Here is a 40,478-nt window from a genome sequence, read left to right on the forward strand (position 1 = left end):
TAAAACCACCGTGATACGTAATAATTGGATATTCTGCCAAATCGGACAGGCTAATCTCAGCTTTACTGGCTAAAGGATGGTTTTGTGGAGTAATAATGCTGTGACGCCACTCATAATAAGGCACACTTGCCAAGTTTTCTTCAGTGGTGAGCGATTCGGTTGCAATACCAATATCGGCTTCACCTTGTAGCAGCATTTCAGCAATTTCTACAGGGCTGGCTTGTTGTAAAATCAGATGTACTTTAGGAAATTCTTTTTTAAACAAATTCACAATGGGCGGTAGTACATAACGCGCTTGGGTATGTGTAGTCGCAATGGTGAGCGTGCCTTCATCAACTTTATTAAAGTCATCAGCAAGGCGTTTAATGTTATCTGCATCAATCAACATGCGTTCGACTATACACAGCAAGGCTTGTCCTGGCTCGGTTAAACCCAATAAGCGTTTACCTTTGCGGACAAAAAGCTGCACACCTAGCTCATCTTCAAGGTCTTTAATGTGCTTACTCACGCCCGATTGAGAGGTATATAGTGCCGCAGACGCTTCAGTTAAATTAAAGTTTTGCCGAACGGTTTCTCTAATAATTCTAAGTTGTTGGAAATTCATAGTGGTGCAACCCTAAAAAGGATGGAGCGGGTTAGGCTCCATATTAATGTCCTTATGCGACTTGATTTTCAAATAAATGTAAAGTGGTTACACTTAACCAAACCGTTTGATTTGGACGGAATTGGTGCAGCTTAGCTTCATCTGCAGTTAGTGCAATTTCAATTAAATTCCCTTGGCGATCTTGCAATTCTGCAACTACTTTACCAGCAATCCAAACTTCACGTAAGAAGGTCGCTTGAATGGTATTTTCTTGTGGTTGGGCATGAATATGCAACTCATCTGGACGTGCAAATGCAATGACTTTGCCTTGTGGCGCATTGGGTTGATTAAGAAGTTGTACACGATCTTCACCAATTTGCACAATTCCTTGATGATGTTGTCCTTCAAAACGGTTGGCTTGACCTAAGAAGTCAAATACAAATGGAGTGGCAGGTTGTTCATACACTTCACGTGGTGAACCAATTTGTTCGACATTACCTTTGTTCATCACAATAATTTGATCTGCAACTTCGAGTGCTTCTTCCTGATCATGGGTCACGAAAATTGAAGTAATGTGTAATTCATCATGCAATGTTCTTAACCAACGACGTAATTCTTTACGCACTTTGGCATCGAGCGCACCAAAAGGTTCATCTAATAACAATACGCGTGGTTCAACCGCTAAGGCACGTGCCAAAGCAATACGTTGACGTTGCCCACCCGATAACTGTGCAGGATAACGGTCTGCTAAAAAGCTTAACTGTACCAAGTCAAGTAAACGCATAACGCGTTTTTTAATCTCGGCTTCTGATGGTCGGGTTGCACGCGGACGTACCCGTAAACCAAACGCGATATTGTCAAATACAGTCATGTGGCGGAATAGGGCATAGTGCTGGAAAACGAAACCGACTTGACGTTCASGCACATGTACATCGGTTGCGTCCTGACCTTCTAAAATCACTTGGCCACGATCTGCCGATTCTAAACCCGCAATGATACGCAGCAAGGTGGTTTTACCACAGCCTGAAGGTCCAAGCAGTGCCACCAATTGACCATCTGGAAAATCGAGGGAGATGTCTTTCAGTGCATGGAATGCACCAAAATTTTTTTCAATATTTTTAACTTGAATACTCATGCGGTCATTCCTTAAGAAACAGTTGAATCTTCATTGCGTTGGTTTTGCTTTTCTTGACGAATTTCAACCCAAGTTTTTAAAATCAGGGTCACAATTGCAAGAAGTGCCAAGAGAGAGGACACCGCAAACGCAGCACTAAAGGTGTATTCGTTGTAGAGAATTTCGACGTGTAGCGGCAGGGTATTGGTTTCTCCGCGAATATGCCCCGATACCACAGATACTGCGCCAAACTCACCCATCGCGCGGGCATTACACAGAATTACGCCGTAAATTAAACCCCATTTAATATTTGGCAAAGTGACTTTCCAGAAGGTTTGCCAACCAGATGCACCTAATACAATCGCAGCTTCCTCCTCCTCTGTGCCTTGTGCTTCCATTAAAGGAATCAATTCACGTGCCACAAAAGGTACGGTAATGAAGATGGTGGCAATCACAATTGCAGGAACGGCATATAAAATTTTGATGTCATGTTCCATCAACCAGCCGCCCATCCAGCCTTGTGTACCAAAAATCAACACCAGCATTAAACCTGCAATGACTGGAGAAACTGAAAATGGCATATCAATTAGCGTGGTGAGGATAGATTTGCCTCGGAAGTTGAATTTGGCGACTGCCCATGCGGCTGCCACACCAAATACCACGTTTAAAGGTACGGCAATGGCTGCAGTGAGTAAGGTTAATTTCACTGCCGATAAAGTGTCAGGATGCACCAATGCTTGGGCATAGACACCAATGCCTTGTTTAAACGCTTCGACAAAAACCAAAATCAGCGGCAAAATCAGACAGCTTAAGAAGAAAATGAAGGCAATTGCAATCAGGGTATAGCGTACCCAAGTCGGTTCACGTGTTGCATCGCGTGATTGTAGTTTTTCAGCCAAAGCATTGCTGTTGGTATTTAAACTCATCGTGCAGTTCTCCCTGTGCGACGACTTGCCCATGCTTGTAATAAGTTAATTAAGAACAGCATGACAAAAGAAATCAGCAACATCACTACAGCAATTGTGGTTGCACCTGCGTAGTCATATTCTTCTAAACGAGAAATAATCATTAAGGGTGCAATTTCAGTTTTAAATGGTTGGTTACCTGCAATGAAAATCACCGAGCCATATTCACCCACGCCACGCGCAAATGCGAGGGCAAAACCTGTAATCAGTGCAGGCAATAAAATAGGGAAAATCACTTTGGTGACAATTTGAAAGCGGTTAGCCCCTAGCGCAGATGCTGCTTCTTCCAACTCGGTTTCTAAGTCACTGAGTACGGGTTGCACGGTACGCACAACAAATGGAATACCAATAAAAATCAGGGCAAGGGTAATCCCGATAGGGGTATACGCGACTTTAATGCCTAATGGTTCTAAATATTGTCCAATCCAGCCAGTCGGTGCGTATAAAGAAGTCAGGGCAATACCCGCAACTGCAGTAGGCAATGCAAAAGGTAAATCGACCAAAGAATCTATAATACGTTTGCCCGGAAAGCTGTATCGTACCAAACACCATGCCAATAATAAGCCGAAGACGACATTAATAAAGGCTGCAATGAGCGCAGCGCTAAAACTGAGTTGCAAAGATTTTTGGATACGTTCTGAACTTAAAATTTCCCATAAACCATCCCAACCGATACCCAGCGATTTAATAAATACAGCCGATAAGGGAATAAGAACAATTAAGGATAAATACGCTAGGGTAAAGCCTAGAGAAAGACCAAATCCTGGCAGCACTTTGGATCGCTGCGACATGATGACTCCTCAAAAGAGAGAATGAGTGTTTGAAAACAAACAGATAAAAGTAAAAGATAAATTCGGCACAAGCATAATTTGCGAAGATTAAATTGCAAATTTGAATAAATACTTGTTGTTATCAGAAATACTGATATGTGATTGCATATTTTCTGCAATCAAATAATCATAAATTTCAGGAAATGCCCCAAAGCCTGATGCAACATTAATATGACCCACTTGTCCTAAATTAATAGGTGTGACTTGCCATGCTTGTGCAAGCGACTGTGCATCTGTAAAACTGAGCCACGGGTCATTTTCACTAATCAGTAAGCGTGTCGGCACAGCTAATTTAAGTTGCTGAAAGTAAGCCGAATAATTGCTTTGACTGTGTTCTGCAAAACCAGATTCACCAAAACGGGCAGGGTTGGCAGGCGCAACCAAAACCAAATTTTTAATTTTCGCCTGAAGCTCAGTGTGCTGTGCTAATGCCGCCAACGTGGTTAGACAACCAAAACTGTGTGCCACAATTTGAATTTCGTCCTGAATTGGGGCAACCGTTTTGACAAACTCGGTAACCCAGTTCTGTAAAATTGGGCTATTCCAGTCTGACTGTTGTACACGCGAGCAAGACATGAGTTGTCTTTGTAACCAAGATTGCCAGTGCGCATATTCACTGCCACCTACACCTGGAACAATTACGGTATGAATCATGTCGATGCTCCTTCGCATATTTCAGCCTGAAATAATGATCTGAATAACGCTTGAATATGAATTGAACCCATCATTTTCAGCTTTGGCTGTGATCACTTGGATTCAAAACTCAGTAAGATAATGCTGTAAAATTCATGTTTTAAATCATCTGCAACAAGGATAACTAGAGTTTCTATGCAAAAAAAATAATTAAAAATGAATTTTATATGAATAAAAGAGATATATGTGAATCAGGTAAAAATGCGTTTGTGAAAACACCCGCATTTTTCAATTTGGGTGTTTTCAGCTAGCGCTTTGGTATGATTTACCTTTCGGAGGATTATTTGGTTTGGTTGGCTTTGACAATCTGATCGAAAATGCCACCATTTTCAAAGTGTTGCTTCTGAACTTTGCTCCATCCACCAAACTCTTGATCAATAGTCACCAACTTCAATGGTTTAAATTGCGACTTATATTGTGCCAACACCGTAGCATTACGTGGTCGGTAATAATTCTTCGCAGCAATGTTTTGACCCGCAGGCGAATAGAGATAGTTTAAATAGGCTTTGGCTAAGTGTTGATTGCCATCTTTTTGCACATTTTTCTCTACAATCGCCACAGGCGGTTCAGCCAAAATAGATAGAGAAGGCGTGATGATCTCAAATTTACCCGGTTGTTCACGCACGGCTAAATAGGCTTCATTTTCCCAAGCTAACAAAACATCACCAATGCCACGTTCTGCAAAAGTGGTGGTTGCACCACGTGCGCCTGAATCCAACACTTTGGTTTGTTTATAAATTTGGCGAACAAACTCTTGCGCTTTAGCATCATTGCCCGCAGGTTGATGTTTTGCCCATGCCCACGCTGCCAAATAGTTCCAGCGTGCACCGCCAGATGTTTTTGGATTTGGAGTAATGATTTCCACACCAGGTTTGACCAAATCGCCCCAATCTCGAATACCTTTCGGGTTGCCTTTACGCACTAAAAATACAATTGTGGATGTATAAGGKGTCGAGTTGTGCGGAAATTTCTTTTGCCAGTCTTTAGGTAATAGACCGCGTTTGGCAATTTCATCAATATCGGCAGCCAGTGCCAAAGTCACGACATCGGCACCTAGACCATCAATCACCGCACGTGCCTGTTTGCCCGAACCGCCATGTGATTGTTTAAAGTTAATGTTTTGCCCCGTGGCTTTTTTCCAGTACGCACCAAAATCTTTGTTAAAGTTATCGTATAATTCACGGGTTGGATCGTAGGAAACATTCAGAAAGTCTTTTGCAGAAACGCTCAAGGTTGTTGCCGAAAGTACTGCCGCCAGTAGTCCAATTTTCAGTTTTGTAAAGTTCATGTTTGACCTCAGGTATTAAATCTGTTGTTGAATGAGGCAAGCATATCGGTAGTCTATTTGCTGAAAAAATAATTTAAAATGCGGTGAATATCAGTAAATGATAAATATAAATTTCTTCATTGTTTTCTATATTTAGAGATAAATAACGAGTACTTCTTCCATGCAGTGTTATAAAAATGCCAAGCCTACCGAGCAGATTCATGTGTTAGATCGCGCGTTTCATTATGGTGATGGATGCTTTAGCACTGCACGTTTTCGCCAAAATCAAATTGAATTATTTGACCGCCATTTGGCGCGTTTGCAATATGCCAATCGCCAACTTTCTTTAAATGCCAATCTTGAGTTAATCACTGAAACGCTGACACTTTTAAAGCAGGCGCATGGCGAGTTAAATGGTACTTTGAAGATTGTTTTAAGTCGTGGTGTGGGGCAGCGTGGCTACAGCTTGCCTGATCATCCTGCCGATGTTTGGGTGTTTTTCTATCCACAAGTACAAGCGGCTTTAGATACGGCATATCATTATGACATCATTCAAAGTGGCATCTTGGCACAAGCGATTGGACTAAGCATGCCGAATTTAGTTGGGCTGAAAAGTCTAAACCGACTTGAACAGGTATTGCTCAAACAAGAAGCCGATCAAAAAGGCTGGACAGAAGCTTTGGTTACTGATGTACAGGGCAGTGTGGTTGAAGGTGTGAGTAGTAATTGTTTCATTCGTATAAACAATACATGGATTACCCCGCAACTTGGTTATAATGGCGTGCACGGTGTCATGCGGGCAGAAATTTTATCGCGCATGCAACAACAGAATTTGCATTGTGAACAGCGTGATGTTCATGTTTCGGAAATTGCGCAGATTCAAAGTCTGTTTTTCTGTAATGCCTTAACGCCCATGAAAATTGTCAGCCATTTAGGGCAGCAGGTTTTAGATGTGCAGCCGTGTGTGGAACTATTTAAGCAACTTCAACTGAATCAGATTCATTCTTATGTCTAAGCGTCCATCAAAATCTAAAAAGAAAACCAAACCTATATGGTCTAAGCGTGCTATTCAGGGTGCGCTTATTTTTGTACTCGGACTGTTTTTGGTCATTGGCATGATCTTATGGTCCAGCTTATTTAAAGATTATCCAGTTGAAGGAAAAAAACAATTATTGGCGATTAATGATGGTGATACTTACTCACGTTTTATTGACCGTTTGGCAGAACAAGATCATGTGAATTTTCCAATTGTTTTAAAACTCTATCAACGGGTGATGATTCACGACAGCATGAAAAAAGGCGTGTATGAAGTCCGTCAGGGCATGAGTGTACGTCAGGTTTTGGAAATGATCGCCAATGCTGAAAATGCACAAATGAACCGTATTTTGGTGATCGAAGGTACGACCTTTAAACAATTGATTGATGCGTTAAAGAAAGATGAGCTGGTCACTAAAGAAGTGTCGCATTTGCCGTATGATCAAATGCTCAAAGCTTTAAATATTCCTTTTACACATCCCGAAGGTTTATTTGCGCCGAATACCTATTTCTTTGCCAAAGGTGAAACTGACCGTAAAATTTTAACCGATCTGTATCAGCATCAAATGAAATCATTGGATGATGCTTGGAATAATCGTGCAGCAGATTTGCCCTATAAAAATAAATATGAAGCTTTAATCATGGCATCTATTATTGAAAAAGAAACCAATGTTGATGCTGAATTAGAGCAAGTTTCAGGTGTGTTTGTACGTCGTTTAAAACTGGGTATGCGTTTACAGACTGACCCAACCGTTATTTATGGTATGGGAGATCGTTATCAGGGCAATATTACCCGTAAGGATTTACGCACTCCAACGCCATACAACACCTATACCATGAGTGGCTTAACGCCAACACCAATTGCTTTGCCAAGTCAAAAAGCCATTGAAGCGGCCATGCATCCAGATCAGTCTGACAATATTTATTTTGTCGCGACAGGTAATGGTGGACATAAATTTAGCACCAATTTGCAAGATCATAACCGCGCCGTACAAGAATATTTAAGCGTAATACGTGCCAAAAAGTCAGGGGAATAAGTATGTTTATTAGTTTTGAAGGCACCGAAGGTGTAGGTAAAACCACACTGATTCAACGTATTCACGATTATCTTACGGCACAAGGCCAGTCTGTGGTACTCACCCGTGAACCAGGTGGCACAGCTATGGCTGAGCAAATTCGTAATTTGTTACTTAGCGTTAAGCATGAAGAAAAAATGTGTTCCGACACAGAGCTGTTGTTGATGTATGCCGCACGTGCACAGCATTTAGATCAGGTGATTTTACCTGCACTTGCTGCAGGTAAAACTGTGTTATGCGACCGTTTTAGTGATGCCAGTTTTGCCTACCAATGTGCTGGCCGTGGTTTAAGCGTAGCGAAGTTGAACATGCTGAATAGCCATTTTGTGGCACGTATGCCTGACTTAACTTTCTGGTTGGATGCCCCAATTGAGCTGGGTATGACCCGTGCACGTGCTCGGGGTGAGTTAGACCGCTTTGAACAAGAAAAAGCTACTTTCTTTGAGAAGGTAAGAGGCGGCTATCAAACTTTATGGGAGCGGCATCCTGAGCGAGTGAAGCGTTTAGATGCAACACAAAGTCCAGATCAAGTATTTGCACAAGCGATGCACTATTTGCAAGCGAAAGCATAAAACGCAAAGGCATATACAAAAAAGCATAACAAGCCATTGGGTTGTAGTTAGACATTTGATTGAATGGAAAAATCTTCTATAGTGGAAACGCTTTAGAATATTTTTTTAAATAGTGAATATTAAGTATGACCAAAGAAGAAATTATTGAATTTTTAAAAGTAGAGTTTCCGCAAAGTTTGGAAAAATGTGAAATTGTGTCCATCACGCCACGTGGCGCATTGGTAAATTATCACATCGATGAACGTGATTTACGCCCAGGTGGTACGGTATCGGGACCGACCATGATGACTGTTGCAGACTATGCACTTTATATCGCCATTTTAGGGGAGTTGGGTTTGGTGGCTTTGGCGGTGACCAGCAATTTAAACATCAACTTTTTACGCAAGCCCGCAGCAGGGCGCAATTTACGTGGTGAATGTCGCTTAATGAAAGTAGGTAAAAACCTCGTGGTCGGTGAGGTTTGGGTATATTCCGAAGGTGTAGATGATGCCGTGGCGCATGTCACAGGGACGTATTCGATTCCACAGATTGGCTGAGAATAAAGTCAGCTTTATCTTAATTTTAGTTACTTATATTTACCATGTGGTTACATATGTACACATACCACATGAAAATCAGGGTTTGATTGGTTAAAAAATAATCACAAATATTTCATTTTATGTTTTTCATATAGATCAAATCTGTTTTTGTCTAAGCTAGCAACCCGTAAGTGATAAAACAAGGGAGCTAAATGCTTAAATTTAAGAACAATATTGTTCATGGAGCAATCTTTGATATGGATGGAACAATGTTTGATACTGAACGATTACGGTTTCAAACATTGAAGCAGGCATCTCAGGAGCTCATTGGCGTTGAATTTTCAGACGTATACCTCATGCAATGTTTGGGTTTGAGTGCAAAGAGCGCTGAACAACTGGCGCAAGCAGAATATGGTGCAGACATTCCTTACCGTGAGATCCGTCAGCGTGCTGATGAACTAGAACTAGAAAGTGTGCGCAATTTTGGTGTGCCCATTAAAAAAGGTTTGTTGCAGGTATTAGAGCGGTTACGAAAGTCTGGCTTGAGAATGGCGGTTGCTACGTCTAGTCGTCGTGCCATTGCCGAAGAATATTTGATTAATGCCAATGTCTATAAGTTTTTTGATGTATTAGTTTGTGGCGATGAGGTGCAACAGGGCAAGCCACATCCTGAAATTTTTATAACAGCCGCACAAAAAATTAATCTAGAACCTAGCGAATGTTTCATGCTGGAAGATTCTGAAAATGGAATCAAATCTGCACATGCAGCGGATGGCATAACCATACTATTTCGGGATATAAAAAAACCTAATGCTAATATGTTGTCACTCACGCAGCATTATTACGCAAGTATGCAAGCTTATTTAGATGACTTAAATCAAGTTATTCCTGTATTGGAAATGCCGAGTTTACAAGAGGCCTTCCCGCAAACTTTAAATCAGTTGAGTGTGGGGATTCATGGTTTTGGTGCAATAGGTGGGGGCTATTTGGCCCAAATTTTATCGCACTGGGATGGCTATACCCGTCCTAAACGTATTTATGCTTCTACACGGAATACCTTATATCGTTCTGCAGTAAACGCCTTTGGAACGTATTCAATTCGTTATGGACAATGTTCTTATGATGAACGAATTGAAAATATGCACATCATTGATGCGGAGAACTTGCAGCAGATGCAGCAAATGTATGTGGAGTCGAGCCTAATTGCATTATGTTTGCCTGAACATGCTTTACAGCAAGAGGCTAAAGTAATTGCGCAGGGCTTATATGCCCGTTTTATAGCGCAAGTTGAACTCCATCAGCCTTTAACTATTTTGGTAATTTTAAATAAAGTTGGGGCAAAACAGCTCTTGATGACGCATATTCATCAGGCGTTAGAGACGTTGTTGGATCCCGATACGGCAGCCAAAATTATGGCGCAGCATTATTTTTGCGATACTGTCGTAAATAGAATGGTCTCTAAATTAAGCGATCAAAACTTATATCGCCAATTACGCATCAAGTATAATATTTTTAAGCAATTTCAGTTGGATGACGAAGCAGAGCCAATTGAAATTGAAGATAATACTCGATTGCAGCCTGAGCAAGAGCGTCAAGCCACCTTATATGTAGAAGATTTAAGACGCAATTTTCAGCCCAGTCACATTTTGCAAAGTATGGATTTAATTTTATTTCATGCTGAAAGTGACATGCCTATTTATGTGGAAAATGCCAGTCCATTATTGCAACACATGCGTCAAATGATTTTGGTAGATGATATTGCCGAAATCCAACTCATTAAAAATCGTTTATGGAATGGTGTACATGCCATGATGGCTTGGTTATCCAGTTTAATAGGGCATAACAGTATTGGTGTCGCAATGGCAGACCCATTGGTTGCAGATTTTACCCGCGCTGTTTCGGCACAAGTAGCGTTGGGATTAGCTGCACAGTTGCCGCATCGTCAGCAAAACTTAAAGCATCTGGCACAGAGCTTTCTGGACTCATGTGAACATGCCTATAAAGACCCGTGTCAGCGTGTGGCACGTGACCCTTTGCGTAAACTCTCAGCCAATGAACGGGTGATGGGTGCTTTGATTTATCATCTGCAGCATGATTTAGCTGCAAATTATGTGCAGAAAGGAGTGGTGTTGGGCTATCTGTATGCAATTAAAATGCAGCAGTTGGGGGCTCAAGCAGCATTACAGCATTTGTCAAAACAATTGCAAAATGCGCCTATAGACGAACAGACACGGCAGCAATCGCAGTACATAATTAGCCACCAATTACAGCAACTATTGGCTGGTCAAGTTCGCTTAGAAGCATTTATTCAAGATGGTACTCAAGTTGCAGCCGTAATCTAAAACTCAACTTGATGAATTCTTGGGGGGAGGTTTAGTAAGTTAACGTCATCATATTCAAAATGATAAAATACCGAATCGTGTTATGGAACACGATTCGGTGCTTTCTTGCATTAGAATTCAAATGCACTTTATTCACAGATACTTTTATGCAAATGCTGTTGTGTAACAAGCAATCAGATCACTCATTCACCAATGGGGTTTCCACTTGGAAATTTGGTGGAATAAGCACAGTCTTACGCAATTCAGGTGCGAGTTCAGGATAATCTAGCGTGAAGTGTAAACCACGCGATTCTTTGCGTTGCATGGCACAGCGCACAATCATTTCAGAAACCAGAACCAAATTACGCAGCTCAATCAAGTTTTTACTGACTTGATAGTCCTGATAATACTCGGTGATTTCACGTTTTAGCATTTCAATACGGTGCAAGGCACGCTCTAAACGCTTGGTGGTGCGTACTATGCCGACATAGTTCCACATGGTTGCGCGTAGCTCATCCCAGTTTTGTAAAATCACCACATCTTCATCAGGGTTAGTGACTTGAGAGTCATCCCAAGCAGGGACTTCAGGCGAGCTATAATCTGCGGTGTAATGGGCTTCAATATGTTTGGCGGCCGCCATTCCATAGACAAAACATTCTAAAAGAGAGTTACTTGCCATACGGTTAGCGCCATGCAAACCTGTATAAGAAGTTTCACCAATCGCATATAAACCTGCAATATCGGTTTGGCTATGTTCATTGACCATCACCCCGCCACAAGTGTAGTGGGCAGCAGGTACAACAGGAATCATATCAGTGGTTATATCAATACCTAATTCCAGTAAACGTGCATACAGCGTTGGGAAGTGTTCCTTTACAAATTCTGCAGGTTTATGAGTGATGTCTAACCACACATGACGTATACCTAAGCGTTTGATTTCATAGTCAATTGCACGTGCGACAATGTCACGTGGTGCCAATTCTGCACGCTCATCAAAACGCAGCATAAAGCGTTCGCCATCAGGTAAACGTAAATATGCACCTTCACCACGCATGGCTTCAGTAATTAAAAAAGAACGCGCCTGAGGATGATACAAACAGGTTGGATGGAACTGGTTAAATTCCATATTGGCTACACGGCAACCTGCACGGTATGCCATGGCCATACCATCGCCCGTCGCAATGTCTGGGTTTGATGTGTAAAGGTAGGCTTTCATTGCGCCGCCGCAGGCAAGTGCAGTAAATGGAGCAAGGAAGGTATGTACTTTTTGAGTACTTTCATCTAGTGCATATAAGCCCAATGAGCGATTAGCTTCGTTTAAACCAAGCTTTTGTGAGGTAATCAGGTCAATGGCAATATAGTTTTCAAATATCGTGATGTTTTGCTGTTCTTGAGCACGTTGCACCAAAGTCATGGAAATTGCACGACCTGTTGCATCGGCAGCGTGAATAATACGGCGCTGAGAATGGCCACCTTCACGGGTTAAATGCAATTGCTCTTGTTCGTCTAAGGTAAACTGCACACCATGTTTGAGCAGAAAATCTACCGAAGGTTTACCGCCTTCCACCGTTTGTTTTACGGCGTCAATTTCACATAAATGTGCACCTGCAATCATGGTGTCATCTATATGTTGTTCAATTGAGTCGGTTTCATCAAGGACTGCAGCAACACCACCTTGCGCATAGAAGGTGCTGGCTTCAGTGAGGGTAGATTTTGCCAAAACGGCGATTTTGAAATGCTGGGGTAATGAGAGCGCTAAACTCAAACCTGCACCACCACTTCCCACAATAATCACATCAAATTGATGTGTTGTGTTTAAATTAGACATGTCCATCAGCTAATTTGAAAAAAGTTGGATAATGACACCCCTTTTTGCAGAAAAACGCAAGTGCGAAGTGGGCATGAATAATGAAAAAAAAGAATAAACGGGAAACTTTTATGGAATATTCCAACTTTTATGACAATTTTGTCCAATCTATTTCAGATGTTGAGCTTTAAGTCAGATTCAGCATGGTTAAATATTCAATCTCATCAAACTGATTTAATTGCAATAAACTAAAAGCTGAAACTGAAAAGATTCAACATTTTATTACGCAAAACCGAGTAATTTTGTGATAAATAAGATGGGTTCAAAGTCATAATTATTATTGAGTGAATGCTATTTATGAAAAATCGCAATTTAAAAAAAGGTTTATATGCGGCTGTTTTTACTATGGCAACTGTGCAGACTCAAGCAGCACCACCAGTAGACTTTTCTAATTTGGTTGAGCAGGTGAGTCCTGCTGTTGTGAGTGTCAATGTGGTCAAAAAAATGAGTCAGGAAGAACTCTTACAACAACAAGTTCCAGAAATTTTACGCCGTTTTTTTGGCAATCAAGTCATTATTCCACAACAACAATTGCCACAAGAAAAAACAGGTTATGGCAGTGCATTTTTTATTAGTAAAGATGGATACCTTTTAACGAACCACCACGTGGTGGAAGATGCTTCAAAAGTTACAATTGTACTGAATGACCGCCGTGAATTAGATGCAACTGTGGTGGGCAGTGATGAACGTACCGATGTCGCTTTATTAAAAGTGCAAGGTGTGAGTTTCCCAGAGTTGCGTACAGGCAATGTCGATCAATTGCGTGTGGGTGAGCCTGTACTTGCAATTGGGTCTCCATTTGGATTTGACTATTCTGCATCGGCAGGGATTGTTAGTGCAAAAATGCGGAATATGATGGGTGAAACCTCAGTACCCTTTATTCAGACCGATGTAGCTTTAAACCCAGGTAACTCAGGTGGGCCACTGTTCAACCAGCGTGGTGAGGTTGTGGGCGTGAACTCCCGTATTTTTAGTGGTACGGGTGGTTATATGGGGTTGTCATTCTCTATTCCTATTGATGTAGCAATGGACGTGGCCGATCAGTTAAAACGAAATGGTAAAGTGACCCGCTCTTATTTAGGGGTGAGTTTGCAAGATATTGATCGCAATCTGGCAGAATCTTATAAACTCAGTAAACCTGAAGGGTCATTAATTACTCAAGTTGCACCAAATTCACCTGCTGCACGTGCAGGTTTGCGTGCAGGGGATGTGATTCTTAAATACAACGGCACAGCTATTTCCAGAACCTCTGAATTGTTGAACTATTTAAACCGCTCAGTGCCCAATCAAAGTATTCAGCTTGAAGTATTACGTGATGATAAACGCCGTAATATTACTGCTACTGTGAGCACAGCTCCTGATGACACTCCTGCCAAAAATAACCCTGATACAGCAGCTAAAGGCCCTGTTTTAGGGGTGTCAATTCGCGATTTAAGTGTYGCAGAACAACGCCAATTAGATATTAAAGGCGGTGTGTTGATTCAGGAAGTGCGTCGTGGTGGCTCGGCTGCTCAGGCGCGTATTATGCCAGGCGATGTCATTGTGCAATTGAATAACACCACTATCCAAAATGCCAACCAATTTGTTGAAACAGTATCTACCTTGAAACAAGGTGCTATTGCACGTGTGGTGATTATTCGTCAAGGACAACGTGCGATTATTGGCATGCGTATTCAATAAGCTGATGCAGCATGAGATCAAATAGTGAATTAAACTAAAATTTAGAATTTTACTAAACTTTAGATAGTCACATATTTTAAGAAAGTCGCTCTGGAATTAGGGCGACTTTTTTATGTAACTCTGCATTTTTGTTAGACTAGACCGACATGACCGTTTAGTTAAAAGGATGACATGAGTAGCATATTTGATTTAAAAATCACCGTACAGCCAGAACATATAGATATTTTGGGTCATGTGAATAACGTGGTTTATGTGCAATGGATGCAAGATGTGGCATCGGCGCATATAGAGCAGCTAGGTTTAGGTGTACAAGAATATTTGAAGCTGAAACATGCCATGGTCGCTGTAGAACACCATGTGCAATACCGTAAAGCAGCTCTCGAAGGAGAGGAGCTGATTTTACGAACGTGGCTCAGTGATTTGAATGCGCTGTATTCATTTCGTCAGTATGCATTTTATCGCCCGCAAGATAAAAGCCTGTTATTTATGGGTAGCACACAATGGGCATGTGTGGAAATTGCCACAGGCCGTCCAAAGCGTATGTCACCTACCTTTACGCAAGCTTATCAGCCACTGGCTGCAGATGTTAATCCTTTAGATTTTAGTGCTTATGATTAGTCGAGAGATAAGTTAAGTACCGAGTGTGCTCTAGTTGGGTATTACGATTCGTTATATCTTGAGGTTTTTAAGATTCATAAAGTATTTAAATCTACACATAAAACGTCTAAGTCTGCTGTATAAAAAGAAAAAACTAAAGGGCAGCAAAAGGAACTCATTATTATGGATACATTGAAAAATCCATCTGCTATAATCCTTCGCAATTTCTATTCGGCTTTTGCTCTGCATGAATTTTAAGGTGCAGGGCGTGTTATTTTTTAAGGTAACCCATGGCGCAAGCTAAAAAATCTGTTGATATTAAAAACATCCGTAACTTTTCGATCATTGCGCACATCGATCATGGTAAATCGACTCTGGCAGATCGTTTCATTCAAACCTGTGGCGGTCTACAAGATCGTGAGATGCAAGCGCAGGTGTTGGATTCTATGGAGCTTGAGCGTGAGCGTGGGATTACCATTAAAGCCACCTCGGTGACTTTGTACTACAACCATCCAAATGGTCAGGAATACCAATTAAACTTCATTGACACCCCAGGACACGTCGACTTTTCCTATGAAGTCTCACGTTCTTTGGCAGCTTGTGAAGGTGCGCTATTGGTGGTTGATGCGGCACAAGGGGTGGAAGCACAATCTGTTGCAAACTGCTATACCGCAATCGAGCAAGGCTTAGAAGTTTTACCTGTACTGAATAAAATTGATTTACCACAGGCAGAACCTGAGCGCGTGATTCATGAAATTGAAGAAATTATTGGTATCGAAGCGCAAGATGCACCCACCTGTTCGGCTAAAACTGGTTTAGGCATCGACAATGTATTAGAAACCTTGGTGAGTGTCATTCCTGCACCACAAGGTGATCGTGATGCGCCCTTGCAAGCCTTAATTATTGATTCATGGTTTGATAACTATCTAGGCGTTGTGTCGTTAGTACGTATCAAGCAAGGTCGTGTGCGTAAAGGCGATAAAATGTTGATGAAATCGACAGGTCAAACGCACATTATTACCTCAGTTGGTATTTTTAATCCAAAACATACCGAAACAGGTATTTTGGAAGCAGGCGAAGTTGGCTTTGTTATTGCGGGTATTAAAGATATTTTTGGTGCGCCCGTGGGCGATACCATTACACTCGCAACGACACCAGAAGTAGAAACCTTACCAGGCTTTAAAAAAGTTAAGCCGCAGGTTTATGCAGGTTTATTCCCAATTGATGCTAGTGACTTTGAACCGTTCCGTGAAGCATTGCACAAACTACAAATTAACGACTCAGCTTTGTTCTTTGAACCTGAAAGTTCAGATGCTTTAGGCTTTGGTTTCCGTTGTGGTTTCTTGGGCATGTTGCACATGGAAATCGTACAAGAGCGTTTAGAGCGTGAGTACGACTTAGACCTGATTTCATCGGCACCAACGGTTATTTATGAAGCCGTGATGAAAAATGGCGAAACAATTTATATCGACAGTCCTTCTAAAATGCCTGATGGTTCAACTGTAGAAGATTTGCGTGAACCGATTGCAGAATGTCATATTTTAGTGCCACAAGAATACTTGGGTAATGTCATGACCTTATGTATTGAGCGTCGTGGTGTGCAAAAGGATATGAAATTCTTGGGTAACCAAGTATCCATTACTTTTGAAATTCCAATGGCGGAAGTCGTGATGGACTTCTTTGACAAATTGAAGTCATGTTCACGTGGTTTTGCATCCTTAGATTATAACTTTGTTCGTTTTGAAAGTTCATCTTTAGTTAAAGTAGACGTACTAATTAACGGTGAAAAAGTTGATGCCTTGGCGATGATTTGCCACCGTCAAGATGCACGTCACCGTGGTATTGCCTTGGTTGAAAAAATGAAAGACTTGATTCCGCGTCAAATGTTTGATGTGGCTATTCAGGCTGCAATTGGTGCGCAAATTATTGCACGTTCAACTGTGAAAGCGATGCGTAAAAACGTACTTGCGAAGTGCTATGGCGGTGACGTTTCTCGTAAAAAGAAACTACTTGCCAAGCAAAAAGAAGGKAAGAAACGTATGAAGCAAGTGGGAAGTGTTGAAATCCCGCAAGAAGCTTTCTTGGCCGTACTCAAAGTCGAACGCTAAAATTATAAGGATAAAAACCCATGGATTTTGATTTTAATTTGATTCTCGTTCCTGCCACATTGTTTTTTATTGTGGTGTGGCTGCTCGATAAATTTGTATTTAAGCAAAGAGCAACCAAAGGACGAGGCAATGAAAACTTCATCATCACATGGGCGTATGATTTTTGGCCTGTTTTGGCAGTGGTCATGGTACTGCGTTCATTCCTGTATGAACCATTCAATATTCCGTCAGATTCTATGGTGCCAACTTTAGAAACGGGGGATTTTATTTTGGTGAACAAGTTTGAATACGGTGTGCGTTTGCCAATTATCAACAGCAAAATTATAGATGTGGGTTCGCCTGAACGTGGTGAGGTTGCGGTGTTCCGTTATCCACCACAACCAAGCATTAGCTATATTAAGCGTATTGTCGGTTTACCAGGTGATCATATTGTTTATGACCATGGTCAGTTAAGCATCAATGGTAAAAAAGTAACAAAAACTCCAATCCAATTTAGCCGTGAAAAAGACAGTTTAGATACACCTACATCAATTTACCATCAGGAAACTTTAGGCACGCATACATTTACCATGCGCGAACTTGAAGGTGTCAACGTGGCACGTCAGGCACCATTCCTGAACTATGTAGACAATGGTAAATATTCAGCAGAAAATGGTTTATATTGGGAAGTCAAAGTACCTGACGGTCATTACTTCGCGATGGGGGATAACCGCGATCAAAGTGCTGACAGTCGATTTTGGGGCTTTGTACCAGAGGAAAACCTAACAGGTCGTGCATTCTATATTTGGATGCATAAAGAACCTGGGTTTAATTTGCCGTCATTTAGTCGTAACGGCAAAATTGATTAATACAGCAGATTAGGAAAATAAAAAATGCGTCATCAACAAGGGGCATCTTATATTGCAATTTTAATTGCAATTATTGGTTTTGCATTTATGGCAAAAGTAGCAGTTGCAGTTTGGGGACCATATTTCGATGATCGAATGTTGGACAATCAAATTGAAGAACAATTGTTAAATGGGCCAAAAAATCTATCACCACAAAAATTTATTGGTGAAATGGACAAACGTTTAAGTATGAACAACATTCGCGATATTAAATTTGCAGATGTTGCTCAAGTCACGAATGTTGATGGTCTGCAAGTGAAAAAAGAATATGAAATAAGAAAACCTTTCTTATTGAATATTGATATTGTAATGAAATTCGAGAAAAGTTTTGATCAAAGCTCAGTCCAAGCTAAATGAGACCCGTCTAGCCAACCGAATCGGTTATCAGTTTAAGCAACCTGAATTGCTTAAAATGGCTTTGACTCACCGTTCGGTGAGTCATAAACACAATTATGAACGTTTGGAATTTCTAGGCGATTCATTATTGGGCATGATTATCGCCAATTATTTATATGAGGCCTATCCTCACGAAAATGAAGGTCGTTTAACGCGTATGCGGGCAACCTTGGTTCGTCAGGAAGCCTTAGGCAAAATCGCCAATGATTTAAAGCTCAGCCAAAATTTAATTCTCAGTACAGGGGAATTGAAATCTGGCGGTCATCATCGTGAGTCTATACTGGCAGATACCGTAGAAGCGATTATTGGCGCCATATATGTCGATAGCGGTGATTTAAATTTACTGCAAACGATTGTGCTAAAATGGTACAGCCCTTATTTAGATCATATTGAGCCAACCGATCAACTCAAAGACCCTAAATCACGTTTACAAGAATATTTACAAGCACGTAAAAAACCTCTCCCAGTTTACGAGGTTGTAGATATTCAGGGTGATGCCCCGAATCAGCATTTCATTGTGGAATGCCGAGTCGATAGCTTGCCTGTAATGAAGGGTGAAGGTTCAAGCCGTCGCTTTGCCGAGCAGGCAGTTGCGGCAGATATTTTAAAATTTTTGGAGCAAAAGTCTGAATGACCATCCATTCCGATCACGTAGATGCTGATCACGAGTCGAATAACGACGCCAATGACCTAATTAACCAATTCTTTAGTGGTCAGGGAACTGAAATTCCATCTGATTTCCGCAGTGGTTTTGTTGCGATTGTTGGTCGCCCGAATGTGGGTAAATCAACCCTCATGAACCATTTGTTAGGTCAAAAACTATCCATTACTTCACGTAAGCCACAAACCACACGTCACAAAATTGTGGGAATTGATTCACGTGAAAAATCTCAGGCTGTGTTTGTAGACACACCAGGGATGCATAAAAAAGAAGTCCGTGCCATCAACAAAATGATGAACCGTGCTGCATCGTCTGCTTTGCGCGATGTGAATTTGGTTTTGTTTGTGGTGGATGCACAAAAATGGACGCAAAATGATGAGTTAGTCCTAGAAAAGCTGAAAAATGCAGAAATGCCAGTGATTCTGGTGATTAACAAACTCGACACTTTTGAGAATAAAAATCAGGCTTTGCCGATTATTCAAGAACGTGCCAAGTTAATGAACTTTGCCGAAATTGTACCTGTATCGGCATTGCGCGGCGCGAACCTAGATCATTTGCGTGACACGATTGAACGCTATTTGCCATTCCAGCCACCGTTGTATTCGCTAGATCAAATCACAGACCGTTCAGAACGTTTCTTGGCATCTGAAATTATCCGTGAAAAGATCATGCGCCAATTGGGCGAAGAACTGCCTTACGATTTAACCGTGCAAATCGAATCATTTAAAACTGAAGATGCGGTTTTAAATGAAAAAACGGGTCGTATGAAAGCACCATGTACCTATATTGATGCCACTATTTTTGTAGATCGCTCTGGTCAAAAAGCCATTGTGATTGGTGAAAAAGGCGCGAAGCTGAAAAAAATTGGTATGGATGCACGGGTCGACATGGAAAAAATGTTCGAGCAAAAAATCATGCTGACGCTTTGGGTGAAAGTCAAAGGTGGTTGGTCTGATGATGAACGTGCATTAAAAAGCTTAGGATATAGCGATATCTAAGTTTGACGAAAAGGGAACTGTGATGATGAAAGTGTTGGCCATTGTGGCATGTATGTTTGTCTTGCAAGGTTGTATTCACAAAGTTGTGACAGTTCCCGTAAAAGTTGCCTACAAAACTACAAAGGGTGTGGTGAAAGGCACTGCTGCTGTAGTTGGTGCTGTCATTCCAGATGGTGATGACGAAGAAAAATCCAAACAAGAATCCTCTAAAGAACAGGATTAATTGACGCTATCATGCGTAATGAAATCTTGCATGGTTATTTAATCCATCATCGAAAATACCGCGAACGTAGCCATATTGTGCACTTGTTTACCCGCGAACATGGGCGGGTTGATGGTATTTTAAGACAAATGCCACCGCCACAATATCAACCGATTCGCATACAAGCTTCGGGAAAATCAGACCTTAAAAATTTCACTAAGCTGGAAATTGTCAATCAACCCGTTTTTTTCTTTGGTGATGCATTTTTTTCAGGCTTTTATTTAAATGAAATTGTGTTGCGCTTGTGTTCTGCCGAAGTGGAAATGCCTGAAACTTTTGTGCAATATCACCAGACTTTGGCGCATTTACAACATTTATCTAGTCAAGAAAATCCTAATCTATTTTTAAGACAAATTTTACGTCAGTTTGAACATGCATTATTGGAAGAATTAGGCTATGCGATTGATTTTTCAGTCGATGCGAATCAAGAGCCGATTCAGCCCAATCTACATTATCATTTTCAACTGAATGATGGTTTTATCCCTACTACACAAGCTTCACGAGCCAATTTGCTTGGCGCACAGATCCTCAGTATGTGCGACTATGAAAAAGGTAGGGATTTTAACCCAGAGCAGTTACAATTACTGTCTCGGCTGTATCGACAAATGATTAGTTCACTGTTGGGTGATCGACCTTTAAAAAGTCGCCAATTGTGGATTCAGAATTCTCAAACCCAAGCGTAATGTAGGAACCTATTATGGCTTTACTCGGTGTCAATATTGACCATGTGGCAACTTTAAGACAAGCGCGTGGCACGAACTATCCAGACCCTGTGAAGGCCGCATTAGTTTGTGAACAGGCGGGTGCAGAGGGGATTACTTTGCATTTGCGTGAAGATCGTCGTCATATTCAGGATGATGATGTGCGTCGTATGCGTCCGTTGTTGAAAACCCGCATGAATTTGGAAATGGCAGTCACCGAAGAAATGATCGAGTTTGCCAAGGAAATTCGTCCACAGCATGTATGTTTGGTACCTGAGCGCCGTGAAGAAGTAACCACTGAAGGTGGTTTGGATGTAGTAGGCAATTTTGCAGCAGTTAAGGCCGCTACTCAGGAATTAACAGCAATTGGCTGTGATGTGTCACTGTTTATTGATGCAGATCTTGCACAAATTGATGCGGCCGTTGCATGTGGTGCACCGACCATTGAAATTCATACAGGCGCGTATGCCAATGCAGAAAATGAAGCTGCACAGCAAGCTGAATTGACCCGTATTGTTCAGGGCGTAGAATATGCAGCTAGCCGTGGCTTAGTGATTAATGCAGGGCATGGCTTGAACTTGGATAATGTAGGTGCAATTGCCGCAATTCCACACATCCATGAGTTAAATATTGGTCATGCTTTAATTGGTGATGCTGTATTTGTCGGATTGGAGCAGGCTGTTAAACGCATGAAAGCCGCGATTGATGCAGCGCGTTAATCTGTATATTTGAAATTGAAAGATAAAATTTGAAACGTTATGTCCAGCATAAATTATGATGAATTGATGCAGCCTGTAATAGCATTTTTAGGCTGTGAAACACCTAAAGAATGGTTGAATGAAGCATTAAATAATTTAGATATTTTGATGCAAGATCACGCCAACTGTGAGAAAAAAGCAGCAGGCACAGCCATGAACTTGATGTTTCGTTACAGCTTTTTTACCGATTTGCAGGTCAAACTGGCACAGTTGGTACGCGAAGAAATGTTGCATTATGAGCAGGTGCTAGAGTTTATGGCAAAGCGTGGGCAAACGTGGCAAGGTTTAAGTGCAGGGCGTTATGCAGGTGGTTTACGTAAAGAAATCCGCACCTATGAACCCGAAGCATTGATTGATGTGTTGGTGATTGGTGCCTTTGTAGAAGCACGTTCATGCGAGCGTTTTTATGCGCTTGCGCCACTCGTGGATGAAGAATTAGGAAAATATTACCGTTATTTGCTTAAATCAGAATCACGGCATTATGAAGATTATTTGGCACTGGCTTTGGATGTAGCAAAAACAGCAAAACTGAAAAACCCTGAAGAAGATATTCAGGGGCGAATTCAGCATATACGTGAAGTGGAAAAGAATCTTATTTTAAGTCCAGATGATCTGTTCCGTTTTCATAGTGGTGTGCCTGTGCAAGCCGCTTAAAACTTGTAGATGATCTAAGATAGAAAACGGAACTTCGGTTCCGTTTTTTTATCAATCAAGTTATTGCTTAGGTATTTTGATTGTGGATTGTTGCCTAAGTCACTTAGAAATGATCAAGGCTAAGATTAGGAATTACATTAAGCTGAATTGCCCAAAACAGTTACATTCATCTTTTTGAACGATTAAGGCATGAATCGCTGCTTGGTTATTTACAGACCACATCATCCATAAATTTTAGGCAATAAAAAACCCAAGTCGTTATGCTTGGGCTTTTTAGAATTTGGCTCTCCCACCTGGGCTCGAACCAGGGACCTGCGGATTAACAGTCCGTCGCTCTACCGACTGAGCTATGGGAGAATCTGAATGCGATTATAAGCAGATTTAAGCAAGGGTCAAGCATAAATTGTCATGTTTCTTTCATTTTGACTTTATATGCTTTTTATTTGAACAAAAAAATTTTTTTATAAAAAAATCATCCATAAAACTTGCGTTACACAAAATCGATTGTTAGTCTGAGTAACAGAACAAGGCGTTTAAGTAGATCTTAAACAGTGTGGATTTAACCCAACTTGCCAGCACTAAAATGGCTAAATCGGAGTAAGCGAATGAATACGCTCAGCATTTCTGATATTTTTTCTCAATTTTCTTATTATCAAGAACATTATCTTTCTATCCTGTCTACGCCTGAACAATACTATACTGCTGTAAAAGGTGCATATATTCACGTCTGGCCTTTTGCACCTCAAGATTTGTATTTGGGCGATTTATTGCAATTGTGGTTTAGTGAAAAATGGCTCATTCAATCAACCTGTCAATTGCTTTCAGACCATCCAGACAACGGCACCAAAAAACCATTGCAGCGTGATCATGATTTATATTTGTACCAACTAGTAGGCAGCGCACTTTCGGGGAGCAACCGTTCACGTGTATGGTCTGTGTCTGAACAAAAACAATTGCGTGTAGAATTAGACTCTGCTTTTCGCTATTTATGTGAATATAAAGCGACATCACAACCTGCAGTGTCTAAATCAGAACTGATTGCTGCGTTGAAAAACGGTGTTTAATCTAAAAAGTGTTTAATCTATGATGATTCATGATTGTCAGCCAAATAGATTTGCATTGAATCGAGCTAAATGACTTGCACTAAAATAGTGTTATTAACTGCGATAAAGATTTGCGAACAGTTTGAAAAGGATATTCAGCCGTGTGGATTAAAATATGTATTGCCACGCTCGCATTTGCTGCAAATTCTTTGCTGTGTCGTTTGGCATTGGCTGAACAGCAAATTGATCCTATGAGTTTTAGTTTGCTCCGAGTTGGCAGCGGGGCGGTGTGCTTAGGATTATTCTATGTTGTTTTGCAGGTTCAACAACCAATTCAATTCCAATGGAAATCTGCCCTAAGCCTTGCTGTATATCTACTTGGTTTTTCGTTGGCATATTTGCATATTGATGCAGGCATAGGTGCATTAATTCTATTTGGCGCCGTGCAAATCACCATGATCAGCTATGCGATTTTGCATGGTGAGCGCATGACTTTACCGCGTTGGGTCGGGTTGGGCTGCGCTATATTAGGGATGGGCTTGCTACTATTGCCTAAAGCCAGTACGCCAACGCTCAAATACGCATTAATGATGTTATTGGCAGGTATTGCATGGGGGTTTTATAGCATTGCCGCAAAGACGATGCAGCACGCTTTAACCAATACGCTGTCTAATTTTATTTTGGCGACACCAGTTGTTGCTGTATTTTTTCTTTGGCATTTACCTGCAAGTTTTATCACTTGGCAGGGTGTGGTTTTGGCTGTGTTGTCGGGTGCATTGGCTTCGGCTGGGGCGTATGTGCTGTGGTACAGCATTGTGAAAAAAATTGATCACATTACCGCAAGTACTGTGCAACTTTCTGTACCGTGTTTGGCGATTTTAGGCGGTGTGATTTTTTTAGGTGAACAACTCACCCTGTTGATGGTCGTGGCAACCTTGATCGTGTTGTGTGGTATTTTGATGGTGATTTTAACCAAACCTCGTGTATAAAACCGTTTAGATTGCTGTTGTTTTGATTTTTTTGTATTGGAATTTTTATATCAATCAAGAAATGATCTTGAGGCTTTTTAAAAGCGTTATTTGTGATCTCTCCTCAGAAATGAGGAAAAATGATGAGTGAAAAAACGTAATTAAAACAAAACCCACGATTCAATCGTGGGTTTTGTTCATCTAAACAGGTTTAGATTATTTGGCAGCTTTTTCAGCTTCGATTGAAGCAATCGCTTCATCTACACCTTCAATTGATTCTGCTGCTTTTTTGATACGTGCAAGAGCATCTACAAGCACTTCGTCTGCAGTTGCATAAGAAATACGCATGAAACCGCCTAAACCGAACGCATCACCAGGAACAACGGCAACACCAGTTTCTTCCAATAACCAAGCAGAGAATTCTGTGCAAGATTTTAAGCCTTTCGCACGAATCAATGGTTTGATGTTTGCATACGCATAGAACGCGCCATCTGCAGGTAAGCATGAAATACCTTTGATGTCATTCAAGCCATTTACAACTAAGTCGTGACGGCGTTTGAATGCTTCAACCATTGGCTCAAGTACGTCTTGTGGGCCGTTCAATGCAGCTTCTGCAGCAACTTGTGAAATAGAAGTTGGGTTAGAAGTCGATTGAGATTGAATTTTCTTCATCGCACCAATCAGTTTAGCAGGGCCCGCTGCATAGCCAATACGCCAGCCAGTCATTGCATAAGCTTTAGACACACCGTTTAATACGATTGTGCGGTCATAAAGGTCAGGTGCAACAGTTGCGATGTTATAGAACTCATCATCCCAACGGATTGGTTCATACATATCGTCAGATGCAATGAATACTTCAGGGTATTTACGTAGTACAGCAGCCAAAGCTTCTAATTCAGCTTTGGTGTAGATCATACCTGTAGGGTTAGATGGGCTGTTTAACACCACTAAACGTGTTTTGTCAGTGATCGCAGCTTCTAATTGTTCAGGCGTGATTTTGAAACGTTGTTCTTCACCACATTCCACAATAACTGGCACGCCTTCAGCAATAATCACCATATCTGGATAGCTTACCCAGAACGGTGCAGGGATAATCACTTCATCACCCTTGTTTAACAGAGCCAACGCCAAGTTAAAGAATGATTGCTTACCACCACAAGACACCAAAATTTGGTTCGCTTGGTAGTCAAGATTATTGTCACGTTTTAATTTTGCGATAATGGCTTTTTTAAGACCAGGCGTACCGTCAACAGCAGTATATTTTGTAAAACCGTTATTAATTGCTGCAATAGCTGCATCTTTGATGTGTTGTGGTGTATCGAAATCCGGTTCACCTGCACCCAAACCAATAACGTTATGACCCGCAGCTTTAAGTTCAGCGGCTTTATTGGTTACTGCAAGTGTTGGGGACGGTTTGATGGCATTGACACGATCAGAGAGACGTACGTCCACGGCATATTCCTTCTTATAGGGATAAAAAAATAAAAAGCATATTATCTTAGCCTAAATTCGATGTCTGCGTCGTTTAAAATTGCATCAAATTAATAAAAAATCACCAAATTAGACCAATTTCCTATGAAATCGTGATTAAAACTGCTGTGAGGTGGAAGTTTCTCGCATCGGGCGGCAAAAAACTTTAAAATAGTCCAAATTTTATAAGAGTGATGGTCATGAGTAAGCAGCAGCCTACTTCAAAAAAACCATTGGTGAATCTTCCATTCCCAATGCCAAACACAGCGCAGGATAATGATCAGGCGGTACATAATTCGGTGCGTCCTAAACCTGAGCAATATGCGGATAAGACTTGGCCACCGCCACGTGGTACTCGTCGTTCGATGGGTAAGCGCTAAAAAAAATGCCACAATTACGTGGCATTTTTTATTGATGGGGATTTAAAAGTATTGAAATTAACGAACATGCTTACGCGCTTTGTTGGCAGGTTTTGGCGGCGAGATTTCACGTACGCCATGCCATACATCGCTAAAATCTTGCTCGTTGATATTATACAATTCCAATAAAGCCAAAATCGCTGCACCAAATAGCATTGGGCCTTCTGAATTATTTTGGAACTCGAATACCTTACCATTTAAGTTGTGCAAAATATCCTGAATTTCAAAGACCCGATCACGCCCATTGCTGTCAGTTGGGTACATTTGTGTATTCAATATGATTTTAGCCAAGGCTTTTTCATTATCGCTCAATGCCAAGACTTCAATTAATTCATCGGTGGCAGGGGTAAAAATCACAGAATCACGGTAAATGGTGTGTAGTAATTTTTGCGTTAGTTTAGGCAATGCTTTTTCGACAAAAGGACGAAACGACGCAGGAAAAATCACATTATGGGCAATGCCTTTAAACATAGGGGCAATTTCTTCAACCGTATAACCTGCAATACCACAACCAATTGAAGTTAAAAAATACTTCATTTTAGGATGGTTTTTGGCATAGATTTTAAAGTCATCCACATAGTGCTGAATTTGCGATAGTGGCATTTGTTGTAAATGTTCATTCATGGTTGGAATGGCAAAACTTTGTCCTGCCCAACCGCGCCCGACGCCTTCAACGGCACCAAAAAATTCTTTGGCTGTTCGTGCTGCACCACCTGCATGTTGTCCTGCCATGTTACTGCCAAATACGAAAACAGTATCTTCAGGGAGGCTTTTGATAATTGATTCGTCGTGATATTGGTAAGTCATGCGCATTTGCTTTTATGGTTGTCATCCTGAAATTTCATGTTGCCTTTGAATAGCCAGTGGGTCAAGACTTAAAAAGCAGTTTCCTTATGCTCAATTTAGTCATAGCACATCTTTAGGCTAATAGCGTCTACGACAGAATTAAAATTGTGCGATGGCTTTGCAGAAACGCAACATCGCCACTACATATTCAAATGCTCTGAGATTCGGCAAATCTGCTAAAATATCAGGTCGCATCAAACAAAAGAGCTGCATTTGTGAGTGATAAGAAACCATTCGATTTAGTCACCAACTATCAACCTGCGGGTGACCAACCACAAGCCATTGAAAAATTGGTTCAAGGGATAGAACAGGGCTATCATGATCAGCTATTACTTGGGGTTACAGGCTCAGGTAAGACTTATACCATGGCCAATGTGATTGCCAGAACACAGCGTCCGACCATTGTCATGGCACATAACAAAACGCTGGCAGCACAGTTGTATGGTGAGTTTAAAGCGTTCTTTCCGAACAACGCAGTCGAATATTTTGTCAGTTATTATGACTATTATCAGCCTGAAGCCTATGTACCATCTTCCGATACTTTTATTGAAAAAGATGCGGCTATTAATGATCATATTGACCAAATGCGACTCTCGGCCACACGTGCTTTGCTAGAGCGTCGTGATGCCATTATTGTCGCATCGGTATCTGCAATTTACGGTTTGGGTGATCCCAATGCTTATATGAGCATGTTGCTGCATCTGGTGCAAGGTGATCGGGTGAATCGTGATGATTTGATCCGTCGTTTGGTGGAAATGCAATATAGCCGTAATGAGCTAGAGTTTTTGCGCGGTACTTACCGTATTCGTGGTGAAATTTTAGATATTTTCCCTGCTGAATCTGATCAGCATGCTATTCGCATAGAATTATTTGATGATGAAGTCGATTCGATTCGTTGGTTTGATCCATTAACAGGCAAATTGGTGCGTAAAGTGCCGCGCGTGACTATTTATCCTAAAAGTCACTATGTTACGCCTAAGGATAATTTGGAACGTGCGATTGGTACCATTAAAGAAGAACTAAAAGAGCGTTTGGTGTTTTTTCGCGAACATGACAAATTGCTAGAAGCGCAGCGCATAGAACAACGTACCCGCTATGATTTAGAAATGATGCAGCAATTGGGCTATACCAACGGCATCGAAAACTATTCACGACATTTGTCTGGACGACCTGCAGGCGAAGCACCGCCCACTTTGTTTGATTATGTACCTGATGATGCCTTGCTGATTATTGATGAATCGCACGTGACCGTTCCGCAAATTGGCGCGATGTATAAAGGTGACCGATCACGTAAAGAAAACTTGGTGAATTATGGTTTCCGTTTACCTAGTGCGTTAGACAACCGTCCAATGAAATTTGAAGAATGGGAGCGCATCGTCCCATCCACAATTTATGTGAGTGCCACACCTGCACAATATGAATTGGAAAAATCGCAGCAAATTGTAGAGCAAGTGGTGCGTCCAACTGGGTTGATTGACCCTGAAATTGAAATTCGTCCAGTGTTAACTCAGGTGGATGATGTGCTGTCTGAAATCTATCTGCGTAAAGAATTGAATGAGCGGGTGTTGGTCACCACATTAACCAAACGCATGGCTGAAGATTTGACCTCATATTTAAAAGAATACGGCATTCAGGTGGCTTATTTACACTCCGATATTGATACTGTAGAACGCGTTAAAATTATTCATGAATTGCGTACAGGTGTACATGATGTTTTGGTCGGCATTAACTTGTTGCGTGAAGGCTTGGACATGCCAGAAGTTTCTTTGGTGGCTATTTTAGATGCCGATAAAGAAGGCTTTTTACGTTCGGAGCGCTCGTTGATTCAAACCATTGGGCGTGCGGCGCGTAACTTGAAAGGTAAAGCAATTTTATATGCAGATCGCATTACTGACTCAATGCAAAAGGCGATAGATGAAACGGAACGTCGTCGTGCAAAACAAATTGAATTTAATGAATTACATGGCATTACCCCACGCAGTGCGATACGTCAAGTGATTAAAGAAATTGACACAGGTGAAGTACTGAATGATGAGCAAATTGATGAAAAAATCAATGCACAAACCCGTGCTTTGAGTGCCGATGAACAACACATTTTGGCTGACCCAAAACTATATGCCAAACATATTGCCAAACTTGAAAAAGAGATGTTGAAAGCCTCTAAAGAGCTGCAATTTGAACAGGCGGCGCGTTTACGTGATGAAATTTTGCGTTTAAAAGCACAAATGTTGCGATCAGGCTAAATGGTGGGAGATTTGCATTGACATTGTAAGCGCAACGATGTGTATCACACCTGCTATGTAAAATTTGAGTTGCAAAAATTACATATCCATACAGTAAATTGAAAAGCTTGCGGTTATTTTTGAAGTAGATCAACAAAATTGACTGAACATGAGAGTTTAGAGGTTGGGAAAATGGCAAAAAAACTTCCGTTTGCAGGTGCGCGACTTGCCAAAATTGCCCTTGGTGGTGTAGTTCTGATTGGTTTGGGTGCTGCGACCATGGCATATTCCAAAACCAACGAATCGATGAAAACGGTAGAAAAAGTCGAATTGGATAAATATTTAGGCGTTTGGTATGAAGTCGCAAGAAAGCCTGTATTTTTTCAAAACAAATGCGGTTCGAATGTAACAGCAACCTATACATTGAATGAAAATGGTAATGTGCAGGTTGATAACCGTTGTATGGCAAAAGATGGCAAACAAATGCGTGCTTTGGGGGAAGCTTTTGTACAAAATGCACCTTTTAACAGTAAGCTCAAAGTAAGCTTTTTGCCTGAAGCCATTCGTTGGTTGCCTGTAGGGCGGGGTGATTATTGGGTGTTAAAGCTGGATGATGACTATCAAACTGCTTTGGTGGGTGAGCCACGCCGTAAATATTTATGGGTACTGTCGCGCACCGCGCAGCCCGATCAGGCTGTGGTTACGGAATATCTGAATTATGCTAAATCATTGGGCTATGATTTGGGGGATGTGATTTATACCCAACATACACCAAAGAAAAAGTCAGCTGAAGAATAAAGTGAAATAGAAGAGCTAAGCCATAGCTAAAAGCATGATAACCTGCTCAGTTAAATAGCGAGCTTAATAATTTAAAGATGGATGGACCACGCACAGACTGCGTGGTTTTTTATGTGTGAAAAAAATCTTAGATTTGAACATGCAGTAAAATAATTCTATTAAAAATGTAGAAAAATGATGCACTTCTTTGCAAAATTTTAAGCAGTCAATATGCTGTCATTACAATATCGGTATAATGCACACTTGGGCAGGAGTGGGTAGATGTATAAAGGCGTAGCATTATCGGTTTTGGCATCGGTCACTTTTGGACTGTTGTACTTTTATACCCAACTCTTAAAGCCTTTAGACAGCGAAGAAACGTTTGCGTGGCGTATGTTGGCAACCTTGCCATTCCTGACCGTATTTATGTGGTGGTCGGGAGATTTTAAGCATATTTTCGCTATTTTTTCACGCATTAAACAACAACCACTTTTACTGTTGTGGTTGCTTGCCAGTTCTTTTTTATGCACCACGCAATTATGGCTATTTCTATGGGGACCTATTAACGGGCGAGGTCTACAAGTATCTCTCGGGTATTTCTTATTACCCTTGGTGATGGTCTTGGTCGGTTGCGTGCTCTATAAAGAAAAATTATCAACTTGGCAAATGGCAGCAGTTGCCTTGGCGGTGTTGGGTGTCAGTCATGAAATCTGGCGCATTGGCACGGTTGCATGGGAAACTTTATATGTCGCATGTGCCTATCCTTTATATTTCTTTTTACGTCGGGTCTTCCGAACTGATCACTTGGGCGGATTTTGGTGGGATTTACTGTTAGTCATTCCTATCGCGGTATATCTAGGCTTTTATTATAGTGACAGTGTAAATGTCATCGCAGCTTTTCCATATTTAATTTGGTCGGTACTTGGGCTAGGCTTTTTAAGTGCATTGGGACTTGGTAGTTATATTTTGGCCAGTCGCTATTTGCCTTTTGTGATTTTTGGCTTATTGAGTTATTTAGAACCTGTGCTGTTGGCTTTTGCCTCAATGTTATTGGGTGAGCGAATAGAAGCAGGGGAATGGCTGACCTATATTCCAATTTGGTTGGCGGTGGCGTTGCTGGTAATGGAAGGTTGTTTGCATTTAAGAAAGCAAAAACAGAATCAGCAAGATTTACAGCAGAAGATAGAGCAGCAATCAGAGCGATAAATATCTTAAAAATCTATTGGCATGCTTCTGTAGAAATACAAAGAAGATGGTTTAAAGGTTTGCCGATACATCTTAGTTTGAAAAAATGATCTTTTTTGAATTTAAGGTATAGAAAAAGCAGATGAAGCTTAAATATACCTGCCAAGTTTTTGGCCTGAAAAATTGAACATTGAATGAAAAAAGTAAAATCACAAAAATAATTACAACTATTTTATGAATTTATAGTGAATATATAAGAAAATAGTCGGGTCAATGCCAGCTTTTGATTCAATCTTGGCGACAATTCCATTACAATTATCGGGTTTTGAAATTCATGCCTAGATATACAATTAATTAGAGGACGTATCTGTGAGCAAAGAGACTATCATCGCCCTACACGCAGAGCACCAAGGTCGCTGGAAAAACCGTGAAGAAATCGCGGAACGTATGATTGCTTTACTCGGTCAGTTGTACCGTGAAAAAAATATCATGGTTTCAGTATTTGGTCGTTCTTTAGTTAACCGTTCTGTGATCCAAATTTTGAAAGCACACCGTCGTACTCGTATGATGGATGTAGAACTTTCAGTTGTTCACACATTCCCAATTCTTGAAGCTTTAACCAAAGTAGAGAACATTGGTTCAGCAGAAGTTGACTTGGGTAAACTTGCTGTTGAATATAAAGAAAAAGGCGGCGATGTAGATGCATTTGTTGCAGACGCTGTGAAATCTTTAGCAGGTAACCCAACAACTGTAGAAAGCAAAGATGTAGTTCTTTACGGTTTTGGTCGTATCGGTCGTATTCTTGCACGTTTAATCATTGGTCAATCAGGTCTTGGCCGTGGCTTAAACCTTAAAGCTATTGTTGTGCGTAAATCATCTGACGGTGATTTAGAAAAACGTGCGTCTTTGCTACGTCGTGACTCTATTCACGGTCCATTTGCAGGCACTATTTCTGTAGATGAAGAAAATGAAGCTATTATCGCAAATGGTAACTTCATTAAAGTGATCTATGCATCTAACCCATCTGAAGTAGATTACACAGCTTATGGCATCAACAATGCCTTAGTTATTGATAACACTGGTAAATGGCGTGATGCAGAAGGTCTTGCTCAACACCTTCAATGCCCAGGTGCTGCACGTGTAATTTTAACTGCACCAGGTAAAGGCGACATGAAGAACGTGGTTTACGGCGTAAACCAAGCTGACATTCTTGATGAAGATACTATTATTTCTGCAGCAAGCTGTACAACGAATGCAATCACACCAACTTTAAAAGTGTTGCATGACAAGTACACTGTTGTGAATGGTCACGTTGAAACTGTGCACTCATTTACCAATGACCAAAACTTGATTGATAACTATCACAAAGCTGATCGTCGTGGTCGTGCAGCAACATTGAACATGGTTATTACCGAAACAGGTGCAGCGAAAGCAGTTGCGAAAGCATTGCCGGCATTACAAGGTAAATTAACAGGTAACTCTGTACGTGTTCCAACGCCAAACGTATCACTTGCAATCTTGAATTTAACGCTTGAGAAAGAAGTAGATCGTGAAGAAGTGAACGAATATATTCGTCAAATTTCAATTCACTCTAATCTTCAAGGTCAAATTGGTTATACCAACTCGACTGAAGTGGTTTCAAGCGACTTCATTGGTTCGCGTACTGCAGGTGTATTTGATGCGCAAGCAACCATCACTTCAGGCAACCGTTTAACTGCTTACGTTTGGTATGACAACGAAGTGGGTTATAGCTGCCAAGTACTGCGTATTGCTGAACAAATGGGCGGCGTAAGCTATCCTAAAGTTCCTGCTGAAACAAATGCATAATTTGTGAAAGCTAAAAAAGAGCCTCATTTGAGGCTCTTTTTTTATGCGCTTTAATTCATCATCGAATATAAGAGTGAGTGTTGAAATTTTCACCGAATACGCTATTATAAACTTACTAAAATAAAGTCTATGCTAAAAAGTAAGTTTTATTTTGCTTTCAAGTTTTTAAAGCCTGAACAATAGAAATAACAGAAGGATACCGTTATGCAATACGCCACTAGTCACATACTTGGACAAGTCCTTGCTAAAGATTGTCCATCTCGGGTTCGTTTGGAGCATCTAGCCAACAAATGGTCAATGTTGGTGTTACATTGTTTAAGCGAGGGTTTACACCGTTTTAGTGAGTTAAGGCAGCGCATTGAAGGAGTGAGTGAAAAAATGTTGGCACAAACGCTTAAAACCCTAGAGCAAGATGGGTTAATTTTACGCACAGTTTACCCGACAGTGCCACCTAAAGTGGAATATCAGCTCACTTTTGAAGGCTCACAAATTGCAGCAAGAGTGAATCAACTGATTGAGTATTTAGAACAGCATTTGCCTGAAACTTCACAGCAATCTTCCCACTAATAGATAGTGTATCTTTGGGGGGAAGTCGTTGTAGAAGTAACTAATGCGAAGCACATTTGGGATGATTAAATAGCGCGTTGATGTGAAAAATCATAACGATCAATCAATAAAATGCCCACGGCAAATATTAAAATACTCGCCACACAACCCATCCACCCCCAGTGCTGCCATGCATAAACCGCCGTCAATGAATCAAGTGCTGCACTTGAAAACAAATAGTCATATATCGCATGAATACGCGAAAGTGCGGTGGCATCAATTCAATATACCAAGTTTTGATTCAACACGTGAAAAACCGTTAAACCCAAATGCTCATCAATACACCCACGGCATAAGCCATAATATTCTGCTGTGCAAAAAAAGAGGAATGCACGCAAACAACCTCAAGCCAATACATAACATTGCGACAAAATTTTCACGACCTTTGCCCACCGTTTTCCCGGACACACTTGAAGAGAAAATTCCAATCACACCCAATAAACCAAAAAGCCCAATTTGAAAATCACTAAAATAATAAGGCGAATTGGCTAAAACAAAAGTCATGCAAGCAAAACCAAGGACAAAATGGCAAAACCCAATGCACCTGCGCACGCTATGAATTAAATATGGCTGAGTCAGAGCCAATTGAATTAAAGAACGATAAATGCCTGCTATAGTCTGGTTTGTGTTGCAGTCGTAGAGGGAAGTTTGTTCATAACAAGCCTGCAAAAAAAGTAGGGTGATTATGCCGCTGCTGAAATAGACTGCTTCCCAAGACCAATAAGTCGATACAAAACCCGCATAAGAAAAATGATCATCTCATTGCTAAAAGCAATGAGTGATTTGAACAATCAAGGATAAAAAGTAGTTCAGTATACGATTGCATAAATATAATTCGAGAAATTTTCTAAAATATGGCAGAATATACGGCTTTTAAAGTTTTTAGAGGATTGGCAAGATGCGCTTTGTTGATGAAGCAGTCATTACCGTAGAGGCTGGCGACGGTGGCAATGGCGTAGCCAGTTTTCGCCGAGAGAAATTTGTACCATTTGGTGGACCAGATGGTGGTGATGGTGGTCGTGGCGGCAGCATTTTTATTCAAGCCGACGACAACGCCAGCACCCTTGTAGATTATCGTTATACCCGTAAATTTCGGGCTGAACGTGGTAAAAACGGTTCAGGCGCAAACTGTGCAGGTCGTGGTGGTGAATCTGTCGTTTTGACCGTTCCAGTGGGCACAACCATTGTTGATACAGACTCTGGCGATATTATTGCAGATTTAGTCGAAAGCGGTCAGAAAGTATTGGTCGCTCAAGGTGGTGATGGTGGTTTAGGGAATACTCACTTTAAATCATCTACTAACCGTACACCGCGTAAATTCACGCATGGTGCGAAAGGTGAATTCCGTGAAATCCGTCTAGAGTTGAAAGTCCTTGCCGATGTAGGCTTGCTAGGCATGCCAAATGCGGGTAAGTCAACGTTCATTCGTGCTGTTTCTGCGGCAAAACCAAAAGTAGCCGACTATCCATTTACCACCATGGTGCCAAATCTGGGTGTGGTGGATGCAGACCGTCATCGTTCTTTTGTCATGGCCGATATTCCGGGGCTAATTGAAGGTGCGGCTGAAGGTGCAGGTCTTGGTATTCGTTTCTTGAAACACTTGGCACGTACCCGTATTTTGCTACACATTGTTGATGTTCAGCCAATTGATGGCTCTGACCCAGCGTATAATGCCAAAGCAATTATGGAAGAATTGAAAAAATTCTCTCCAACTTTGGCTAAACTGCCAATGGTGTTGGTGTTAAATAAACTGGATCAAATTCCTGAAGATTCACGCGAAGAATGGTGTAAACACATTCTTGAAGAATTGCAGTGGGATGGTCCTGTGTTTAAAACTTCAGGCTTAATGTCTGAAGGTACTCAGCAAGTGGTGTATTACTTGATGGATCAAATTGAGCAACAACGTGAACGCGAAGTTGAAGATCCTGAGTACGCAGCAGAAATGAAAGCATTCCGTGATCAGCTGGAAGCTGAAACACGTGAACAAACCATTGCCGCGAAAGAAACGTATCGTGAGATGCGCCGTCAGCAACGTCTTGCAGGTATGTTGGGCGATGACGACGAAGACGATGATGGTGWAGATGGCGAAGTAGAAGTGTATTACGTACGCTAAGCGCTACAAAAAGTGACTGAGGACAAGATGATAGAAGTGGTAGATGGGCAACGTCAGCTCAAGGGTTGTAAACGAATCGTTGTTAAAATCGGATCATCTTTACTCACAGCCAATGGGCAAGGTTTAGATTTGGATGCGATCTCGCATTGGGCGGGACAAATTGCAGATCTACACAATGCTGGACACGAAATTATTTTGGTGTCATCGGGAGCTGTGGCTGAAGGGATGGTGCGAATGAAACTTGAGCAGCGACCCACCGATCTACCCAGTCTTCAGGCATGCGCTGCTATTGGTCAAATGGGCCTGATTCAGACGTGGTCAAGTGTGCTGGAAAAGCACCAGATTCAAACTGCACAAGTCCTATTAACCCACGATGATCTGGCAGATCGTCGTCGTTATTTAAACTCATGCGATGCCTTGCAAAACCTGATTGAATGGCGCGTGATTCCAGTTATCAATGAAAATGACACGGTTTCTACCGATGAAATTCGTTTTGGCGATAACGACACTCTAGCTGCGATGGTCGCAGGGCAAGTCCATGCCGATTTATTAATCATTTTGACCGATCAGCAAGGCATGTTTGACTCCGACCCACGTTCTAATCCAAATGCGAAACTGTTCCATACTGTACGTGCTTTGGATGAAAGTCTGTTTGATATGGCGGGCGGTGGCGGCAAGTTCGGGCGTGGCGGCATGCTAACTAAAGTCCGTGCAGCACGTTTAGCGGCTAAATCGGGTTGTCCAACTTTAATTGCCAGTGGTGAAAGTGACAACGTACTTGCGCGTTTAATGGCGGGCGAATTGTTGGGTACTTTATTTATTACCGATAATGACCGTATTGCCGCACATCAACAATGGTTGGCAGCACATTTACAAACAGCAGGACGTTTGGTGATTGATGATGGTGCAGTCAAAGCCATTAAAGAAAATCATCGCAGTTTATTGCCTGTGGGTGTAAAAGCCGTAGAAGGACATTTTGACCGTGGTGATGTGGTGGAATGTGTAGATACACAAGGTCACCGTGTCGCAGTGGGACGTGTAAACTTTAGTTCGCGCTCTGCAGACTTGGTCAAAGGTTTGGCATCAGACAAGGTGCATCAAGTCTTAGGTGAAGCACGGTCATTGGAGATGATTCACCGTAATCATATGGCGATTTATTAATGTTGTAATATATTGAAATTAAATGAATAAAATAATTCATTTGATTTTTTAACTACTTTTTTAGCTACTTGGTAAAAAGCCTACTCAAGATAAGTAGGCTTTTTACTGTTAAATATATTTAGATATCAAAAACAAGTTTTTGGGTGTCATTTTTACCCGACTTGTAACGTATGTTTCAATTTGGTGGTCTTACATGAACCTAGATAACTTAAAAGATTTATTATTATTTTTGAATTTTACGCAGCATCAAAACGTATTCACTAAAAAATTTTCATCTGGGGATCATAGTCTTTCAATCGATTTTGAAAAAAAGCAAATAATCTATCCGGAAGCTTATGGTTTAAAAGTGAATGAAAGACAGACTTGTAATTTTTCCAGTAACGAAAATTTTGTGGTGTTTGAATGTGTACACCGTTTACTCGAAAAAGGCTATAAACCTGAGCACATAGAGTTAGAGCCAAAATGGAAACTAGGGCATGGTGCAAGTGGCGGACGTGCGGATATTTTGGTGAAAAACCATCAAAATCAACCCTTTCTAATTATTGAATGTAAAACCTTTGATCGTGAATTTAATAAAGCTTGGAAAGAGACGCTTGAAGATGGCGGACAGCTTTTTAGTTATGTCGAGCAAGAAAAATCCGTTGAATTCGTATGCTTATATGCATCGCAATGGAATGAAACGGACAAAAAAATTGACGATCAGCAACGTATTATTTCAGTTAAAGATAACCCAATCATTTTAAAAGATTTGCCCGATGCCTTAAATTACAGCAATGCCAAAAATGTCAAAGAACGTTTTAAGGTGTGGAAAGATACCTATCAACTTGAAGCGACTGAAAAAGGGATTTTTGAAGATAATATTCAGGCGTATCAAATTGGTAAAGATAAATACACGCTAGCGATTGATACTCAGCCAATTAATAGTATGAACATTAAAGGCAAGTATCACGAGTTTCGTACTATTTTACGCAAACATAACGTTTCACGCCGTGAAAATGCCTTTGAAGTGTTGGTGAATTTATTTTTATGTAAAATTGTGGATGAAACCCAAAATCCTGAAGATTTGCATTTTTATTGGAAAGGCATGGCATATGACAGTTATTTCGATTTAGTCGATCGCCTGCAAAAGCTGTATAAAATTGGTATGCAACAATTTTTACAGCAAGACATTATTTATGTCAGCCAAGATGATATTGATGGTGCATTTTGGGCAATTAAACAAAAACCGAATGCCACCGAGCAACGAATTAAAGAACTCTTTCAACAACTTAAATTTTATAAAGGCTTAGATTTTGAGTTTATTAAAGTTTCCAACAAAGAAAAGTTTGAGAAAAATGCCAAAATTTTGATTGAAATTATTCAAATGTGGCAAGGTTTACGCCTAACTTCAACCGAAGAAAATCAATTCTTAGGCGATATGTTTGAGTATTTCTTAGATAACGGTATTAAACAAAGTGAAGGGCAGTTCTTTACGCCTATTCCAATTTGTAAGTTCATTGTGTCAGCATTGCCATTAGAAAGCATGTTGCAACAACATTCTGAACCGTTAAAAGTGATTGATTATGCGTGTGGTTCAGGGCACTTTCTTAATGAATATGGCTCGCAAGTCAGTAAACTACTGAAACCGATTAAAGATATTGACGAGCCAAATAGTTACTATGCACAAACTTATGGCATTGAAAAAGAAGATCGTTTAGCCAAAGTATCTAAAGTGGCATCGTTTATGTATGGGCGTAATGAAGTTAATATTATTGATGCTGATGCCTTAATCTCCCATGAAAATATTAAACCTGAAAGTTTTGATGTATTGGTGGCAAATCCTCCATTTGCTGTCGAGGATTTTTTACAAACCATTGATGAGGTGGAGCGTGAAAAATTTAAATTATTTAATTTGGTGAATAATCCTAGCAATAATAATATTCAGTGTTTCTTCTTAGAACGTGCGCAACAACTGCTTGCCCCTGATAGCGTGATGGGCGTGATTGTGCCAAGTTCGATTCTAAGCAATAGCGACAGTATTCACATTGCCACCCGTGAAATATTATTACAGCATTTTGATTTTTTAAGTATTGTTGAATTGGGTAGCCAAACCTTTGGTAAAACAGGTACAAATACTGTGGTGTTGTTCTTACGCCGTAAAGCACAGCGTCCTGAACAAGCCGTACAATTTAGAAATCGGGTCAATAATTTCTTTGCTGATTGGAAAAATGAAAAAGCCAGTAGCGGTGGGGCGTATTTGGATACCAAAGTGGTGGAAAAATATTGTCAGCATACGCAAATTGACTTTGCGCTGTATGAAACACTGTTAAAAGGCGAGCTTAATGCCGATTTATTGGCGATCGACATCTTTAAGGATTACCAAGCCGATTTTAATAAACAGGCTGAAATTGTGAATTTAAAGAAACAAAAGCAATTTAAAGCCAAAACTGAAACCGAGCAACAAGCTGAGTTAGATAAGCGTTTACTTTATTATTTAACCAACATTGAAAAAGACAAGCTGTATTACTTTATGCTCACGCAATATAACGCAGAGGTAGATAACAAAGCTCGCCCATTGCTAGTAGTAAAAAGCCCAAGCGATAACAAAGAACAGAAGAAGTTTTTAGGTTATGAGTGGAGCAGTGCCAAAGGTAATGAAGGTTTAAGTTATTTGGGTGGTGATACGGTATTTGACATTAATACGCCATTATTTGACCCAAAAAACCGTGAGAATAGTGAAAAAATTAGTTATGTGATTCGGCAGAATTTTAATGGCGAGCAGGTGAATATTCCTGAGCATTTAACGCCGTTTGTGTCGCAAGTGTATTTGCATGATGTGCTGGATTTTAGCCGTAAAGAGTTTAATAAGGCGTTTAATTTATCGGCACAAAGTAAAGTTGAAATTGAAACCAAATGGGATTTGGTGAAGTTGCCCGATGTTGTTGAAATTAATAAAGTAACTAAAAATCCGGAAAAAGAATTTGGAGAAGAAAGATTTATCTATATTGATATTTCATCAGGGCTTTGTTGCACAAACCTATCTGTAAAGGGTTTTTCAGCGATATAATTTTCAAATGAAGAAGCCTACACACAAAATCTACCGCACAACCAATTGGCCCGCATATAACCGAGCACTCATGAGTCGCGGAAATATTGCCATTTGGTTTGATCCTGCTACGCAATGGTATGCGCCATCAAAAGGCAAACAAGGGCGAAATCAAACCTACTCCGACGCAGCCATCCAATGCTGCTTAATGATTAAATCCTTATTCCGTCTGTCTTTACGTATGGTCACTGGCTTTGTGCAAAGTCTGATTAA

Annotated in this window: 39 protein-coding genes and 1 tRNA gene (1 of these 40 only partly in view); 28 read left to right on the forward strand and 12 right to left on the reverse strand. The window is 40.8% G+C overall.

Annotated features, from left to right (window positions below; genetic code table 11):
* The 6 genes from BJN41_RS06785 to BJN41_RS06810 all read right to left on the reverse strand — a co-directional run.
* Positions 1–604, reverse strand: partial view of a CysB family HTH-type transcriptional regulator gene (locus tag BJN41_RS06785; RefSeq protein ID WP_070154155.1) — the 5' portion only. It extends 320 nt beyond the left edge of the window; 604 of the gene's 924 nt are visible here — the first part of the coding sequence; the start codon lies at positions 602–604; its stop codon lies off the left edge, out of view.
* Positions 605–656: 52 nt separating this feature from the next.
* Complete coding sequence (locus tag BJN41_RS06790; RefSeq protein WP_070154157.1) at positions 657–1,718, reverse strand: sulfate/molybdate ABC transporter ATP-binding protein; 1,062 nt, start codon at positions 1,716–1,718, stop codon at positions 657–659.
* 11 nt (positions 1,719–1,729) lie between these two features.
* Positions 1,730–2,623, reverse strand: coding sequence for a sulfate ABC transporter permease subunit CysW (gene cysW, locus BJN41_RS06795; RefSeq protein WP_070154159.1), 894 nt, complete (start codon positions 2,621–2,623; stop codon positions 1,730–1,732).
* Entirely contained in the window at positions 2,620–3,453 is an 834-nt protein-coding gene (gene cysT / locus BJN41_RS06800; RefSeq protein ID WP_004971748.1) for a sulfate ABC transporter permease subunit CysT, read from the reverse strand. The genes cysW and cysT overlap by 4 nt, the downstream gene beginning before the upstream one ends.
* 87 nt (positions 3,454–3,540) lie before the next feature.
* Positions 3,541–4,146: an RBBP9/YdeN family alpha/beta hydrolase gene (locus BJN41_RS06805; protein ID WP_019837700.1), complete on the reverse strand. Its 606-nt coding sequence runs from the start codon at positions 4,144–4,146 to the stop codon at positions 3,541–3,543.
* Positions 4,147–4,465: 319 nt separating this feature from the next.
* Positions 4,466–5,473, reverse strand: a complete 1,008-nt coding sequence (locus BJN41_RS06810; protein WP_019837699.1) for a sulfate ABC transporter substrate-binding protein — start codon at positions 5,471–5,473, stop codon at positions 4,466–4,468.
* A 160-nt stretch (positions 5,474–5,633) separates the two neighbouring features.
* Here BJN41_RS06810 and pabC point away from each other — a divergent pair, with 160 nt between their 5' ends.
* From pabC to mtlD, 5 genes are all read left to right on the forward strand, one after another.
* Positions 5,634–6,467, forward strand: coding sequence for an aminodeoxychorismate lyase (pabC, locus tag BJN41_RS06815; RefSeq protein ID WP_019837698.1), 834 nt, complete (start codon positions 5,634–5,636; stop codon positions 6,465–6,467).
* Positions 6,460–7,524, forward strand: a complete 1,065-nt coding sequence (gene mltG, locus BJN41_RS06820) for an endolytic transglycosylase MltG (protein WP_070154161.1) — start codon at positions 6,460–6,462, stop codon at positions 7,522–7,524. Before pabC ends, mltG begins: the two co-directional genes overlap by 8 nt.
* A gap of 2 nt (positions 7,525–7,526) precedes the next feature.
* Complete coding sequence (gene tmk / locus BJN41_RS06825) at positions 7,527–8,135, forward strand: dTMP kinase (protein WP_070154162.1); 609 nt, start codon at positions 7,527–7,529, stop codon at positions 8,133–8,135.
* 125 nt (positions 8,136–8,260) lie between these two features.
* Positions 8,261–8,671, forward strand: a complete 411-nt coding sequence (locus tag BJN41_RS06830; RefSeq protein WP_004971730.1) for a PaaI family thioesterase — start codon at positions 8,261–8,263, stop codon at positions 8,669–8,671.
* 194 nt (positions 8,672–8,865) lie between these two features.
* The gene (gene mtlD / locus BJN41_RS06835; protein ID WP_070154163.1) at positions 8,866–10,995 is read left to right on the forward strand and encodes a bifunctional mannitol-1-phosphate dehydrogenase/phosphatase; all 2,130 of its coding nucleotides are present in this window, start codon (positions 8,866–8,868) and stop codon (positions 10,993–10,995) included.
* 178 nt (positions 10,996–11,173) lie between these two features.
* On the opposite strand, the gene nadB is transcribed toward mtlD, so the two are convergent.
* Complete coding sequence (gene nadB, locus BJN41_RS06840) at positions 11,174–12,808, reverse strand: L-aspartate oxidase (RefSeq protein WP_167562400.1); 1,635 nt, start codon at positions 12,806–12,808, stop codon at positions 11,174–11,176.
* Positions 12,809–13,138: 330 nt separating this feature from the next.
* On the opposite strand from nadB, the gene BJN41_RS06845 reads away from it, so the two are divergent.
* The 11 genes from BJN41_RS06845 to BJN41_RS06895 all read left to right on the forward strand — a co-directional run bounded on the left by BJN41_RS06845 (position 13,139) and on the right by BJN41_RS06895 (position 22,543).
* Positions 13,139–14,521, forward strand: a complete 1,383-nt coding sequence (locus BJN41_RS06845) for a Do family serine endopeptidase (protein WP_070154165.1) — start codon at positions 13,139–13,141, stop codon at positions 14,519–14,521.
* A gap of 171 nt (positions 14,522–14,692) precedes the next feature.
* Entirely contained in the window at positions 14,693–15,139 is a 447-nt protein-coding gene (locus BJN41_RS06850; RefSeq protein WP_019837691.1) for an acyl-CoA thioesterase, read from the forward strand.
* Between the two features lie 269 nt (positions 15,140–15,408).
* Positions 15,409–17,226, forward strand: a complete 1,818-nt coding sequence (gene lepA / locus BJN41_RS06855; RefSeq protein ID WP_019837690.1) for a translation elongation factor 4 — start codon at positions 15,409–15,411, stop codon at positions 17,224–17,226.
* 20 nt (positions 17,227–17,246) lie between these two features.
* The gene (gene lepB / locus BJN41_RS06860; RefSeq protein ID WP_019837689.1) at positions 17,247–18,074 is read left to right on the forward strand and encodes a signal peptidase I; all 828 of its coding nucleotides are present in this window, start codon (positions 17,247–17,249) and stop codon (positions 18,072–18,074) included.
* A 24-nt stretch (positions 18,075–18,098) separates the two neighbouring features.
* A complete protein-coding gene (locus tag BJN41_RS06865; protein ID WP_019837688.1) occupies positions 18,099–18,470 on the forward strand; it encodes a DUF4845 domain-containing protein in 372 nt (123 codons plus the stop codon).
* The gene (gene rnc / locus BJN41_RS06870; RefSeq protein ID WP_026438189.1) at positions 18,442–19,143 is read left to right on the forward strand and encodes a ribonuclease III; all 702 of its coding nucleotides are present in this window, start codon (positions 18,442–18,444) and stop codon (positions 19,141–19,143) included. Before BJN41_RS06865 ends, rnc begins: the two co-directional genes overlap by 29 nt.
* A complete protein-coding gene (gene era, locus BJN41_RS06875) occupies positions 19,140–20,168 on the forward strand; it encodes a GTPase Era (protein WP_004971721.1) in 1,029 nt (342 codons plus the stop codon). The genes rnc and era overlap by 4 nt, the downstream gene beginning before the upstream one ends.
* 22 nt (positions 20,169–20,190) lie before the next feature.
* Entirely contained in the window at positions 20,191–20,391 is a 201-nt protein-coding gene (locus BJN41_RS06880) for an NF038104 family lipoprotein (protein ID WP_019837686.1), read from the forward strand.
* A gap of 8 nt (positions 20,392–20,399) precedes the next feature.
* On the forward strand, positions 20,400–21,113 hold the full coding sequence (recO, locus tag BJN41_RS06885) for a DNA repair protein RecO (protein ID WP_026438188.1): 714 nt from the start codon (positions 20,400–20,402) through the stop codon (positions 21,111–21,113).
* Between the two features lie 11 nt (positions 21,114–21,124).
* Positions 21,125–21,850 carry a pyridoxine 5'-phosphate synthase gene (pdxJ, locus tag BJN41_RS06890; protein WP_026438187.1) on the forward strand — a complete coding sequence of 242 codons (726 nt, stop codon included), beginning with the start codon at positions 21,125–21,127 and terminating at the stop codon, positions 21,848–21,850.
* A gap of 39 nt (positions 21,851–21,889) precedes the next feature.
* Positions 21,890–22,543 carry a tRNA-(ms[2]io[6]A)-hydroxylase gene (locus BJN41_RS06895; RefSeq protein WP_026438186.1) on the forward strand — a complete coding sequence of 218 codons (654 nt, stop codon included), beginning with the start codon at positions 21,890–21,892 and terminating at the stop codon, positions 22,541–22,543.
* Positions 22,544–22,824: 281 nt separating this feature from the next.
* Here BJN41_RS06895 and BJN41_RS06900 read toward each other — a convergent pair.
* A tRNA-Asn gene (locus tag BJN41_RS06900) sits at positions 22,825–22,900 on the reverse strand.
* 248 nt (positions 22,901–23,148) lie between these two features.
* Here BJN41_RS06900 and BJN41_RS06905 point away from each other — a divergent pair.
* A complete protein-coding gene (locus BJN41_RS06905; protein ID WP_019837681.1) occupies positions 23,149–23,607 on the forward strand; it encodes a hypothetical protein in 459 nt (152 codons plus the stop codon).
* A gap of 140 nt (positions 23,608–23,747) precedes the next feature.
* Positions 23,748–24,575 (forward strand): DMT family transporter, encoded by an 828-nt coding sequence (locus tag BJN41_RS06910; RefSeq protein WP_019837680.1) that lies wholly within the window; start codon positions 23,748–23,750, stop codon positions 24,573–24,575.
* 195 nt (positions 24,576–24,770) lie between these two features.
* Here the strand turns inward: BJN41_RS06910 and BJN41_RS06915 are convergent, their stop codons facing one another.
* Positions 24,771–26,006, reverse strand: coding sequence for a pyridoxal phosphate-dependent aminotransferase (locus tag BJN41_RS06915; protein WP_004971708.1), 1,236 nt, complete (start codon positions 26,004–26,006; stop codon positions 24,771–24,773).
* A 218-nt stretch (positions 26,007–26,224) separates the two neighbouring features.
* Here BJN41_RS06915 and BJN41_RS06920 point away from each other — a divergent pair, with 218 nt between their 5' ends.
* Positions 26,225–26,404, forward strand: a complete 180-nt coding sequence (locus BJN41_RS06920; protein ID WP_004971707.1) for a hypothetical protein — start codon at positions 26,225–26,227, stop codon at positions 26,402–26,404.
* Positions 26,405–26,461: 57 nt separating this feature from the next.
* Here the strand turns inward: BJN41_RS06920 and BJN41_RS06925 are convergent, their stop codons facing one another.
* Positions 26,462–27,250: a hypothetical protein gene (locus BJN41_RS06925; RefSeq protein WP_004971705.1), complete on the reverse strand. Its 789-nt coding sequence runs from the start codon at positions 27,248–27,250 to the stop codon at positions 26,462–26,464.
* 254 nt (positions 27,251–27,504) lie between these two features.
* On the opposite strand from BJN41_RS06925, the gene uvrB reads away from it, so the two are divergent.
* The 5 genes from uvrB to BJN41_RS06950 all read left to right on the forward strand — a co-directional run bounded on the left by uvrB (position 27,505) and on the right by BJN41_RS06950 (position 33,867).
* Positions 27,505–29,532 carry an excinuclease ABC subunit UvrB gene (uvrB, locus tag BJN41_RS06930; protein WP_070154167.1) on the forward strand — a complete coding sequence of 676 codons (2,028 nt, stop codon included), beginning with the start codon at positions 27,505–27,507 and terminating at the stop codon, positions 29,530–29,532.
* Between the two features lie 171 nt (positions 29,533–29,703).
* On the forward strand, positions 29,704–30,309 hold the full coding sequence (locus BJN41_RS06935; protein WP_019837676.1) for a lipocalin family protein: 606 nt from the start codon (positions 29,704–29,706) through the stop codon (positions 30,307–30,309).
* 261 nt (positions 30,310–30,570) lie between these two features.
* Positions 30,571–31,494, forward strand: coding sequence for an EamA family transporter RarD (gene rarD / locus BJN41_RS06940; protein ID WP_070154169.1), 924 nt, complete (start codon positions 30,571–30,573; stop codon positions 31,492–31,494).
* Between the two features lie 348 nt (positions 31,495–31,842).
* Positions 31,843–33,300, forward strand: a complete 1,458-nt coding sequence (locus tag BJN41_RS06945; RefSeq protein WP_019837674.1) for a glyceraldehyde-3-phosphate dehydrogenase — start codon at positions 31,843–31,845, stop codon at positions 33,298–33,300.
* Positions 33,301–33,504: 204 nt separating this feature from the next.
* On the forward strand, positions 33,505–33,867 hold the full coding sequence (locus tag BJN41_RS06950; RefSeq protein ID WP_070154171.1) for a winged helix-turn-helix transcriptional regulator: 363 nt from the start codon (positions 33,505–33,507) through the stop codon (positions 33,865–33,867).
* A 65-nt stretch (positions 33,868–33,932) separates the two neighbouring features.
* Here the strand turns inward: BJN41_RS06950 and BJN41_RS15975 are convergent, their stop codons facing one another.
* A complete protein-coding gene (locus BJN41_RS15975; protein ID WP_264754238.1) occupies positions 33,933–34,055 on the reverse strand; it encodes a hypothetical protein in 123 nt (40 codons plus the stop codon).
* A gap of 127 nt (positions 34,056–34,182) precedes the next feature.
* Entirely contained in the window at positions 34,183–34,410 is a 228-nt protein-coding gene (locus tag BJN41_RS15855; protein WP_227515223.1) for a hypothetical protein, read from the reverse strand.
* A gap of 394 nt (positions 34,411–34,804) precedes the next feature.
* Between BJN41_RS15855 and cgtA the strand changes: the two genes are divergently transcribed.
* The 4 genes from cgtA to BJN41_RS06975 all read left to right on the forward strand — a co-directional run.
* Positions 34,805–36,019, forward strand: coding sequence for an Obg family GTPase CgtA (cgtA, locus tag BJN41_RS06960; protein WP_070154173.1), 1,215 nt, complete (start codon positions 34,805–34,807; stop codon positions 36,017–36,019).
* 27 nt (positions 36,020–36,046) lie between these two features.
* Positions 36,047–37,180 carry a glutamate 5-kinase gene (gene proB, locus BJN41_RS06965; RefSeq protein ID WP_019837670.1) on the forward strand — a complete coding sequence of 378 codons (1,134 nt, stop codon included), beginning with the start codon at positions 36,047–36,049 and terminating at the stop codon, positions 37,178–37,180.
* A 193-nt stretch (positions 37,181–37,373) separates the two neighbouring features.
* Positions 37,374–40,226, forward strand: coding sequence for a restriction endonuclease subunit M (locus BJN41_RS06970; RefSeq protein ID WP_070154175.1), 2,853 nt, complete (start codon positions 37,374–37,376; stop codon positions 40,224–40,226).
* Positions 40,227–40,233: 7 nt separating this feature from the next.
* Positions 40,234–40,478: transposase (locus BJN41_RS06975; protein ID WP_171072066.1), on the forward strand; the 245-nt coding region annotated here is incomplete at its 3' end.

This window comes from Acinetobacter towneri, assembly GCF_001758345.1.
In the GTDB taxonomy this organism is placed as follows: Bacteria; Pseudomonadota; Gammaproteobacteria; order Pseudomonadales; family Moraxellaceae; genus Acinetobacter; species Acinetobacter towneri_A.

Coding starts and splice junctions, on each gene's coding strand:
- cysW (WP_070154159.1), bottom strand. CDS start 2,623: ATGAGTTTAAATACCAACAGCAATGCTTTGGCTGAAAAACTACAATCA.
- cysT (WP_004971748.1), bottom strand. CDS start 3,453: ATGTCGCAGCGATCCAAAGTGCTGCCAGGATTTGGTCTTTCTCTAGGC.
- BJN41_RS06805 (WP_019837700.1), bottom strand. CDS start 4,146: ATGATTCATACCGTAATTGTTCCAGGTGTAGGTGGCAGTGAATATGCG.
- pabC (WP_019837698.1), top strand. CDS start 5,634: ATGCAGTGTTATAAAAATGCCAAGCCTACCGAGCAGATTCATGTGTTA.
- mltG (WP_070154161.1), top strand. CDS start 6,460: ATGTCTAAGCGTCCATCAAAATCTAAAAAGAAAACCAAACCTATATGG.
- tmk (WP_070154162.1), top strand. CDS start 7,527: ATGTTTATTAGTTTTGAAGGCACCGAAGGTGTAGGTAAAACCACACTG.
- BJN41_RS06830 (WP_004971730.1), top strand. CDS start 8,261: ATGACCAAAGAAGAAATTATTGAATTTTTAAAAGTAGAGTTTCCGCAA.
- mtlD (WP_070154163.1), top strand. CDS start 8,866: ATGCTTAAATTTAAGAACAATATTGTTCATGGAGCAATCTTTGATATG.
- nadB (WP_167562400.1), bottom strand. CDS start 12,808: ATGGACATGTCTAATTTAAACACAACACATCAATTTGATGTGATTATT.
- BJN41_RS06850 (WP_019837691.1), top strand. CDS start 14,693: ATGAGTAGCATATTTGATTTAAAAATCACCGTACAGCCAGAACATATA.
- lepB (WP_019837689.1), top strand. CDS start 17,247: ATGGATTTTGATTTTAATTTGATTCTCGTTCCTGCCACATTGTTTTTT.
- BJN41_RS06865 (WP_019837688.1), top strand. CDS start 18,099: ATGCGTCATCAACAAGGGGCATCTTATATTGCAATTTTAATTGCAATT.
- era (WP_004971721.1), top strand. CDS start 19,140: ATGACCATCCATTCCGATCACGTAGATGCTGATCACGAGTCGAATAAC.
- BJN41_RS06880 (WP_019837686.1), top strand. CDS start 20,191: ATGATGAAAGTGTTGGCCATTGTGGCATGTATGTTTGTCTTGCAAGGT.
- BJN41_RS06895 (WP_026438186.1), top strand. CDS start 21,890: ATGTCCAGCATAAATTATGATGAATTGATGCAGCCTGTAATAGCATTT.
- BJN41_RS06905 (WP_019837681.1), top strand. CDS start 23,149: ATGAATACGCTCAGCATTTCTGATATTTTTTCTCAATTTTCTTATTAT.
- BJN41_RS06920 (WP_004971707.1), top strand. CDS start 26,225: ATGAGTAAGCAGCAGCCTACTTCAAAAAAACCATTGGTGAATCTTCCA.
- BJN41_RS06925 (WP_004971705.1), bottom strand. CDS start 27,250: ATGACTTACCAATATCACGACGAATCAATTATCAAAAGCCTCCCTGAA.
- BJN41_RS06935 (WP_019837676.1), top strand. CDS start 29,704: ATGGCAAAAAAACTTCCGTTTGCAGGTGCGCGACTTGCCAAAATTGCC.
- rarD (WP_070154169.1), top strand. CDS start 30,571: ATGTATAAAGGCGTAGCATTATCGGTTTTGGCATCGGTCACTTTTGGA.
- BJN41_RS06950 (WP_070154171.1), top strand. CDS start 33,505: ATGCAATACGCCACTAGTCACATACTTGGACAAGTCCTTGCTAAAGAT.
- BJN41_RS15855 (WP_227515223.1), bottom strand. CDS start 34,410: ATGACTTTTGTTTTAGCCAATTCGCCTTATTATTTTAGTGATTTTCAA.
- proB (WP_019837670.1), top strand. CDS start 36,047: ATGATAGAAGTGGTAGATGGGCAACGTCAGCTCAAGGGTTGTAAACGA.
- BJN41_RS06970 (WP_070154175.1), top strand. CDS start 37,374: ATGAACCTAGATAACTTAAAAGATTTATTATTATTTTTGAATTTTACG.